A 49,614-nucleotide genomic window follows, 5' to 3' on the forward strand; every position below is an offset into this window, starting at 1 on the left:
GGGGTGACTTGGTAGCCATCCCGAGCATAGCCGATGGCCGGTTCAGCCAGGCTGGCGAAAGGCAGTTTTCCGTAGCGCTCGGACAGCTCGACCCAGGCCGAAACCGCCCCCGGCACAGTCACCGCTGGCCAGCCTCGCTGGGGCATTTTGCTCTGCCCGGCGAAAAACTCAGGGGTCCAGGCTTGCGGTGCGCGACCGGAAGCATTCAGTCCCTGCAACTTGCTGCCGTCCCAGACGATAGCGAAAGCGTCGCTGCCGATCCCGCAACCGGTGGGCTCGACCACGGTCAGGACCATGGCGGCTGCGATGGCCGCGTCGACGGCGTTGCCGCCCTTGCGCAACATGTCCAGCCCGGCCTGGGCGGCCAATGGCTGGGAGCAGGCGACCATGCTACTGCCCATCACTGGCGAGCGTGCCGAAGCGTAGGGTTGGCTGTAATCCAGATCATCAAACATTAGCGTTTCTCTTTGGCAGAAAAAGTTAGCCCTTGGGGTCCAGCGCATCACGCAAACCATCCCCCACCAGGTTGAAACACAGGACCGTAATGTAGATCGCCACGCCAGGCGCAATCGACATCCAGGGTGCCTGCTCCATGAAGTTTTTCGCGGTGTTGAGCATCGATCCCCAGGAAGGCGAGGGCGGTTGCTGGCCCAGACCGAGGAACGACAGACTGGCTTCAGCCAGAATCGCCGAGGCGATGGTCAAGGTGGCTTGCACAACCAATGGCGACATCACGTTGGGCAGCACGTAGCGCAGGATGATCCAGCGATCCGGCAAGCCAATGGCACGAGCACCTTCCAGATAATCTTCGTGTTTGATGGCCAGCACCTGACCACGGGTCAGTCGGGCAAAGATCGGCATGGCTGACAGGCCGATGGCGATCATTGCGTTGGTCAGGCTCGGGCCGAGGAAGGCGCCCAGCGCAATCGCCAATACCAGAAACGGGCAGGACAACAGCGCGTCCATGACACGGGAAATCATCGCTTCGAGTTTGCCGCCGAAATAACCGCCCAACAGGCCCAAAGGCACGCCGATGGCCATGGCGATGACCACCGAAACACCACCGGCCAGCAACGAACTGCGAGCGCCCCAGAGCAGGCGGGAAAACAGATCGCGACCCAGTTCGTCAGTGCCCATCCAGTAGATCAGCGATGGTGCCTTGCGGACCGCGAGAAAGTTGGCTTTCAGCGGGTCATGGGGCGCAATCCAGGGCGCCAGCAAGGCCGCCAGGATAAACAGCAGCAACACCGCCGCGCCGAGTACCGCGCCTTTGTTGGCGAGGAATTTCTTCACGAACGGCGAGCGGCTGCGGGGTGCGATCACGCTATGAGGGAGGCTGGAAATAGCGGTCATGAAGCAGTCCTCAGACGCGGATTAATCATCCGGTACAGCACGTCGGCGAGCAGGCTCAGCAGCAGGAAGCCAATTGCGATGCACAGCACCACGCCTTGCACGACGGCGTAATCACGATTGAACACGGCGTCGACAATCATCTTGCCGAAGCCAGGGATGCTGAAGACTTGCTCGGTCAGCACTGCGCCGCCGAGCAGTTCACCAAACAGCAGGGTTGTCAGGGTCACAATAGGCATCAATGCATTGCGCAGGGCATGCTTGAGGATCACCGTGCGCGGGCGCAGGCCCTTGGCCCGGGCGGTGCGCACGTAGTCGGTGCGCAACACTTCAAGCATGGCGCTGCGGGTATGGCGCATGAGAATCCCCGACAACCCTGCGCCGAGCACGAAGGCCGGCAGGATCAAGGTCTTCAGGTTTTGCCCGAAGTCCTCGCCCACGGGCACGAAACCCGAGGCCGGCAGCCATTGCAGTTTCACGGCGAAGACCATGATCAGCAGGATCCCCAGCCAGAAGTGCGGAATCGAGATCCCCGACAGCGCGATGACATTGGCCCCGTAATCCACGACGGTGCCTTTGCGTACGGCCGAGATAATTCCAGTGGGGATGCCGATCAGCAGTGCGATCAACAAGGCCAGCACTGCCAGCTCCAGGGTCACCGGCAACTTGGACGCCAACAGCGTGGTCACCGGTTGTTCGGTGCGCAGCGAAGTGCCGAAGTCGCCGGTCAGCACATTGCCGACCCAGTTCAGGTACTGCACGGGGATCGGGTCGTTGAGCCGATACTTGTCGCGCAGGTATTCCATCACCGCCGGATCGCGCTCTTCACCGGCCATGGCCAGCACCGGGTCACCCGGCAACAGTTTCTGCAGGGTGAAGACGAAGAGCGAAACCAGGATCAGTGTCGGGATCGCACTGAGCAGGCGTCGCAGGATAAACATCAGCATGCCGGACCCTCGTTTGTGCGGTGATCATTCACAGTCATGGCTTGAACGCGACGTTGTTCAGACGAATCAGGCCATCCGGGCTCGGTACGAAACCAGTCACGTTGTTACGCATGGCCATGATTCGCGGATCGAAATACAGATACGCGGTCGGCACTTCGTCAGCCAGCAAACGCAGGGCTTCGTTGTACAGGGCCTGGCGCTGGGCAACATCGTTGACAGTGCGGGCCTTGTCCAACAGCTCGTCGAGTTTGGCGTTGCAGTATTTGCCGTCGTTCTGGCCGCCCTTGCAGGTCACGAACTGGTGAATGTCGCCATCCGGATCAGGACGGCCCGACCAGGCGCTCATGCCGATCTGGAAGTTGCCGCTTTGCTGTTCGCTAAGCATGGTGGCGTATTCAGTGGCAATCAGATTGACCTTGAAACCCGCTTCTTCAGCCATGGCCTGAATGATCTGCCCGACCTGTTGTGCGATAGGGTTGTTGGCGACTTTCAGGTCCACTGCCAGTGGCAGCTTCACGCCTGCTTCGGCCAGCAAGGTCTTGCTCTTTTCCACATCGCGGGTCGGGATCGGCAGATCCTTGTCGTAGTACGGGCTGTTTTTCGGAAATGGCTGGGCGCTCGGCGCATACAGGCCTTCGAACACCACCTGGTTGATCGCATCACGGTCGATGGACAGCTCGAATGCCTTGCGCACGCGCTTGTCTTTGCCCATCGGCGAGTTGGCCTTTTCGCCGTTGTTAATGTTGAACATCAACTGCATGTAGCCAAGCCCTGGCGTGTTATAGACCGCCAGCTTGCTGTCCGCCTTGGCGGTTTTCACGTCGGTGGGGGCAACCCGTTCGATGATGTCCAGGTCGCCGGAACGCAGGTTGGCCAGACGCACCGAGGTGTCCGGAATCGGCAGGAAAATCACCTTGTCGAAGTGATAAGCCTGCTTGTTCCAATAGTTGTCGAAGCGCTCCAGCACAATGCGATCCTGCTGCACGCGCTGGACGAATTTGTAAGGGCCGGAGCACACCGGTTTGGAGGCGAACTCACCCTGGGTGGCCTTCGGCGCAAGCATCATTCCGGCGCGGTCCGAGAGTTGGGAGACCAGGGTGGCGTCCGCTTGCTTGAGTTTGATGGCAACGGTTTTGGCGTCGATCACTTCAACACTGTCCACCGAGGCCAGCTCGCTCTTGCGCAGGGAGTCGGGCAGGGTGCGAGCGCGGTCCAGGTTGAACTTCACCGAGGCAGCATCGAACGCTTCGCCGTCGTGATAAGTCACGCCTTCGCGCAGAGTCATGGTCAGGGTCTTGCCGTCTTCGCTCCAGTTCCAGGCAGTGGCCAGTTGTGGGGCGTAGGTCAGGTCCGGGTTCACATCCACCAGCTTGTCGCACAGTGCGGTATAGACCAGACGGCCCGCATAGGTACGCGAACGATGCGGGTCGAGCCCATCAGGATCGTCCTGAATGCCGATGCGCAGGGTGGATTCGGCAAAGGCGGCGTTGGCGGCCAGCAATAACAAGGTTCCTGTCATGACGCGTGCAATTTTCATGGCTGGCTCTCCACTGCAAGGGATTGATGGTTCTTGAACAGATTCAGGCGCTGGGTGTAGGCAGCGCTGGGTGTCGGCAAAATCAGGGTGCCTGCACCGGCATTGGCGATTTCACGCCAGAAGTGGCACGCCAGCTGACGCTCGGCCTCGACGGTTTCCATCACCGGCACCACTTCTTTGCACAGCGCCCGGGCGTGCGGGCAGCGGGTATGGAAGCGGCAACCCGATGGCGGGCGGCTCGGGCTCGGCATGTCGCCGCCCAGCAATGGGCGCGGCCGGCGCAGGTCCGGGTGGCTGACCGGCACGGCGGCCATAAGCGCCTGGGTGTAAGGGTGCAGAGGGTTTTCAAACAGGCCGTTGACCGGCGCCAGTTCGACGATTTCCCCCAAATACATTACGGCTACTCGGTCGCTCATGTGGCGGATCACGGCGAGGCCGTGGGCGACAATCATCAGGGTCAGACCGAATTGATGCTTGAGGTCTTCCAGCAGGTTGACCACTTGCGCCTGCACCGAAACGTCCAGCGCGGACACGGGTTCGTCACCCAGAATCAAACGCGGGTCAGACGCCAGGGCTCTCGCAATGCCGATGCGCTGACGCTGGCCACCGGAGAACTCGTGAGGGTGGCGGCCGCCGTGCTCGGGCGCCAGGCCCACGGTGCGCAGCAACTCGGCGACTTTGGCCTGGCGGTCGCTGCGGCTGGCATCGCTGTGCAGCCAGATAGGCTCACCGACGATGGATTCCACAGTCATGCGCGGATTGAGCGAGGCAAACGGATCCTGAAAGATGATCTGCAAATCACGCCGCACCTGGCGCAGCTTTTCCGGGGTCAGGTTGGCCAGGTTGCGGCCTTCATAAATGATGTCGCCCGCCGTAGGTTTGAGCAGGTTGAGCAGTAGACGGCCAAGGGTTGATTTACCCGAGCCGGACTCGCCCACCAGCGCCAGGGTTTCCCCTTTGCGCACCGACAGATTGACCTGATTGACCGCTTGCACCGGCGGCTTCTTGCGCTGGAACAAGCCGCTTTCCACCCCGAAGTGTTTGCTCAGGTCGATGCCGTCGAGAATGATCTCAGGGCTTGCACGCTTAACTATTTGGCGTTCAGAAAGGCTCACGCGCTGACTCCCATATGCTGTTCCAGTGGTGCACGAATGCACGCAGCGAAATGTCCGGGGGAAAGCTCAAGCAGCGGCGGGCGCGCCTCGCGACATGCCTGAATCACAAAAGGGCAGCGCCCGGCGAATCGGCAACCGGTGGGCATTTGCGCAGGCGTCGGGACGCGACCATTGATGGTTGCCAGGCGACCTTCACGCGGGCCAATCGATGGCATCGAACCCATCAGGCCGATGGTGTACGGGTGCTGCGGGTCATCGAACAGGGTTTTTACCGGGCCGCTTTCCACCACTCGCCCGGCGTACATCACCATCACGTCGTCAGCGACTTCGGCGACCACGCCCAGATCATGGGTGATCAGGATCATGGCCGTGCCGGTTTCAGCCTGCAGATTGGCGATCAGCGACAGGATCTGCGCCTGAATGGTCACGTCCAGAGCAGTGGTGGGTTCGTCGGCAATGATCAGCGCCGGATCGTTGGCCAGGGCCATGGCAATCATTGCCCGCTGCCGCATGCCGCCGGACAGTTCATGGGGGTAGGCGTCCAGGCGTTGCGCGGCGTCAGGCACGCGGACCTTTTCGAGCATTTGCAGGGCGCGCTGACGGGCGTCCCTGGCCGACAGACCCTGATGGCGGATCACGCTTTCGGCGATCTGCTCGCCAATGGTGAAGACCGGGTTCAAGGAGGTCATGGGCTCTTGGAAAATCATCGCCATGCGGTTGCCGCGCACATCCAGCAAGCGCTCGTCGGGCATGCCCAGCAAGGCTTCATCGAGCAGGGCGGACGTACGGGCGGCGATCTTGGCGGTGTCGGGTAGCAAGCCCATCAGCGCCATGGACGTAACGCTTTTACCACATCCAGACTCTCCGACGATGGCCAGGGTCTTGCCGCGCTGGACCGAGAACGAGACGCCGTCCACGACATTGGCGGGCGCGCCTGCAAAGCACACGGTCAAGTTGCTGACACTCAATACCGTGTCGGTGGCCTGAGTTGTGGTGCTCATAAACTTGCCTCCAGATCTTGATTGATGACGTTGTCCAGCGCTTGTTGCAGCGCGCGCAAATGGCCACGCATAGCCGTGGCGGCCTTGATCGGATCACGGTTTTCGATAGCGTCGACAATGTCGTTGTGGTCGTGGCTGTAGGTGTCGAGGCGATCGGCGTTGCGAGCCCGCTGACGCAGCTCACGCCAGGCCGGGTCGAGCCGGATCGCATCGAGCATTTCAAAGATATCCAGCATCAGGCGGTTACCTGCGGCCTCGGCGATCCCGCGATGCAGGGCGCTGTCCCACAGCTCAATGCCCTCGGCATCGGCAGGCTCGGCGGCCTGTTGGTGTCTGGTGCGTTCGGCAAGGCGGCGCAAAATTGCTATCTGGTCGCCGTTGGCTCGAACCGCCGCCAGGGACGCCAGTGCCGGTTCCAGATGCAGGCGCGCTTCCATAACCTCGCTGAAGTTGGTCCGTCCGGACAACCGGGCAAAGCTCATGGCCGCACTCGGTGGCGTAGGGCCGACGAAGGTTCCTTTGCCCTGGCGCCGCCAGATCTGCCCTTCGGCTTCCAGCACCGCCAGCGCCCTCCGGATGGCCCGGCGACTGAGGCCAAAATCGGCGGCCAGATCCCGCTCGGTCGGCAATGCCCGGTGCGGGAAGGCAGCATGTTGCGCAACCATCTGCCGCAAGGCATCCAGCGCTAGTTTCGAAGTGTTGTCGATGGGTGTGTCAGGGTCGAACCTTTGCATTGTGGTACTCGCGCCAGAGTATAAAAAACGGCTCCGAGCTGACTGTGTGCAGGAGATCGAGGCAAAAGGGTAAGTGCAAGTGCGATGCCAATTGAAATTGGTTCGCCTCGGGATTAGCGCTATGTGCTTAGCTATTACTCAGGGGCAGCGGCGGCGGGGGCCGATAAGCAAGGGTTCTTCGGGTTGGTTCAGGGGATTAAAGAGGATTGGTTCGTGGATGATTGAACCAATTTCCGCCGCTTATGCAGATTGTGCATCGATTCGTGCGTAGTGCGCCGGGGTGGTGCTTGGTATTGATCACGGTGTGCGGCTTAGGTCGGTTGCAGTTTCAGAATCAAGTTCATTTGAATGGGCGGATGATGCCTATGCCGTCTATGGCGGCAAGCCCTCAAACGTCGCAGCCAGCGTAATCGGCTTCAATGGTCACGCTACGGACGCCTTGCTGACCTCTACATACCTAGACCCAGAAATGCACATCCTTACCCTGAGGATCGCTTCGCGTCACACACCCGAGGCAGGAGCCGTATGCGGTAGTTCCGCACGTACGGATCTGTGCGGGGGGCGGCAGGTAACTGCCGTCCCTACCGCGACCGAAAATCGAACGCCCTTGTTTTTCATCTCGCACAATGATGGCCAAGTTGACGGTGCCCGCCGTATAGCGGGCACCGCTTCCTATATGGGGAAAAGGCTTAAACGCCTGCTTACCAGCTGTAACTCACCTTGGCGGTAATCTCGCGACCCGGGTTGTAGAAGTTCGCTGTGCCGGAACCGACCACGTGCTGCTCATCCAGCAGGTTGCTGACGTTCACCGCAAGGTCGGTGCCCTTGGCGATCTCGTAGTTGAAGGCGGCGTCGAACAGCGTGGTGCCATCGCTTTTGCCGGAGTTGGCTGCATCGAAGTAATAAGAGCCGACGTAGCGCGCACCCAAGCCAACGCTGACATCAGTGCCAGGCACGTCGTAATAACTCCAGAGCGAAGCGGAATGCTTGGGTGCCGTGGTGAACTCATTACCCTTCAGGGAGCTGCCGTCGTACAACGAACCGCGCAGTACCTCGGACTCCATATAGGAGTAGCCACCAATCAGGCTGAGGTTCCGCGTCACCTGCGCCTTGGCCTCCAGGTCGAGGCCACGCGCCCGCGATTCGCCCACCGTTTGTTGTTCAATGATGCCGCTCGGCAGCACCACGGCGATGGTGACGTTTTCCTGGGTCAAGTCATAAACGGCTGCGGAGAACAGTGCGTCCATTCCCATCGGCGCATACTTCACGCCCACTTCGTACTGCCTGCCCGTCTGCGGTGTTACGCCAACCTGAGGCGGCGAGACGGATTCCACCATGCTCACATAGGTGGACACCTCATCGTTGACGATATAGGTCAACGCACCTCGGTAGGAGGTTTCGGAGAAGTTGTCTTTCTCAGTGGATTGCAAGCCTTTGCTGGTAAGGTCCATCGAGTCGTTGCGCATACCCGCGGTGACGATGAAACGCTCGTAGAACGATAGGTTCTGCTGAAGGAACACGGCCTTGGTGGTCGCGTCTCGCTTGTTGACGGCATACGGTGTGATTGAGCGTGGAACGCCAGTAAACACCGGATTTGCAATGTCAATCGGGGTCGTCAGGGCGTAGACCGAGCTTTCCTTGGTGGTCGAATCGAGGTACTCCACGCCCACCAGGCTACTGCTGTCGATGTTCTCGAAGCGGGCATCGTATTGCAGCATCAGATTGCCGTTGAACTGGTCGGCCTCACTGTCCGTTCCAAACAGATACCGGTCAACGCTAGTACCGACACGTGCGGCGCTGTCGCTGATGTAAACGTAGCCAAAATCATCGGTCAATTTGCTGTAACGCAGATTGCTGCGCAGTACGAAGCCGTTGTCGAAGTCATGGGTGACGTTACCGCTGAGGCTGGTGCGCTCGACATCGTGAAAGTTGTAGCTGGGCTCACCATAAAACTTGCTGCGGTCGTATTCCTTGTCCAGCGGATAGCCGCCACTGTTGGGCGAACTTTCAGTTTTCAGATAGTCCAGAATCACGGTGGCTGACGTGTAATCCGTGGGTGCCCAGGTGAGGCCACCCATCACCAACCGATTGTCGTCCTGTGAGTGATCGTACTCGCGGTCGCTGTTTTGGCCTTTGGCAGTAAAGCGGCCAGCCAAGGTTTTCTCGTCGTTCAGCGCATCCCCCACATCGATGCCTGTCTCGACATGGTCAAACGAACCGTAGGTCACATAGCCTTGGCCAAACTGCTCGAAGCGCGGCTGTTTGGTCACGAAATTCACCGAACCGCCCGGGTCCGCTGGGCCAAACAGCGTGGAGTTGGCGCCACGCAGAATCTCTATGCGTTCATAGGCGAATGGATCTTCGCGTACGCCGCGCATCGAACTCAGGGTCAAGCCGTCACGGTAGGTAGTAGCCTGGAAGCCACGGATCTGGAAATAGTCGTTGCGGTCATCCGTACCATAGAAGTCACTGACCACGCCCGGCGTGTATTGCAGCGCCTCTTCCGTGGTACTGACGCTGCGTTGCTCCATTTCCTTGTTGGTAACAACCGACACCGAGGCCGGTGTATTGAGAATGCTGGTTGCCACCTTGCCGCCAACCCAGAGCTCCTTGGCGACCACCGAGTTGGCGTCGTCGTCGGCACTGACCCTGACCTTGGCATTGATGATGAGGGGGGCAAGGCGGTAGTCCTCGACGTCTGTTGCGTCGAGCTCCAGCGGGCCGGCGGGCTTTGGTTGAGGGAACAGTAGATAGGCATTCGGACCTTGCTGTTCGATTTGCAATTCGCTCCCCTGCAGCAACGATGACAGCGCTGCCGACGTATCGAGCGTGCCATTCACGCCAGCAGTGGTGCGGTTCACTACACTCGATGCGTCGAAGGAAAGACTGATGCCAGCTTCGCGCGCAAAGCGGTCAAGCGCCGGCGCCAGTGGGCCGGCAGCGATGTTCCACTGTTTCACTTGATTGCTGTGGTCAGTGCTCGACGTTTGCGCCAGCGATGGCAATGCGTAGCTGCTTACGATCAAACCCAAAATCGCACCGTGCAAGGCACGATTTAATGGATGGCGCTGTGAAACAGGGGACGAACTCATTTTCTCGCTCCAAGAAAGGACATCGGCAGACTGGCCTGTATTCCGGCCTTCCTTAGAGGTCGAACGAGAATGAGAAGCTACCTCATTATTTTTCAGGTAGCACAAAGTTCTGATGGGTTCAGGTGGCAGCGGTCACGGTCACCCAATAACGGGTCCGATAATCAATGTGCAAGTGCAGTGACTGCGCGATCAATGCTAGGACCTGATCGTTGTCGGCGAGCTGGAAGGTGCCGGAAACGCGACGATCAGCGACCCCTTCGGAGCAGCGCAGTACCCCGGGGCGATAACGCGACAACTCCGCGATGAAATCATTGAGGCGCATATTGCGCGCACTGATCACCCCGTCACCCCAGCTCCATAGATCAAGGCCGTTGTCCCTGAACATTCGGGCGCCACTTGATGTGAACAGCAGGTGATTTCCTGCCTGGACGCTGCGGCTCGCAGGAGTTTGACCGGAGCCGGGGAAAACCGTGACTGATCCTTCCTGAGCCGCGACCAGAGTGCCATCGTCCAGCTCGCGTGCCAGAAAGCGGGAACTCTGAGCGCGGATGAGCCCGTCACGTGATTGCACCCAGAACGGTCGTGCTCGAGGCGAGTGTTGATCCGCGCCGACATTCACGATGATTTCCCCACGTCGCAGGATTATCAGGCGTCGCTGGGCGTCGAAATCGCTGTCGACGGCGCTATCGCTGTTGAGCTGGATAAGGCTGCCATCATCGAGTTGGAAGCGTCGTTGCTCGCCGGTACTGCTGCGCTGCTGCGCAAGCATGGCGGGTACGGGTGTATAGTCCCGGCCGAGCCAGGCTGCAGCGCTAACAGTCGCCAATATGCCCAGTAGCTTCAGGCTTTCCCGCCGCCGCATTCCATGATTGGTGCCATTCAGGGTTTGTCGGGCCAATTGAGTTGGCACGCCTGCGAATTCATCCCCAAGCGTTTCCACACGCTGCCACGCCACCACATGCTCCGGGTGCTGCTGCAGCCAGTGCTCAAAAGTGCGCTGTGTCTGTTCATCGGCTTGATTGAAGCGAAGGCGCACCAGCCATTGGATTGCCTGCTCAACAATGGCCGGATTGAGCGCCTGCGGCTCACGCCTCGACATAACGCAAGCGATAGCAGTGTTGCAGGGCCGTGGCCAGGTCGCGTTCCACCGTCGCGCGGGAAACACCCAGCTTTTCGGCTATTTGCGCGCAGGTTAGACCGTCGAGTCGGGCAAATAAAAATGCCTGGCGAACTCTTGGTTTAAGCATACCGAGCATGCGGTCTATGCGCTCAAGCGCATCAAGAATCATCAGCCGGCTTTCTTCCGAGGGAACCTCATGTTGAGGCAGCAACGTGATGCTTTCCAAGTACGCACGTTCGAGTTCGCGACGACGATACTGATCAATCATCAGTCCGCGGGCGATACTGCTCAAATAGGCGCGTGGTTCGCGCAAGGGGCTGGACTGACGGGATTTGAGCAGACGTACGAAGGTGTCCTGCACCAAATCTGCAGCGTTGTCGCGACATCCAATGCGTCGGATTAGCCAGCCGTGTAACCACGAGTGGTGGGTTCGATAGAGCAGCCCTAGATCTGCAGTACCTAGTGTTTCATCGCTACGCATCGGAATCCCGGCAAATACATGATTGATAATTAATCGCATTCTACTCACGCGATAGGCCCTAGGCAAATACGTGGTGCTCACTGTCCGCTTCTGGGCGAACGCCATCACTCTGTAGAGGCTGCGAGTGAAAGAATGCATCCAGCGTTTGGAAGATTTGAATGCTAGCCACCGAGCACTTTTGAATTTCAAAGTGCTTTTATTCCGCCGGCTCCTCCACGACTCCCGCTCGGCTTCAGGAAACAGCAGACCGCCTCGACTGACGACTTAACCCAGGCGTCTTGCCCGTAATGCGCTTGAATGCGCGACTGAACGCGGCCTGAGAGGTATAACCCAAGCGCTGCGCCACCTCTTCAATCGGCAGCCTTTCGAGCGTCAACCACTGGCTCGCAAGCCGCATCCGCAGCTCAGTCACGTAGCGCAGTGGGGCCATGCCAATAGTCGCCTGGAAACGGTCTGCGAAGACCGAGCGAGAGGTATTGCATTGCTCCGCCAACTGCGCAACGGTCCAGTCGCGTCCCGGTTGTTGATGGAGCGCGAGAAGCGCGCTTGCCAAGCGTGGGTCGCGTAATGCAGCGACCAGGCCAGAGGCATTACCGCAGGCGCACTCCACCCAACCGCGAACGACCATGGCGGCCACCACATCGGCCAAACGCGCGAGGATTCCGGCGAAGCCGACACGTGCGGCGCTGACCTCGCGTTCCATGGTGGTCAGGATAGGCACGAGACCGGGGTAACGCTGGCCGCCGGCATCAATCAGCATCAGGCCCGGCATCAGCCTGCCAAGGCCATGGATACTGCCCAGTTCAAACTCCATGCAGCCACTGAACAAAATGGTGGTCGGCGTGGCGCTGGCATCGGTTCCGGTATCCACCGCGCTGACCGTATCACCGAGGGGGGCGCCGTCTAAACGGTCGATGTCCTGAACAGGCACGTCCGTATGGGAAAGCAGTTGATGGGCTGCGCCATGGGAGATGAATACGGCGTTGCCGGCAGACAGCGCGTACGTTGTCCCGTCCTCCATCCGCAGCACCGCATTGCCGATCGCCAGGAAGTGAAACCAGGCATGCCCAGGTTTGTCGGCGAAGCTCAGGCCAAAGGCTGGACCGGCTTGGATACGCCGGTACTCGACGCCACGCAGGCGCATGCCGCGCAACAGTTCGTTGATGAGATCCGAGGAGAGGGCAAACTGATCGGTAGGCATTGTTCGGTGTTTTAGTCAAAAAAACGAGGTTTTCGATCATAGATCATCCAGCTTCTCGCGCCTAGACTGCGGGTCGCAATGAAGATTGGGAGATCCGTGCAATGAATGACTGTGTTTGTAATGTCATATCCGACAGCTGTCCCGGTGCCGCGTCAGATGTAGAGCCTGCGACCCCCGCATGGATGGCCGTATTCTCGTTGGCAATGGGCGTGTTCGGATTGCTCACCGCTGAGTACCTTCCGGCCAGCCTGCTGACGCCGATGGCTACCGATCTGGGTGTGTCCGAAGCGCTGGCTGGCCAGGCGGTAACGGTGACAGCGGTGGTGGCACTGTTCGCTGGCTTGTTGGTGCCAGGCCTGACCCGCGGTATCGACCGTCGCTGGGTGCTGCTGGGTTTTTCCACGCTGATGATCGCATCCAATCTTTTGGTCGCCGTTTCCTCCAGTTTTGCGGTGCTATTGGTAATGCGTATCTTGCTGGGCATTGCCCTTGGCGGGTTCTGGAGCATGGCGGCAGCGGTGGCGATGCGCTTGGTACCGGGGGCTTTGTTGCCCCGAGCGCTCTCGATCATTTTCAGCGGCATTGCCGTCGGGACGGTGGTTGCGGTCCCGCTGGGCAGCTACTTAGGCGGCCTATATGGCTGGCGCAGCGCGTTCTTTGCAGCGGCGGCGGTAGGTCTGGTGACCCTGGCTTTCCAGTCGTGCACGCTGCCGCGCCTTGCGCCGCGCACGCCGGCACGCCTGCGCACCGTACTTGAGGTGTTGCAGCGCCCGGGCATCGCCATGGGGATGTTCGGTTGTGTGCTGGTGCACAGCGGTCACTTCGCGATGTTCACCTATGTTCGGCCATTCCTTGAGGGTACCACCGGCATCGGTCCGCAAGGGCTGTCGCTGATGCTGCTGGGTTTCGGTGTGGCAAACTTCGGCGGCACGCTGTTGGCCGGGTGGCTGCTTGAGCGTCACCCGCTGGCCACTCTGGTGTTGATGCCCGCGCTGGTGGGCGTCGCAGCACTGGCGTTGGTGCTGTTGCCGGCCTCGGTGCCGGGGCAGGCGGTGCTGCTAGCGATCTGGGGCCTGGCTTTTGGCGGTGTGCCGGTGGCGTGGTCGAACTGGGTGGCCAGCGCAATACCTGATCAAGCGGAAAGCGCCGGGGGCATGGTAGTGGCTTCTGTGCAGTCGGCCATCGCAACGGGCGCAGCCGCTGGCGGTGCGATGTTCAGTCTCGGTGGCAGCGCAGGCGTATTCGTAGCGGCGGCCGTGCTGATGCTGCTGGCCGCGTTGCTGATTGCGTTGCGTGTCCGGGTCCCTTCTGCCCATGGCAGTGCCCAGGCCGGGCAAGCGCTGCACCTTTGATCCGGCTCCCCAGCCGCCCCGATTCCATCCGTAACCCGGAGATAGACATGAACAATACGACGTCTCACCAAGGACGCCTGAAATCCTTGCGCGCGGCAGGTATAGGCAATGCGCTCGAGTGGTTCGACTGGACGCTGTACGCAACCGCCACGTGCGAATGGGTACATGGGCTTATGCAGGCAGACATTTACACCGTGATGATCACAAAAAACGTGCTCGATCGTTTCTTGCGCAATACGTAGAAGGTTCGCCGATGTCCATGATAGGCGGTTGATGCTTTGGAATAACGTCAAGCTGCGATGCTCTAGGATTTCTCCGTGCATCACCAAGCATGCTTGGCACTTGGTTAGGCGGCGTAGTACGGCGTGAACGCGTCCAGCAGCGAAGTGAAGTCGGCTCAAATCACTGAGCTGACCACCGTTGCCAAGACCGAGTTGGATTCGTCTAAGCAGCGTCCGCAGAACTGATTAAATGCTATCGGTCAGCCTGGCCCCTGCTGGCTGATCCCCTGCCTACCGTCCGCCTCCCTTTCGAGCGCATCCTGCCCTGACCAACAGCCCTGCAAAGGATGGATGCGCACGCTCTATTGGAACACCACCAATGGCGGTTTATGTCAGTGCTAAGTCAAGGTTATACGTAACGAAGTCTGGTCTTCAGGCAAGTATTACATTGCAAGATACACGCAGGATATTGGCGGCATTGCATCTGGATGAGTGCGAGGGCAGGGGCTTATAAGTTCAATGCGAACGCTGAATAACTGATCTTAAGTAGGGGGGAGCCAATAATTATAAGATAGTGGTGTGCCGAGGCGGCATATTGATATCAATTTAAAAGTGCAGTGAAAGCGTCATGTAAACTTAATGTGAGCGTTTTTTCATGCTGTAACACTCTCCCGTGATACTCCTTTGATGATGCTGGCGTATGCAGAGCTAATCATCCAGTTAATACCAAACTAATGGCACCTCTAAGCAGGCGTATTTTTGCTGGCTGATCTGCTGCAGTTGTTCAGCCTCTGCGCTTGTCCATACCCTAGAAAAAGGAGTCTTTCATGTCCGTTCAAGATGTCAGTTTTGTAGGCATAACTTCTAAGCCGCAAGACCCTAAACTTGCCGAAGCCTGGGACCAGGCGATCAAGCAGGCCAAGGACGCGGGCATTGAATGGGAGCGGCCAAAAGGCGACGACCGCTCGGCCCAGGACATCATTAACGACACGCCGGTGCTCAAGAACCTGGGTAACCAGAGCGATGTGAAGGATAACCTCAAGGACCGTGTCGGCGATTTTGAGACTGACCCCGATGCGGCCTACCGTGCCAAGCAGGTGCTGGAGCACGTGGAAAAATATGATGAAGGTGGTGAACGGATCGCCAGCAAGGACATCGATAACGGCCGGGTCGACGGCTTCACAAAGGGCGGCGACGCCAAGCATGGCACTGAGGCGGGTCGCCTGCAGGACTTTGGCCGGCAAGGGTTCTCGCACCTCAAAGGCGAGCTCAAGGATCTGTCCAAGCCCGGCGATGATCCCAAGGTACGCGAACAAGCCGAGGCCTTGGGCATCAAGTGGGAGCGCCCTGAAGGGGATGATCGCTCCGCGCAGGACATCATCGATGGCAATGCCTTGCTCAAGAACCTCGGCAATCAGAGCAGTGTCAGGGACATGCTCAAGGAGCAGGTCGGCGATTTCGAAAATGATCCGGACGCCGCTTATCGGGCGACCCAGGTGCTTGAGCACATCGAGACCCTCAATGGCGAAGGAGGCAAGATTGCTGGCAAGGACGTAGGCAACGGTCGTGTCGATGGTTTCACCAAGAGCGGTGAAGCGAAGCATGACACCGAAGCCGGTCGCCTGCAGGACTTCGGCAAGATAGGGTTTTCTGCCCTCAAGGGTGAAATCAAGGATTCGTCGTCGGCGGGCGACAACAAGGAAGCCCGCGAGCAGGCGGAAAAGGTTGGCATCGTCTGGAAGCGTCCGGAAGAGGATAAGCGCTCGGCCCAAGACATCATTGAAGACAACCCGCTGCTCAAGAACCTGGGCAACCAGAGTGGCGTTAAGGACATGCTCAAGGACCAGGTCGGCGATTACGAGAACGACGCCGACGCCGCCTACCGGGCTGCGCAGGTCTTGGATCGCATCACGATGTTCGATGACAAGGGCAATGCCCAGTCCGGTGGTGATGTGTTCAACAGCAGCGTGGACGGCTTCACCAAAAGTGGCGAAGCCAAGCACGGCACCGAGGCGGGGCGGCTGCAGGACTTCGGCAAGGGAGGCTTTTCGACTCTGCCGGAACTCAAGAAAACCGATGATATCGCCAGCTACAAGGATTACCTCAAGACCAACAAAGATGCCGATCCGGCGTCGCAGCAGATCGCCAAGTACGCAGCGATCCTCGATGAAAACTTTGAGGCGATCAAGGGCAAGACCGGTGCGGGCAAGTACCTGACTGCTGACGACATCAAGGAGTACAGGAACCAGAATTCACAGCTGAGCGAGGAGACCAAGCAGGCACTGGATTTCTGGTCTCAGCCAGGTGCGTTCAAGGTCATCGATAACGCCAAGAACCCACTGGACAAGAATCCTGATGGTGAACTGAGCAGGGGTGATGTCCAGGGTTGGCTCAAGAGTGCCAACGTGCCCAAGGATGCGACCTCCGTGACCGCACTGCTTTCTGGTATCGCTGGCAACAATGCCTTGGCCAGGGTCGATACCGCAGGCTTGAACAAGGACGTGTTCGATCACCCGGAGAAATACTCGGCAGAGGAAAAAGCCGCTGTTCTTCAGGATCTCAAGGCCGCCCAGCAGTTGATCATCCAGGGCAGCGCCGCCGGGATGTGGAGGGATGACAAGTCGCAGGTCACGATTGCCAATAAGGTGCGCAGCCATCCCGATGCCCAGAAGCTGCTGGACGATGTCAACAAGCACATTGGTATCTTGGAAAGTGACCCTGCGGTCAGTCAATACATGAGCGAGCACGGCTCCAGTGAGCTGACCAAGCTGGTGGACGATAACAAGGGGCTCAAGGAGTCCCTGCAAAAAACCTACGATGACGAAATCAAGTCCGGCAAGTCACTCGATACCCTGTGGGAGACCAAGTCCAAGGATGGCAAGACGACTCACACGGAAATTCTTGCCGAGTTCTTCGGTACGGCGCAGACCCTCCAGGGCGCGCTGGGCATCAATAATGCCGGTGAGATCCAGGCCGCCGTCAAAGGCTCCAAGGCGAATGCCGAGTTGGAAAGCTTTTACGAGAAGTCGCTGGCTTCAGGCGATCGCCTGAATGAGTTGCTCAAGGAGCATACCCCTGACGAAGCCATGAGTGCCTTCAGCCTTGAAGTCGCGCTTTACAACTCGGCGCTGGACCCCGAGTTCACCGGCAAGTTCGACACACAACTCAACGATAACTTCACCAGGATCGCCAAGAACAATGCCTTCAAGGATGCGTCCTTCGACGACATGAAGGCGGCCTTCGGCGTCAATGGCGGAAGTGAGCTGGACGAGGAGAAGGTCAAGAAAATCATTGAGCAGATCAGCAAGGAAAACCCGCAGATGCTGGTCAATGCCGACGGCACCGTCGCCACGCCAGACCAGATCCTTGCTAACTTCAGGGGCGACTGGGACCTGCTTCGCCAAGGCACCAAGACCCTGGATGCGTTGGATGTATTCAGCAAAGACTCCTCGATCAAGGACGCTGCCAACAAAGGCGTCCTACACGGTGTGAGTGGGCTGTTCATGGCCGGCGTTACCATCGCCAAAGGCGCCAACAACGCCGGTAAGCTGACCGAGCGGCAGATCGTCGACATCGCCACCGGCTCAGTGCAGGCCGCCACGCTTCTGGCTGAAGGGGGCCTGAAAAACTATCAGGATTACCTCAAGGATGTGAAAGGCAAGCTGACAGGTGATCGGCTCGGCGATCTGGGCAAAAAGCTGGACGATCCGCTCAAAAGCGTGACTGCCAACCTCAAGGGTATGGAAAACGCGGCTAAGGGGATCGGTGGCATTGCCGCTATCACTGCCGGTGCCTACGGCATCTTCGATGGCGTCAAGGCGCTCAGGAAAGGCGATACGGTATCGGGTGGCATGAATATCACGGCCGGTTCGCTGGGGATCATGGCGGGCTTGGCTTCGGTGGCTGAGGTGGGCGCCAGCGCGATGAGCGTTTCGGCGATTGCCGCTTCGCGTATCTCGATGATAGCCGGTGGCCTGGGCTTCGCGGCGGCGGGTGTGGCCGCGCTGGCACTGCTCGTCCCGGGCTTGATCGAGGAAGGCAAGCAGGAGACCCGGGTGGGCAAATTCTCGGATGCCTTGAGCGATTACCTGACCCAGTACGAAATCGACGGTGTGCCGCAAGGCGATATCTGGGATATCCCTTACGAGGAGTGGCCGGGCGAAGATAGCACCATCGCTTCATGACGCCGGGCCAGTCGACCGCTGATGCGGCATGACGTGTGGAATAACCCCCGGGCGATTGCCTCAAGGCATCGCTCGGGGCAATCAGGGCACTGGCGAGTGTGCGCGTGTAAAAGACCGGTGCTATCCGGGCAGTAAAACGTAACTGAATTTGTGTGAAGTTGATTGCAACTGGCCATCAATGCTGAGTTGCGTGGTGTTTACTCGGAAAAAGTTCCGTAGATATTTATTTTATTTTATCTCGAGCTTTGAATGTCGGTGTAAGCGCTGTTTATGCCGTCTGCGTAAAGCCTGTAAGTAGTTGTTCGCCAGAGGTGTCAGGTGGCGTACTGATTTGAGCGGTGGTGCGGTTTAGCCTAATTAATGCAGGGCTTGCGACAGTCTCTGCACGCCCTGATCTAACTTTCCTCTGCCAAGCAAAATATTCCCCAAGTGTGATGCAGTTCTTGTTTTTCATTCGGCCAATATAGTGAGGGGGGCTGAGATTAAAACACGTGTTAGACGTTGAACTGTAATGTTTGGCCCTTACTCTTCGCTTGGCAACATTAGTTGGCCGCTTGGCGGCTCAAATATTTCTTACGTTAGGAGAAACAACATGAGCACAACTCCCCCAGTAAGTTCCGGCAATGCTGACTCGGCTATCGCTAAGATGGAAGCCACCTTCAACATGGCGATCGAGAAATCGGCCAAGATCACCGAGCTGTCCACGGCCAAGAAAGCTGAGCTCGACGCTACCAAACAACGGCCTCAGAACTGATGCCGTCATGCAGGCAGCCCGACGGCTGCCTGCATGCTTGTTGGTTGCGGTGCTAAATCTGGAAAACGACAGCTTCACCTGTGCCTCACGGGTGCCTCTCCGCATGCCTTATTCCGGTAATACACCATGACAGCCCTGACTTTTTTCGCCACGACTCCAGTCGTCGCGGCCACGGACAAGGCTCTGCCAGTGCTGAGTATCACCCACGGTTTACATCAGGGGGTTTGCCTGTCCCTGGAGAAGCCCGCCTACCTGCTTGGCAGCGCCGCCAGTGCTGATCTGCTGCTCAGCGACGCAGGCATTGTCGAGCGTCATGTGGCGCTACGTTTCACCGACGGCCAGGTGGCCGTTGAGGCAATGGGCGGCGATGTGTTCGTGCGTGGTCCCCATGCCCGGGAAATTCTGATTCCCATAGGCAAGGGGCATCGAGCGCACTTGCCCGTGGATATCCGCATCGGCAAGGCCCGCCTGACCCTCAGCCACGGCACCGCGAGCCTGGAGCCGATAGCGGCTGCGATCACATCGCCCCCCCAGCACAAGACACGGTGGTTCATCGCGTTGCTGCTGATGTTCCTGTGCGTGGGCGCTTTTGCTTTTCGGGACGAGTCGGTTTCGCCGTTGGCGTTGAGCACCGCCGACAAGGTCGCTCTACCGACCGTGCACCCTGAATCGACGAACACCGTCGCGCAGGCCAGGGCTTGGCTCGAGCAGCAGCTTGGCACGTTGGGCCTGCGCCACATCAAGGTCGGCGAAATCGATGGTCAGCTCAGTGCCCATGGTTTTTATGGCCCGACCCAGAAGAGCCAGTGGCTGGGTCTGCAGCAAGCCTTCGATAGCCGCTTTGGCCAGAAGGTAATGTTGCTCCCCGAGGTGGTGGCACGTAAAGAAATCGCCAAGCCTCGCGTGCGTTTTCAAGCGGTGTGGTTCGGCGATAACCCTTACGTGATCAACGACAACGGTGAACGCCTGTATCCGGGGGCCGCCCTGACCGATAACTGGATGCTCGAACGCATCGAGAACCATGAGGTGGTTCTCGCCCGCGGTGAAGAAAGGTTCACGTTAACCTTATGAGAATTGATCCTGGTGCTCCCTTACCGGCAACCGCCGAAAGAACCCCTGCGGTAGAAAGCCTTCAGCCGGCCAAGGCGCGCCAAGATGGACGCTTCGATGCGGTGCTGGGCAAGCGCGCGGTGTCGGCACGTCGTTCGCTGCGTGCCGACATTGAACAGTCGGGCATCGTTGAGGGCATGACCGCAGAGTTGTTCGGCAGTCGCCGCTCGATGGAGATTCTCGAATACGTCTTGGACAACGTGATCCCCACCCTCGATGCGGAGCCCGAGATCAAAGCGTTGGCCCATGAGCTCATCAGCGAAGAAATCGACCTGCGTCGTTTACTCGAAGAACAACGTGCCCAGGTGATCGAGTCATGAATCGCCAAGAGCAGGACTGCGTCGATCTGCTCAAGGGCATGGGTGAGCTCTATCGCCGTAGTGGCCAGTCGCAGCGTGCCTTGGTGCTGCTGTTGATCGCCGTCCAGATGACGCCCGCCGACACTGCGCTGCTGCGCAATCTGGTCATGGCCTTTACCGACAGCGGCCAGGCCGAGCGTGCCCTGTCGGCGCTGGATCGCCTGCTCGAACTGGAAGGCGAGTCCAGCGGCCTGTTGCTGTTGCGCAGTCGTGCGCTGTGGAGCGGTGGCCGCAAAGATGAGGCGCGTCAGTGCTTCAAACGTTATCTGACCGCCCGCAGAGCCGCGCAATAATGTTCCTCGACCGCCTCAACGCATTGGCCCGCATGGCCGCCCAGCGCAGTGACGTGATCGTTGTCGCCTTCATGCTGATGGCCATCGTGATGATGATCATTCCACTGCCCACCTGGTTGGTGGATACGCTAATCGGCCTGAACATCTCGCTGAGCATCCTGATCCTCATCGTCGCCTTTTACATCAAGCACTCGGTGGAGTTCTCGGCGTTGCCGCCGTTGATTTTGCTAAGCACCTTGTTTCGCCTGTCCCTGTCGATCACCACCACGCGCCTGATTCTGCTCGATGGCAACGCCGGTCACATAGTCAAGGCGTTCGGCGATTTCGTCATCGCCGGCCAGGTCGTGGTCGGTCTGGTGGTATTTCTGATCATCACCGTGGCCCAGTTTGTGGTTATCACCAAAGGTGCCGAGCGCGTGGCCGAGGTCGCGGCGCGCTTCACTCTGGATGCGATGCCAGGCAAGCAGATGAGCATCGACAACGACTTGCGCAACGGTGATATCGATCAGCATGAAGCCCGCCGTCGACGCTCGCGTCTGGAGCGGGAAAGCCAGATGTTCGGCGCAATGGATGGCGCTATGAAATTCGTCAAGGGCGATGCGATTGCCAGCCTCGTTATTCTGGCGGTCAACCTGCTGGGTGGCATGATGATCGGCATGGTCGAGCGCAATATGTCGTTTGCCGATGCGGCGCACACCTATTCGCTTCTGACCGTCGGTGACGGCCTGATCGCGCAGATCCCGGCGCTGTTGATCTCGGTCGCGGCCGGTATGGTGGTGACTCGGGTCAACAGTGGCACGACCGAAGGCAACCTGGGCAACGAGATCTTCCATCAGTTGGGATACAGCCCCCAGGCGTTGGGTTTGACCGCGTTTATCCTGCTGGGCGTGGCGTTGTTGCCGGGCTTTCCGGCCATCGTGTTCATCGGGCTGTCGGCCTTGCTGGGCGTTGCCGCGTTCATGATCTACCGCCGCGACAAAGCGCCCCGGGAAGAGGTGGTCGAAGGCGCCAGCGAAGTCGCGGCACTCGAAGACGAACCGCTCGAACAATACGAAACCCTGGCTAAGCCACTGGACAGCCGCGTGCTGCTGAGCATTGGCCTGGCGCTGGCCCAGGCTGCGCCAGAACTGCCGTTGCGCCAGCGCATCGAAGCCTTGTGCCATGAGATTCGCGGCGACCTGGGGATCGACGTGCCGGTGCCGGACATCTACATCGACCGCAGCCTGCCCGCCAACGGCTTTTCGGTCGAACTCGAAGGCGTGCCCATCAGCGAGGGCGAGATACCGGTTGATTGCCTGATGCTCAAGGACGATCTGGTGCACGTTCAACTGTTGGAGATTCATGCGTTGGAGGCGCCGTCGCCGTTGCACAGTCGCCCGGCGCAATGGATTGAACGCACTCACCAGCCGCTGCTGGAGGAGGCCGGTATCGGTTTTCTCAGCGCCGCTGAAGTCCTGCGGGCCATCCTCGAGCGCAGTCTGCGCCGCAATGCCGCGACCTTTCTGGGCATTCAGGAAACCCGCAGGATGCTGGAGCGCATGGAAGCCAGCTATGACGAGTTGGTCAAGGAAGTCGCGCGCAGCGTGCCCTTGCAGCGTCTGGCTGAAACCCTGCGTTTGTTGGTCGCCGAGGGTGTATCGATTCGCAACCAGCGTGCCTTGCTCGAAGCCATGGTCGAGTGGGGCGCCCGCGAGCCGGATGCGGCGCGCCTGGCCGACCACTTGCGCGCCAGTCTGGCGCGGCAGATCAGCCATCAGTACGCCGACCGCAACCGGGTCATCACCGCCTTCGTGCTGACCCCCGCGGTGGAAGAACAATTGCGTGCTTACCTGCGCCGTGCCGATAACCCTCGCGAGTTGCTCAATGAGCATGCCAGCCGTTCATTGCTGATCCAGTTGCGTGCCGTTTGCAAGGACTTGGCCGAGGGGGATCGCACCGTCCTGTTGGTGCATCCCGAGTTACGTCGCAGCCTGCGTCGACTGGTGGTGCGGGGCGAGCTGGAGCTGGCGGTGCTGTCATTCCGTGAGCTGGCCGGCGAATACAACCTGCAGGCCATCGGTTCCATCAGCCTGACTGAAACGACCGGCCGCCGGACAGCCGACGGCGCTTCCCTTACTTCAATGGCGACTGCTTGATGATGTGTTTTGCGCTGTTTCGCGTCCCTGTCTATGTCGGCTTCTGGATCGCTGCCGCGTCATTTGTACTGCTGGCGCAACAGGCCAGCGCACAGTCCATCGCTCCGGGCAGCCGGGCCACGCTGGACCTGGCCCAGGGCGAAGGGCGGATCCTGCATTTCCAGGATCCGGTCGAGTCGGTGCTGGTCGCAGACCCTGGCATCGCCGATCTTCGGGTGGTTTCGCCTGGCGTGATCTACGTGTTCGGCAAGGCGCCCGGACAAACCAACCTGATTGCCTTGAGCGCCGAGGGTGAGGAACTGGCCAGCCTGAGCCTGGCGATCAACAGCGGCACCCAGGCCGTGACGCGGTCCATGAAAGACCTGCACCCCGCAAGCAATGTCCAGGTGAGCGGTGCCGGCAATCGCATGGTGGCCAAGGGAATGGTCCAGAGTGTCGGTGAAGCCACCGACCTCAACAGTCTGCTCAACACCGAAGGCCAGGGCTTGGGCTCGGCCCTCAACACGGCCTCCTACGTGGGCTCGGCCCAGGTGAACCTGCGGGTGCGCTTCGCCGAAGTCTCGCGCTCGGAGTTGCTGCGCTACGGCGTGAATTGGAATGCCCTTTTCAACAACGGTACCTTTTCCTTTGGCCTGTTGACGGGCGGTGCCCTGGCCTCCAGTGCGGCGTCTGGTGCCTCCAATGTGGTTAGCGCCGGGCTGACCTCGGGCAATGTCAACATCGATGCGATGCTTGAAGCATTGCAAAGTAACGGCATTCTGGAAATCCTCGCCGAACCCAACATCACCGCCATGACCGGCCAGACAGCCAGCTTCCTGGCCGGAGGCGAGGTCGCGGTGCCTGTTCCGGTCAACCGCGACACTGTCGGGATCGAATACAAACCCTATGGTGTTTCGCTGCTGTTCAACCCGACCCTGCTACCCAACGGGCGCATCGCCCTGCAAGTGCGCCCGGAAGTCAGCAGTCTGATGGGCTCCAGCACTGTGGACGTGAGCGGCTACCAGGTGCCCTCGTTCCGCGTGCGGCGTGCCGATACCCGCGTCGAGGTTGGCAGCGGCCAGACCTTCGCCATTGCCGGGTTGTTTCAGCGCGAGAGCACCCAGGACATCGAGAAAGTGCCGATGCTGGGCGAGATGCCCATCCTGGGCAATCTGTTTCGCTCCAAGCGCTTCCAGCGCAACGAAACCGAACTGGTGATTCTGATCACGCCGTACCTGGTGGAACCGGTTCGCACCCGCAGCGTGGCCACGCCGCTCGATGCTCAGCCCGAGGGCGCGACCCATGCGTCTGGTGGGCCGCGCAGCAGTGACATGTTCGGTTTCTACATCAATTGAGCCAGGAGCGAGCATGAACCCTAAATCGTCCCATCTGTCCCTGGTCGCTGTGGCGTTCGGCGCGCTCGTGCTGTTGACCGCATGCAACACCCAGCTTGAACCGGTGAGTTATTCACCGAACTACCAGGCGTTCACCCACGCCGATGGGCGGATTGAGTGGGTACCGGTGGCTTGCTTAGAGCCGCCGGTCGAAGACAACTTCTATACCGATGATGCGCGTTACGTGCGCCGGCTGCCGCCCGGTTGTGCGAATAACCGGACGCTGCTGCAGATGGTGGAGCAGCGCTCGGATGTGATCGAGGGCCGGGCAACCGGCCCAACGATGGCCGCGCCGGTGGGCCGGGCGGCCCAGGTTTACATCGAAGGTTATGACCGTGAGGAGCTGCGTCGCCGGCTGGCCGAACAGCAGGCCAAGGCCGACAAGCAGGAGGGCCAATGAAACCTTTTGGCTCAGCGACTGCCGACCAACCCCAGCTCCCGGGCCTGCATCGCAGGGTCCCGAATGGCCTTGATGCGTCGGGCTTCTGTCAGCAACCGGGCGTATTGCTTGGGCGTGATGTCTTCCAGGTTTTGAGTCTTGAGGTCCTCTTCGCGGCCGGCCAGCACCATGACCAGCAGGGCGTTGCGTTGGTGACTGGCTTGGGCGCGGGGCGAGTCGCGAACCTCCTTGATGGTTTGCAGCGCCTGTTGCGACTGGCCGCCCAAAGCGTAGGCCAGTGCCAGGTTGCATTGAGTGTCCAGGTTGGTGGGCGCCAGGACCAGACTTTGGCTGAATGCCACCTGGGCCGCTGCTGGCTCACCCCGCAGCATCTGCGCCACACCCTGGCGATTGAACGCTTCGGGGTGGTTGCCCGCGCTGGCCTGGGTCAGGGAAGTCACCGCTCGATCCAGTTTGCCCTGGTGCAGTTGGGCTGTGCCCACACCGAGCAATGCCGCGGCATTGTCGGACTGGCGTTCCAGCGCTTGCTGGTAGGCGCGCTCGGCGGCCCGCGCATCGCCGCTGGCCAGGCGCGCTTCGCCCAGTTTCAACCAAGCGTCGATCCGGGCGTCCGGTTCCTGGGTGGCTTTTTCGTACAACGCTGCGGCAGATCCCGCATCACCACGCTTTTGCAGGTCGCCGGCCAGTTGCATGTAGCGCTGGTAGCTGCCATCGGAGGCCGGTTGGTGGGCGCAGGAAGCAAGGGTGATGCTGGCAAACAACAACGATGTGCAGGCAAAACGATTTGGCATGAACAGAGCTCTTTCGGCGAATTTTGCAGTGGGCAAAACCAAGGAGTGTTGACCACTCAGACCGGACAGGTTGACCGACGTTTAAGTCATCTTCTTGACATCATCCATAAGAGTGCCCGTTTTTTGTTCGGGGCGTGTCTTCAGGCCGGCGGCGGAGGGCGATTTCATGCATAAGGTGTCGCGGGCGGCGATCGGCGTGGCGCTGATGGTGATCGCGCTTAACCTGCTGGCCGCCAATCAAACGCAAGTCGACGATGCCAACCCGCAGCCGGACTGGTTCGTTCGGCCCTATGCCTATGTGCTGGTCGAGCAGGACGTACGCGCCGCGCTGCAAGAGTTTGGCCAAAACATGGGCCTGAGCGTCGTCATGTCGGACAAGGTACGCGGCAAATCGCGCAGCCGGATACGTGCCGAGTCCGCCGGCGACTTCCTGACGGCGCTGTGCGACTTCAACGGTTTGACGTGGTACTTCGACGGCAATGTGCTTTACCTCTCCGCCGACTCCGAAACCGATACGCGACTCTTCAAAGCCCAGGGCCGGCAGTTGGAGCAGTTGCAGGATTACGTCACCAGCCGGGATGTCTACGGCACGCATATGTCGGTGCGCACCGGACCCGATGGCGATGAGTTGTTCGTTTCCGGGCCGCCGGCCTGGCTGGCCATGATTGAGCAACACTTCGACCACCAGCTTACGCCGACGCCGATGGCGACGACGACTCGCGAGCGCGGCGTGCGTGTGTTCAGGGGCGGTGCAGTGACACAAGAGTGAAAGCACTCGCCTGTAGGCTCCATTAACCGATCGATCTGTCATCAACCCCGTCAAGGAGAACCACCATGTCAGTTACCCCCATCAGCGAAAATACCGCTGTCACTGCTCACTCCGAAGCGCAGTTCAATGCAGCGGTGGACAACGCCAAGAGCGAGCTGAGCGATGAAGAACTCACTGAGGCCCTGATCACTCAGGCCGTCACGATTGGTGGCCAGTTCATCATCATGCCTCGTGCCCAGGAAATCCTGAATGAAGCCCAGTCGGATGATGACGAATAGGCCCACGCCATGACTGTAAGTCTCGGAACAACAGCCACGGCGGCGCTGCCGCCGTCAGGAGGGCAGGTCGATTTGCAGGCCTCCCAGAACTTGTTCGAACACATGACAAACAGCGCCAAGGGCATGCCTGCCGGCGCCAGTCCGCACCAGATTGGCGAAGGCTTGATGGAGCGCCTGAACGGTTTCATCGACCGTTCGCAAAACTTCGCCAAGCGTGCCGATGCGCTGACCAATGGGCCGACGGCTGGCAACGCTGTGGCTCCTCCCGGCACGCAATCGCTCGCCTCACTTCCTGAGGGGGCGGCGGGCGAGTCGGGGAAAAAGGTCGGCGATCAGCAGGTCGAGCAGATCGTCCAATCGTTGGGCCGCATGTTCGATTACTCCATTGAAACTCAGATGGTCGTTCGTGGCGCGACGCAGATTTCCGGCGCAGCCAACACGCTCTTGAAAGGTCAATAAAGCCATGTTCCGCCGTTGCCATGCCGTGCGCCTGATGATTGTCCTCGCCTTTGCCTGCATGCTGCAGGGCTGCGATATCGACCTGTACACCAACCTCAGCGAGCGTGAGGCCAATGCCATGGTTGCAGTGCTGCTGCGTGAGGGTGTGCCGGCCTCGCGCAAGGTCCAGGAAAACGGCCAACTCACCGTGGTGGTGGACGAAAAACGCTTTGCCGAGGCCATGAGCCTGCTCGACGAAGCTGGCTTGCCGGGCCAAACCTTTTCCAACATGGGCGCCGTGTTCAAGAGTGGTGGCCTGGTGTCTTCTCCCGTGCAGGAAAGGGCTCAGATGGTCTACGCGCTCAGTGAAGAACTCTCGCACAGCGTCTCGCTGATCGACGGTGTGGTTTCTGCCCGGGTACATGTGGTGCTGCCCGACAATGACCTGCTCAAACGGGTGATTTCCCCGTCGTCGGCTTCAGTGCTGGTGCGCTACGACCCCAATACCGACATCAACCCCCTGATCCCGCAGATCAAAACCCTGGTGGCCAACGGCATCTCCGGCTTGAGCTACGAAGGGGTGTCGGTCACGGTAATCAAGGCCGCCACCGGCAGCGGCCGGGCCAACGCACAGCCGCGCCTGGCCAGCTTCCTGGGCATATGGATGCTCGAAGACAACCTGCCCCGTGCCCGGATGCTGTTCGGCGTCCTGCTGCTGGCCGCGCTGTCGATGGTCGGTGTGTTGGGCTGGCAGTACTGGCAACGACGCGCCTCCCGCGCCTTGTATGAGCTGGAGGACGTGAAATGAGTGCCGCCGCTTTGCCGCAGTGGCAAAACCTGCTTGAGCAGCCGCTGGATTTCGTCGGCACGCAGCCTCTTGCGGCGTGCTTCCCCGAGACCTCCGGCAGTGCGCTAAGCGCATTGCGCAAACAGCCGCGCTTCCAGGCGCGATTGATACGCTTGTTGCTCAGCCGTCATGAGCTGCAGGCTCCCGGTAGCCTGCCACTGCCCGATGTCGACGATCTACCGGTTCTGATGCTGCCTCCCGAGGCCTTCAAGCGCCTGCCGCGTCTGTGTGGCGCGATTTTGCATAGCACCACCCTGAGTCGCGAGATCCGTGGCGATGTGGTCAACCAGTTGCGCGATTTGCTGGGCAGTGATGTGTTTGCCCTGGCCCTGGCAAACCGTGCCCTGGGCAGCGGTGCCGACTTGCTGCGTCAGCCGGCCGAACTGCTTGAAGTCATCGACCATGATGGCGCCCGCTGCATCTCCGCTTGGCTGAGCGCCCAGCCAGCGCCACTTCGGCCCTGGCTGCGCCTGCGTTTTGCCGAGCTGCCAGTTGAGAGCGGACCGGTAAGTGCCACACCTGTGGCCAATGCTTTGGCCATCGTGCGCAGCGCCGCCTCGAACCTTCCACAGCTTGAGGAGCAGGGGACCCGATGAGCGAGTTTCCGACCCGTCCTGCCGCCCGTATTCTGCGTGCCGAACAGGCAGACCTGTGGATAGACGGCTACGCCTTCCTGCAGGCTGCCCGTGACGAGGCTGAGGCCATCAGGCAAGACAGTGAGCAGTGGCTGCAACAAGCCCATGCCGAAGGCTTTGAAAGCGGGCGCCGAGAGGGTGCCGAACAGGTCAGCGCACTGCTGGGCGAAACGTCGTTGAGAATCGATGCCTGGCTGGCCGGGCTGGAAACGTCCCTGGCCGATCTGGCGCTGGGCATTGTGCGCGAAATACTCGATGACATGGACGATGCCGAGCGCGTGATGCGTTGCGCCCGCAAGGCATTGGGGGCGTTCCGCCAGGATCAGGCCCTGACCCTGTTCGTCTCCCGTCAGGACGCCGAAGCGGTGCGTCAGCAACTCAAACTGCAAGAGGACGGCTTGCCGACGATTGCCGTGGAACCGGACGATCGGTTGCAAGGTGGTCAGGCACGGCTGAGCAGTCCGGTGGGTTCAGTGGAGCTGGGGCTTGAAGCCCAGTTGCTCAACCTGCGCCGCAACCTGCTGCCGTTTGCCGACGAGGCACAGCCATGATCACGATCCCCCACGACCTGCTGCCGCGCCTGACCGAACGTCTGGCCAATGCCCGACCGCGCCCCATGAAGGGCACCATCCGCAGTATCCGCGGAGTGCTGCTGCGCGCTAGCGTCGCCGGTGTGCACATCGGTGAACTGTGCCAGTTGCGCGAACCCGGCAGCGGCCGCAGCCTGGCTGCCGAAGTCATTGGTTTTGAAGATGACGAAGCGATCCTTTCGCCCATCGGTTCGATGGACGGCCTGTCGACCCGCACCGAAATCATCGCCACCGGCGAGACCCTGGGGGTAAGCGTCGGCGATGCGCAGCTGGGCCGGGTGATCAGCCCCATGGGCGAATTTCTCGATGGCAGCCCGCCGCTGGGCGTGTTGCAGCGTTACCCCTTGCATGCCGAGCCTCCAGCGCCGTTCAGCCGCCAACTGATTGCCCACCCGATGTCCTTGGGGGTGCGCAGCATCGACGGCCTGCTGACCTTGGCCCAGGGCCAGCGCATGGGCATCTTCGGTGAACCGGGGGTGGGTAAGTCTTCGCTGCTGGCGAGCATCGTGCGCAATACCAGTGCCGATGTCATCGTGATCGCCCTGATCGGTGAGCGCGGCCGTGAAGTGCGCGAGCTGCTCGATGTGCAGTTGGGCGCCGAGGCCCGGGCGCGTACCGTGGCCGTGGTCGCCACCTCCGACCGTCCGGCTGCCGAGCGGGTACGCGCCGCCTTTGTTGCCACTGCGCTGGCCGAATATCACCGCGACCAGGGCCGCAACGTGCTGCTGTTGATGGATAGCCTGACCCGCTTTGCCCGGGCCCAGCGTGAAATCGGCCTGGCGGTGGGCGAGCCGCCAACCCGTCGCGGTTACCCACCCTCCTTTTTCTCCGCCTTGCCGCGCCTGCTTGAACGCGCCGGCCCCGGCGAGACCGGCAGCATCACCGGGTTGTATACCGTGCTCACAGAAGGCGATGCCTCGATGGACCCGGTGGCTGAAGAAACCCGCTCAATCCTCGACGGGCACATCGTGCTCAGCGCCGAACTTGCGCAACGCAACTTTTTCCCGGCGGTGGATGTGCTGCAAAGCCGTAGCCGGTTGATGGACCAGGTGTGTGGCGACGAGCAACGCCACCTGGCCATGCGCATGCGCGAGCTGATGGCGCGGCGCAACGAGATCGAAATGCTCATCCGGGTCGGCGAATACGCCGCCGGGAGCGACCCACTGGCCGACGAGGCGATTGAGCGGCATGACGCCATTGAAGCGTTCTTGCGCCAAGGGGCCAACGAGCCAAGCAACCCCAACGAAACCCTGCAACACATGCGCAGGGTGATGGCATGACAACCATGGAGGTCTTATGAAAACCAGTGACATGCGTAGCCTTCAAGCGTTGCGCAAGTTGCGTGAGCAACGTGCGTCCAGCCAACTGGTCGCTCAGCAGCGACGCTGCCGGCAGACCAACGTGGCGCTGGATGACGCCAAGGAAAACCTGCGCCTGCATCGTGAGGCCCTGGCCCGTGAAGCCGAGCGCATCTACGGCTCGATCAGCGAAGGCATGTCGATCAGCGACTGGCGTATGGCCCAGGAGCATCTGGAGGAGCTGTACGAGGGCGGGCAGCGAAAGCTGGAAGTGAGCGTCAGTGAAGTGGCGCGCACCCTGGAAATCCACGAGCACGAGCGCGAAGTGTTTCGGGTTGCCCATGTGGCTCGACAGCGCCAGGCGCAAGCCTGCGACACCTTGCTCGAAGGCCGCGAGCGCGTCGAGCGCCTTGTCGACGAACACCGTTTGGAGGCCGACGAAATTCCTCGCGCTGCTATCGGAGGCCGTGCGTGAGCTGTCACCAGGACCCACTCTGGACACCCTTTGCCGAACAATTGACGCCTGTCGACCCCCAATGGGTGGACCTGCACAATCGCCTGCATCGTAGCCGCGAAACCTGGAAGGGAGAATGCGCAGGCCAGGTGATTGGCGTGCGCTGGGGCTCCGTTGCCGAACCTGACGTCACGGCAGTTGAGCTGTTGCTGGGGCTGGGCGAGGAGGGCGACGCGTCGGCCATCAGGCTGCACCTGCCAGCGCAGGCGCTGCACGCCCTGGGTGTGCCCGTTGCCCTGGACTTTCAAACCTTGCCTGGCGCGATGCTGCTGGAGCTGGCCCTGCTGAGTCTGATCGAACCGTTGGAGCGCCTGACCGGGCAATCGATGCGTTTCATTGACCACGCCGACCCGGTTCACGCCGCCCTGGCCGCGCAACCTTGCCCGTTGCGCCTGGTCACCCAAGTCCAGCTCGACGGCTCGTCCATGCTCGTTGTGCTGCACTTGAGTGCCAACGCTGGCGAGCAGGTCGCGCAGTGGCTCGATCGGTATGCACCGCCGGCTCCCCATGCGCTAACAGACCTGCTCCTGTGGCTGGCGGTCGAGGCCGGCGAAGCCGAGCTGAGTGTCGGCGAGCTGCGCAGCCTCAATCCGGGCGATGTGGTGATGCTCGATCCTTGGCCCATGGGCCAGGTGCGGCTGGTGGTGAACCATCGTCTGCACGCCCGGGCCGGCCAGGACGGCACCAGGCTGACACTGCTTGAAACACCGATGAGCATCAATCTTTCCAAGGAATTTTCTGTGAACGAAGCACCCACCATGAGTGAAACCGCTGACGGGCGAAACCTGGATTCGCGCTTGGACGAACTGCCACTGAAAATGGTTTGCCAGGCCGGCAGTGTCGAGTTGACCCTGGCGCAGCTGCGCGAACTGGGGGAGGGCAGCCTGCTGTCGTTCACCGAGCAACGCCAGGACAGCGTCGACCTGATGATAAACGGGCGTCGCGTCGGCCAGGGGCAATTGGTCAGGATCGGTCCAGGCCTGGGCGTGCGCGTGTTGAGCATCGCCGCGTCATGAATGGCTACCAGCCCAACCTGATTGAAATCATTGTGGTCGTCGCCACCATCGGTCTTATTCCGCTGGCAGTGGTGACCCTGACCGGTTTCATGAAAATCTCCGTGGTGCTGTTCCTGATTCGCAACGCCCTGGGCGTGCAACAGACACCGCCCAACATGGTGCTGTACGGCATCGCCCTGATCCTGTCGGTCTACGTCACCACGCCGTTGCTGGGCGACATGTACCGGCAGGTGCAGGGCCGTGATCTCAACATCGAGAGCATCGAGCAACTTACTGCCTTCGGGGACGCACTGAGGCCGCCATTGCAGGCGCACCTTTCGCGTTTCGCCAACGAAAGCGAGCGTGGTTTTTTCATCCAGGCCACGGAGACCATCTGGTCTCCTGAAGCCCGGGCCGATCTGCGCGACGATGACTTGGTGGTGCTGGTGCCGGCGTTCGTCAGCTCCGAACTGACCCGGGCGTTCGAAATCGGTTTTCTGCTGTACGTTCCCTTTCTGGTGGTGGATTTGCTGGTGGCGAACGTATTGATGGCCATGGGCATGTCCATGGTTTCACCTACGCTGATTTCCATACCGCTGAAGCTCTTTCTGTTCGTCGCCTTGAGCGGCTGGTCGCGCTTGATGCATGGCCTGATTCTTAGCTATGGGGGCACCTGATGGGCCAGGATGTATTTCTTTCGTTGATGAATCAGGCGCTGATGACGGTGCTGCTGTTGTCCGCCCCGGCACTGGCTGTTGCGATCATCGTCGGCCTGGGAGTGGGGTTGCTGCAGGCACTCACCCAGATCCAGGACCAGACCCTGCCGCAGGCGGTCAAACTGGTGGCGGTGCTGCTGACGATCGTGTTCGTGGGGCCGCTGCTGGCGAGCCAGGTGGTGGAACTGGGTAACCAGGTGCTGGACAACTTCCCGTTGTGGACGCGCTGAATGGCATGAATATCGAGCTTGCCAACCAGTTCATCGAAGTCGCCTATCCGGTCATCAGCTCGGCGGCACTGTCCGCCAGCCGCGCCATGGGCGTGGTGGTGATTACCCCAGCCTTCAACCGCCTGGGCCTGACCGGCATGATCCGCAGTTGCGTCGCGGTGTCCATTGCCATCCCCATGTTTGTTCCGGTGTATGGCGCTTTCACTGCACTGCCAGAACATGGTGGGTTCTTCCTGGCCGGCCTACTGATCAAGGAATTCCTGATCGGTATCCTCATCGGACTGCTGTTCGGCATCCCGTTCTGGGCGGCGGAAGTGGCCGGCGAGTTGGTCGATCTGCAACGCGGTTCGACCATGGCCCAGTTGGTGGATCCCTTGTCATCGGGCGAGTCCAGTGTTATGGCCACCTTGCTGACGGTGATGTTGATCGCCCTGTTCTTCATGTCCAGCGGCTTCATCATGATGGTCGACGGCTATTACCACAGCTACCTGTTATGGCCGGTGACCGAGTTCACACCGTTGTTTGCCAGTTCGGCGTTGATGGCGGTGTTGCGGATTCTCGACCAGGTGACCCGCATCGGCGTGATCATGGTCGGGCCGCTGATCATCTGCATGCTGGTCACTGACCTGATGCTCGCTTACCTGTCGCGCATGGCGCCCAACCTGCACATTTTCGATCTGTCGCTGCCGGTGAAAAATATGTTCTTCACTGTATTGATGGTGGTCTACATCAGCTTCCTGATTCCGGTGATGATCGAGCAACTCGGCGAATTCCGCGGTACGGTGGAGCTCCTGAAGACGCTGGCCGATTCGGTATGACTTCCCTGTTTCGGGCGAAGCGTCCATGAGCGATAGCAGCGAAGAGAAATCACAGCCGGCCACCAGCAAGAAGCTCAGCGAGGCGCGCAAGAAAGGCCAGGTGTCCAAGAGTCAGGACCTGGTCTCCGGCATGGTCATCCTGTTTTGCACGCTCTGTATCTCGATCATGGTGCCCAAGGCCCAGGCACAGATCACCGCGTTGCTGGACCTGATCGCGCTGATCTACATCGAACCTTTTCACACCGTCTGGCCACGGGTGCTGGACATCGCCGGGCAGTTGCTCATCAACCTCACCCTGCCGGTGGTGGCCGTGACGGTGGGGGCGGTGATCCTGACCAACATCATCAGCATGCGCGGCGTGGTGTTCTCGGTCGAACCCCTCAAACCGGACATCAAACGTATCAATCCGATCGATGGCTTCAAGCGCATTTTTTCGATGCGCAGTTTCGTTGAATTCCTCAAGGGCGTGATCAAGGTCGTACTGCTGGGGCTGGCGTTCTACGTGATCGGGCGTGGGGCGTTGCAGGCGCTGATGGAGTCGTCGCGCTGCGGCGCCGGCTGCATCGAATCAACTTTCTACCTGGTACTCAAGCCTCTGGTGTTCACCGTGCTGGCTGCCTTTCTGCTGGTCGGGGCGGCAGACGTGATGATGCAGCGCTGGCTGTTCGGCCGTGACATGAAAATGACCCGCAGCGAACAGAAGCGTGAGCGCAAGGACAGTGACGGCGATCCGGTGATCAAACAGGAACGCCAGCGTCAACGTCGGGAAATGCAAGCCCTGGCCACCAAGCTGGGCGTGGGGCGTGCATCGTTGATGGTCGGCTCCGACCCTGGTTGGGTGGTGGGTATACGTTATGTACGCGGCGAAACTCCGGTACCGGTGGTGGTGTGCAAGGCCGAGCGCGAGGACGCGGCGCAGTTGCTTGCGCAGGCCCGGGGCCTGGGGATTGCCCATAGCCTCGATACCGTCCTGGCCAAGGACATCGCCCGACGGGCAGTGCCGGGGGACCCTGTGCCGGATAACACCTTCCAGGCAGTGGCGGATATCCTGGTGGCCGCTCGGTTGATTTGAGCGTACCTGCTGGTGAGTGCCTCACAAATGGACGGAGCGAGTTTGAAAGTCCCTGTAAACCGGCATGACGTTTGGTCGTCCAACTGCTCTCCCGATCCATCGGGTCTTTTGCGCGTTTAAGGTTGCGATTCGAGCCGAGTCATTCCCCTGCAATGTTCAATGGTCAAAGTTGATTCCTCTAGCGCTATCGGCGCCATTGTCAGGAGGACGTCCCCTTGCGAATCGACAGCAATGCCCGCCCCACAGATAGCCAATCCCCTGATTTTGAAGCGGGTCAGCGCTTTGAGAAAATGCTTGGCGCGGCCCGCATGCAAATCAGCGATAAAAAGCCTGACCCACGCGGTGCGGCAGACAAAGAAGTTTTGCCGTCCCTGCCTGAGAGCGTGCTCTTGGCGTTGCGAGAAGCGGGCGGCGCCATCGCAGAAACGCTGAAGCAGTCAGATGGACGTACGTTACGCAACGACGAAACCGTACCGCTCCAGGATCTCGAGATTTTCATGGGGTGGTGGGTGGATGGCGAGGTGACGGCGTACTCCGCGCGGGACAAAGAGGGCAATGAATTCACCATCAGCAAAGAGGCGACGCCTGATTACTTCGCCAAGGTTGATGCGTTGCAAAAAGGTAACGACGAAGGCTTTTTGTTGCGCGCAGATGGCGCGCTTCTATCAGCAGAAGCACTGGCGAGCGCAGAAATTTTGCCCCCGGATGAACACACTGGTTTTATCCGCCTGACGATCAATGGCGAAAAGATCCATGTCTCGAAGGACGTGACGCCCGACCTCTACAACCAGGTGGTCTGGAAACAGGAAGGCTACCAGAGCAAGTTTTACGAGCAGAACAGCGAGATCATCGACACGATCCGTGATCGATGGGATGACTGGAACGCCTCCGACAGCATTGTCAGTGACAAGGATTTGAGGAAGTACGCTGCCGATGAAAATCGAAGCGCAGAAGATCGCGAGGCGGCGCAGTTCCTGCTCGATAACAAAGGATTTTTTGACCTGCTTGATACCAAGGCACACAACAACAAGGCTGACGGCAAAATCAGCAGCAACGACCTGAATGCATGGCTACGACCTGTTGCTGTCAAAGCCGAAGACATCGGTGCCTATAACGACTTTCTGAAAGCCTCCCCGAATGCTGACGCAACCTCTCTAGAGCTTGCGAAGCATTCGGCGCTGCTGCTGGAGAACTTTGACGAGATCAGCGATCGGACCGATAGCGGTAAACACCTGTCGCGCGAGGCCTTGCAGAAGTACCTGGATGAAAACCCGAACATCAGCGATGACTTGAAGCAAGCCCTGACTTTTTGGTCGCAGACGGGGGCGTTCGAAACGCTTGAAACCAGTGGGAAACCATTGGAGAGCAAACCCGATGGTAAGCTCGACAAGCGCGACATCCAGAATTGGTTGAAGGCCTCCAGCCCCAAAACCGCTGGAGACGCTCTGCTGTTCATCAACCAGGTAGCGAATGCCAGTGGGGTCTCCGGCATTGATACCGGTGACCTGGGCAAGGACGTCTTTGAAAACCCTGGCAACTATTCCGCCGAACAGCGGGCTGCGGTGTTACAGGATCTGCTCAAGGCGCGACAGTTGATCATCGACGGTGCGGCTGCCGGTCTGTGGAGTGATGACTACGGTAAGGTGTCCATCGCCAACGCTGTGCGCAGCCATCCAGATCCCAACAAGCTGCTTGCCGATGTCAACAGCCACATTGAGCAGCTACAAAGTGATCCCGAGGTGGTCAAGTTTCTTAATGAAACCACCTCGACGCAGATGGCCAATCTATTTGAGGCAGTTCCTGGGTTAAAGGACTCGGTGCAAAAAAACTACGATGACATCAAGTCCGGTGCAGCTCTTGATGCGCTATGGGAAAAGCATACGAAAGACGGCAGCACCGACCAACAGGCGGTGCTGGCCGAATACTTCTCGACGGCAACGCTTTATCAGGAAGCGCTCGGCATCAATGATCGGGCAGAAATTCAGAAGGGGCTCGCTGCCTCTCAGCATGCCCAGGCGTTCCAGGATCATTACGAGCAGTCGCTTGCTTCCGGGACGCGACTGGAAGAACTGATGAAAACGGGCACCTTCGAAGAAGCGGTCGGCACCTTCTCCGCGGAGGTCGCGCTCTACAACGCGGCGCTGGATCCCAGCGTCACCGCAGGTTTAGACCCGCAGTTGAACGACAATTTCAGCCGGATCGGGCGCGACAACGCCATGAAAGACGGCACTTTCGAGGATGTCAAGCAAGCCCTGGGTATCAATGGCGGTGACGAGCTTGACGAGGCAAAAGTCAGGACGATGGCCGAGACGCTTATCCAGTCCAATCCAGAACTCGTGACCAATCCGGATGGCACCGTCGCAACGGCCGATCAGATCGTCGCGGGTGTCCGTTCGAATTGGGACATCCTGCGCCAAGGCACAAAGTCGCTTGCGGAATTGAAGTCGTCCTGGCTCAACCCCGACCTCAAGAACTTGTCTGACAAAGGGGGACTGCATGGCGTTAGCGGCATCTTCATGGCTGGCGTGACGATCGCCAAAGGCGCTCAGAATGGCGCAAACCTGACCGAACGAAACATCATAGACATCACCACCGGATCGGTCATGACGACGACCCTGCTCACCGAGGGTGGTGCCAAGAACCTGAAAAGCTACCTGAAAAACAAAGGAAACATTGATCTTGATCCGAAAATCAGAGCCTTTTTCGACGACCCCATAAAATCTCTCACTGGCACTGCCGACAAGTTTGAAAGCGGTGCCAAGGGTATTGGTGGTTTGGCCGGCATGGTTGCGGGTGCGTACGGAATCTTTGATGGCGTTCAGTCGATTCGCAAGGGCGACCCCGTCAGTGGTGGTATCAGCATCACTTCAGGCGCACTGGCGTCATTGTCAGGCCTGGCATCAGCAATTGAGGGCGGCGCAGGCCTTTTTGGCCATCTGGCAGTCAGGGCGGCGATGGCCCCGCTGGCTGGAATCCTAGGCACCGTGGCGGCAGGCGTCGGCGCGGTTGCCCTGTTGCTTCCGGGCCTTATTGCGGAGGGCAAACGGCAGACTCAGCAAGACCACTTCGGCGACCTGCTTGGCGACTATCTGACACAGTACGAAATCGATGGCGTGGAGGGCGGTGATTTCAGTGACGTTCCCGACGAGGACTGGCCGCAAACCGATTGAGGGCTGTGCTGGCTTGCGGTAATTCGCAGCATGATCGAGGCATCAGCGATGCGCAGTTTATCGATGCCATATAGGCGCAGTTGATGGTCGACCACCGATATCGTGTCTCGGCCCATTTTCGCGGAGCAGGACTGGTGCCAGGGGGGCGTGGGCGCGCCTTTACCTTGTTCGCCGCTGGTTTGCCCGGCCTCTGGCGCGAAGGCGGCGACATACACCAGCGCGCTGACCTTCGGATCGCTACCGGCCTCGGTAATCACGGTGCCCCCCCAAGAGTGCCCGACTAGAACCACCTTGCCCTGCTGGTTGTTCAAGGCGCGGCGCGTCGCGGCAACATCGTCGGCAAGCGAGGTGAGCGGGTTTTGCACAACCGTAACGGCCACCCCCTGGGCTTGGAGCAGTGGCACCACTTTGGCCCAATCGGAGCCGTCGGCGAACGTGCCGTGTACGATCACCACGGAGGGCGTTGTATCCTGCGCGTGACTGGCGCTTGCGGTGAAGGTACCGGCCAGGGCAAAAGCGACGGTAGCGATTTTCGATTTGATTGTTTTCATTGGATGAGCTCCTGTTCGGGAGTTCAAATTCCGCTGACCGGCCTGCGATGTGGGCATCGGTCAATTAGCCGACCCCGGGACATTTTTCATGGATAGTGAGTTGCAACTGGATATCTCCCTGGGTGGGGCACTGGCGACGATCGCCCAGGTCGGTGACCTCAGCATGGGACAACCTCTCGGTCATTCCCGGCGCGTTGCCGCACTGGCGCGGATGCTTGCGCAGGCCCAGCACGGCGACGGTGAGCACCTGAGGGTAGCGGAACAGGTTGCCTTGCTGCGCTGGTCCGGTTGCACCGCCAATGCCGAAGGCTTTGCGGATCTGCTGGGCGACGACGTCGATGGCCGCCGCGCGATGCTCGATTTGACGCTGGGCAATGAGCAAATGAACGCGGTGCATCAGGCAACCCCGCTTGCCGTTGTGCACTGTGAGGTGTCTGGAGCCATTGCCAAAACCCTCCAGCTCGGTGCCACCGTCGAGGCGGGGTTGTGTCGCGTGTTCGAAACCTACGACGGCACGGGCCGGCCGCTGGGTCTGACCCATGAGCACATTCCGGAGGTCGCCTATCAGGTAGTACTTGCAGGCGATCTGGATATTCTCAGTCGTGCACACGGCCTGGATGCGGCGCTACGCTGGATCAGAGAACAGTCGGATCGGCGCTATCCCGCGTCGCTGGTATCGTTGCTTCTGGACAACGCAAAGGACTGGCTGGCGGATCTGGAAACGCTGTGGAAAACCGTTGACCACGGGCATGAGCAGCGTTGCGTCTCACTGACGTTGGTGGGAGACATAATCGACTTGAAGCTGCCGTGGTTGGCAGGGCATTCGCGGCAGGTCGCGCATGTCGCCGTGGAAGCTGCACGCCTGTGGGGGCTGCGTGAACCGACTTTGACAGACATTGGCAAGTCCGCGCTCATCTACGGTCTCGGCCGGGCAGCCGTTTCGAACCACCTGTGGAATACCGCAGGAACGCTGCCATACAGCGCTGCGGAGCGGGTGCGCCTTGTCCCTTACTGGACGCAACAGGCGCTTAGACCTATCACTGAACTGGCTGTGCCCGCAGAGATTGCAGCCCATGCCTATGAACGGCTCAACGGCAGTGGCTATTTTCGAGGCGTGGCGGGTGATGCGCTGAGTGCCGAGCATCGCCTGTTCGCCACATCGGTAGCCTGGGTCGCGCTAAGGGAAGCCAGGCCATGGCGATCGGCTTACGGCGAAGCGGATGCAGCCAGGCTGCTCAAACAGGATGCTGGCAATGGCTTGTTCGACAACGATGTTTGCGAAGCAGTCATTGCCGCCGCAGGTGGCGAGCGGCGGATGCGGCAACCGAAGGCTTCGTTACTCACGTCTCGCGAGTGCCGCATCCTGCTGGAGATCAGCCGTGGCGCCAGCAACAAGGAGGTGGCGCGGCTGCTGGACATCAGTCCGAGCACGGTTCGCACGCATATGGAAAGCATCTTTCGCAAACTGGAATGCTCGACCCGGGCAGCCGCTACCTTGAAGGGGCTGACACTGGGGTTGATTGCCTGAGCCAGGTCGGGTTGGCTTGAATCAGGCGAGCCCGTCCTGACCGGCTTGACTGGCGCGTGCCAGGTCGATGAATGCCTTGGCTGCCGCGCTGGGGTTGCGGCGGTTCGGGTAGTACAGGCACAGCTTGTCTCTGGGCGGTGTCCAGTCTTCGAGAGTCCGCACGAACTGTCCGGTGCGGATTTCGTTGTGAACGTCCTGCTCCATGAAAAAACCGAGCCCCATGCCTTCCTGCACCACCACCTTGACCACGCTGGATTCATCCAGCGTAAGCGGCCCGTTCACATCGAGGCGAGTCACTTCCCCGTCCCGCTCGAAATGCCACGGGAAAATCGCTCCATTCGGTAGTCGAACGCGGATGCAGCGATGCTGGAGCAGCTCGGATGGCGTTCGCGGTTTACCGTGTTTTTCGAAGTACGCCGGCGAACCGACCACCGCGTACCGTTGCGGAGGGCCGAGCGGGACGACAATCACGTCGTTCGGAACGAGGCTTGCTGAGCGCACGCCGAAATCGAAGCCGTCAGCCACGATATCCACCAGACGGCCTTCGGTGACGAGGTCGATGTGTACTTTTGGATGCTGCTGCAGGAACTCCATCACCAGTGGCAGGAGCGCCGATCGGGCAGCGCTGGCGAACGCATTGATACGCAGCGTACCCGAGGGCCCGGCGTTATGCGATCGCACTGCATCGAGTGCAGCACGCAGATCCTGCAAGGCTGGCCCCACCTGCTCCAGAAATATCCTGCCGGCTTCGGTGATGGCCACGCTACGGGTCGTGCGATTGAACAGCCGCGATTCGAGGCGGGTTTCCAGTTGCGCGATGGTGTTGCTCAGCGCGGTGGTGGAGACGTCGAGATCGATAGCGGCTTGCCGAAACGAGCCCCTGCGTGCGACCGCTATAACAGCGTCCAGCTCACTGAGGCCTAAACGATCTTGTGGCATGGATTGTCCTGAATTTCGGGATCGGTCATAAAGGTTTGTCCCAGTTGAACAAACTATCCGTCAGGCAGCAAGATCGCTCCAGGACATTCATCCAGGAGATCGGCAAATGACCCTTCAGCTTCCCGACGTCGTGCAGACGTACTTTGCAATCAGCAATGGTGGCGATACAGCGCAACTTGCGAGCTGCTTCCGCTCTGACGCCACGGTTTGCGATGAAAGAAAAACGTACGAAGGAACGGCTGCCATCGAAGCCTGGCAACAGGAGGCACGCACAGCCTTCATCTATCAGGTCCAACCACTGCAAGCCCTGCAAGGGCAGGGCGAGCTGACGGTCATTGCGCGCCTTGTTGGGAATTTTCCCGGTAGCCCGGTTCAACTGAGTTACCTCTTCACACTGGAAGACGGTCTAATCCGTTCCCTGGAGATCACGCCATGCTGAATCTAGGTTTGACTGGCAAGCGGGTCCTCGTCACCGGTGGCACCAAAGGCATCGGCAAGGCTGTCGTCGAGTTGTTACTGGCCGAGGGTGCGAAGGTCATTACCTCGGCCAGGCAGGTGGACGTGGAAATGCCGGGCGCTCTTCTGATTGCGGCTGATCTTTCGACCCGGGAAGGTTGTGATGTACTGATCGCCGCGATCCAACAGCGGCTGGGTGGCGTGGACATCATGATCCACGTCCTGGGTGGTTCGTCGGCACCCGGCGGCGGTTTTGCTGCGCTGGACGAGGAACAGTGGCAACGAGAGCTCAACCTGAACCTGTTGCCGGCGGTGCGCCTCGATCGCGCCTTGCTCCCGGGTATGCTGGAGCGCAGGGAAGGGGTCGTCATCCACGTCACCTCCATCCAGAGTCGGCTGCCACTGCCGGAGGCTACAACAGCTTACGCGGCGGCCAAGGCCGCGCTTTCGACGTACAGCAAAAGTTTATCGAAAGAGGTTTCGCCCAGAGGCGTCCGCGTGGTTCGGGTTTCGCCGGGCTGGGTTGAAACCGAAGCGTCGGTCGCATTGGGCGAGCGACTCGCGCAGGAGGCAGGTACTGACTACCAAGGTGGCAAAGAGATCATCATGAAAGCACTTGGGGGTATCCCGCTCGGCCGCCCATCGACGCCTTGCGAAGTTGCTGACCTGATCGGTTTCCTGGCTTCGCCGCGAGCGGCATCTATCACGGGAAGTGAGTTTGTGATCGACGGCGGAACAGTACCAACGGTTTAGCCCGGAGGTAGATCCGACAGGCATAAGCAGGAAGGCCGTGCCATCAAAGACCGAGCAGGTTGTACCGCCAGCCCATCAGCTTTAGGTATTTTCCGATGTCACAATCTGCAGCGGAATATGCACCCGGTGACGCACAGGATCGAACTGCTGCGCAGTCTGCAATTCCACCATCAGATTCACCAGCGCCGTTGCGGTCTGGCGCGGCTGAGAGTCGATCACCACGTCGACCAAACCCTGGGTCAGGGCTTGGCGTGACAGCTCGGTGGACTCCTGCAAAATGCAGCACAGCGTCGGGCGCTTGGGCAGTTGCGCCAATGCGTTGATGATCCCGTCGCCACCGCCGCCTACCACGCACAACCCGCGCAAATCGTTATGCCGAACCAGCAGATCAAGGGTTGCTTCTTCGGTGATGTCGCAGTTATCCAGATTGATCAGCGGCTCCAGCGGACGCAACCCAGGTGCGTGTTCGGCCAAGTAACTGTGCAAGCCTTCGACCCGCTCCTGGTGGCCAAGAAAGCGATGGCCACCGAGCAGAATGCCGATGCTGCCTTTGCGCGCGCCACAGGTGCGGGCCAGCAGCCACCCCATCGTGCGGCCGACTACTTGATTGTCCTGGCCGACATAGGGCTCGGCCGCCGCCTCATGAATGCCCGACAGCAGTGCCACCACGGGCACTCCGGCCCCGCGAATCTGGGCAAGGGCGGCGTTGATCAGCGGGTGGGCGAAGCTGACCACCGCCAGGCCGTCGCATTGCACTGCCAACTGTTCGATCTGGGCAATGATGGCGCTGGGGGTGCGATCAAAAACGTATTCGAATTGGCAGGTCAGGTTGGCTCCGGCCTGGCGCTGCGCGGCCTCAGTGATGGCTTGGGCCAGGTTGGCGTAGAACGCCTGGGCGGTGCCCAGCAGCAGGATGCCGAAACGGTACGTGGGGCGACGTTCGAGAATGCGTTGGCCGATCAGCCGCGCGGCAAAATAACCCACGGCTTCGGCGGCCTGAAGCACCTGTTCGGCAGTGGCTGGATTAACCGGGGCGCGAGCGTTGAGCACGCGGTCGACGGTGGCGACACTTAAGCCTGCGTGTTCGGCGACCGTGGCGATGGTGGGGCGTTTATTGTTATTCATGATGAACCTTCAAAGCGTCTTGATAGAAAACTATCAAGCCCCGCACGAGCTGGATGATAGCTTGATAGGGAATGTATTCAAGCCCTTGAGGGGGTCTTCCACGCTCTCTATATTTTCTTACGCAAAGCACCTGACATCTCACGCTTGCGGAGAACAATAACAATGTCTCAAGACAACACCGCCTCTACTCGGGACTATCGCCTGACCGGCCCTGAAGCCGCACGCGCGGCTGAAAAAGGCCTTGTATCGGCCAGTTGGTACCAGTCGCCCATCTCCCGTCAACGCATGAAGCAACTGATGCAGCGTCGCGACGGTCCGGCCTTGCTCGACACCACCATCTGGCTGCTGGCCCTGCTGACCACCGGCTTCGGCGGCTACTGGTTCTGGGGCACTTGGGCTTGTGTGCCGTTTTTTCTAGCGTATGGCGTTCTGTACGCCACCGCCTCCAACCCGCGCTGGCATGAAACCGGCCACGGCACAGCTTTCAAGACTCGCTGGATGAATGATGCGCTCTACCAGGTGGCGAGCTTCATGTGCATGTTCGAGCCCCATGTGTGGCGCTGGAGCCATGCCCGGCACCATACCGACACCATCGTCGTCGGCCGCGATCCGGAAATCGTCGAACCGCGTCCACCGAGCTTGTTCATGATGCTGCTGAGCCTGTTCCAGATCCCGTTGCTGCTGAAGACGATGGGGGGCGTGTGTCGGCACGCGGTTGGCAAAATGGATGCCCAGGAACAGACGTTCATTCCTGAGTCCGAATGGCCCAAGGTGTTCCTGGCGGCCCGTATCTGGCTCGTGATTTACGCGGTTATCTTTGGCGCGGCGCTTTACCTGCACAGCTGGTTGCCGCTGATGTATATCGGCCTGCCCATCCTGTATGGCGGCTGGTTGTCCTACCTGTTTGGCCTCACCCAACATGTAGGCCTGGCGGAAGACGTGCTGGACCACCGCAGCAACTGCCGCACCATCTATATGAACCGGGTACTGCGCTTTCTGTACATGAACATGAATTATCACCTTGAGCACCACATGTACCCGATGGTGCCGTACCACGCCCTGGCGCAACTCCATGAAGAGATCCGCCACGACTGCCCGCCGCCTTACGCCAACATAGGTGAGGCCTTCAAGGAAATCATTCCGACCCTCTTGAAGCAGCGCAAGGACCCGACGTATTTCGTGCGACGCCCCGTCGGTAGCTCAAGGCCTGCCACCGAAGCTCATCCACAGGCTGAAGCCACCCTGGGCTGACACCTTCCGGCTGTACCCCGAACAAGAGAAAACGCCATGAACGATCAATGGATCGATGTATGCGCCGTGGGCGAAATCAATGAAGAAGATGTCATTCGCTTCGACCACGGTCCGCATACCTATGCCATCTACCGCTCTGCTGATAACGAGTTTTTTGCCACTGCTGGCCTGTGTACTCACGAGTCGATCCACCTGGCTGACGGCCTGGTGATGGACCACGTCATCGAGTGCCCCAAGCACAACGGGCGCTTTGACTATCGCACCGGCAAAGCCTTGGGGGCGCCAGTGTGCGTCAACCTCAAGACCTTTCCGGTACGGGTCGACGCGGGGCGGGTTCTGCTCGCCATTTCAGCTTGACCGCCAGGAGTGCACGCCATGAATGCTCCACTGATTATCGTCGGCGCCGGCCATGCCGGTGGCCGCGCGGCGCTGACCTTGCGCGAGCAGGGTTATACCGGTCGGTTGATCCTGATCGGCGATGAACTCCATTTGCCGTACGAGCGTCCTCCGCTGTCCAAGGGCTTGCTGCAGGGCACGATGGACCTGGACGATTGCAGCCTGTGGAGGGATAGCCGGCTCACTGAACTGAACATCGAACACCTGGCGGGCAACCCGGTAAAAAGCCTGGATCCGCAGCACCACCGCCTGCAATTGACCGACAGACGTTGGTTGCCCTACAGCCGATTACTGTTGGCGACCGGGGGCAGAGCGCGTCGCTTGTCCCTGGTGCCTGAACCTCTGGCCAACGTGCTTTACCTGCGCACCCATGACGAAGCCCTGGCCCTGCGCAGCGCATTGATACCCGGCACGCGCCTGGTGATCATCGGCGGTGGCTTTATCGGCCTCGAAGTCGCGGCAACGGCCCGAACCTTAGGCTGTCAGGTGACGTTGCTGGAAGCCGGGCCACGACTGGCCGGGCGAGTATTGCCTGAAGCTGTGTCCCAGGCCTTGTTGGAATTGCATCGGCAACAGGGCGTAGACGTGCGGCTGAACGTAGCGCTTGAAAGGGTACAAGGCATCGAACGCGCTGAGGCGGTGCAACTGGTGGACGGCCAGGTGCTGCCCTGTGACTGGGTGGTAGTCGGTATCGGCATGCAACCCAACATCGAATTGGCCGCGGCCGCGGGGCTTGAGGTGGGCCAGGGGATTCGAGTCGATGCCCAGTTGCGCACCAGCGCGCCAGACATCTTTGCTGCCGGCGATGTGTGTGAGTTTCGCCTGCACGCCGACGCGTTATTCCAGCGCCAGGAAACCTGGCGCAATGCCGAGACCCAGGGCCGTCACGCGGCATTGAATCTGTTGGGTGGCGAGCTGCCGTTCGAGGGGGTTCCCGGCTTCTGGTCTGATCAGTACGACTGGGGCTTACAGACGGTGGGCGTGATCCCACCGACGCCACCTTCGGCTGTTCGCACCTTGGCAGGCGGTGGTCTGCTGCTGTTCTACCTGGACACCGAGCAACGTTTGCAAGGCGCCTGCGGCTGGGGGCAGGGCAACAGCGTTGCCAAGGACATCAAGTTGTGTGAACGGCTGATTGCCAACCTGACTCCACTCTCTGTGGACGCATTGGCCGACGCCGATGTCTCGCTCAAACATCTGCTAAGGCCCTGACATGCGTGAATTCCTGGTATTTCAGTCCCTGTGGGCCATGCAAGATCACCGTGGTCAATGCGATCTTTGCCTGGAGGCGCAGGTGGAGAAGATTGCCGCTGCTGGCTTCGATGGGGTCACCGACCATTTCTGGATCGCGCCACAGGCCGAACGTCTGCATGCCGCTGCCAAGGCGCAAGGCCTGCAAATCGAAGGTCAACTGTTTCCCCGCACCGTGAATGACTTGGCGCAAGCACTTGAGGTTGCCTCCCGTTACGGCTGCCACCACCTCACGCTGCAAGCCGACGTCCGGCCGCGCACGCTGGCACAAGCGATCACTCTGATCGAAGGCTGGCAGCGTCTGGCCGAGCAGGTGGACTTTCCGATCCTGCTGGAAACCCACCGCTATCGTCTCACCAGTGACCTGTTGTTCACCCTCGACTTGCTCGCGCAGATGCCCGACCTCAAGTTGTTGGCTGACTTGTCCCATTACGTCGTGGGCCGCGAATTGCCTGAGCCGGCCGCGGCCGAAGACGACGAACAGATTCACACCATCCTACGACACAGTTGGGGTTTTCACGGGCGAGTCGCTAATAGTGAGCAGGTCCAGGTGCCCTTGACCTTTGCCCAGCATCGCCCCTGGTTGGATCGGTTTCTGGGCTGGTGGCGCTACGGAATCAAGGATTGGCTCGCGCGACCGAACACACCCACGAGCCTGTCCTTCACCTGTGAACTTGGCCCGCCACCCTATGCGATCACAGGGAGTGATGGGCGCGACATAACGGATCGCTGGAGCGAGGCGCTGCTGCTGAAGGAACTGATGCGGGGTGTTTGGGATGAGTGTCAGCAGGGACCAGGTGCGCCCATTCCTTCAGGGCATGATCGGTAGTTCAATGAGATTCGGGCAGCCTGAGCGAATACCTTCTTCGACAGCTCCTGCAATATCGCCGGCGCGCTCGATCCTGCGGGAAGGGATCCCCATGGAAGAGGCGAGGGCCAGGAAATCGATCGCCGGGTCGCAGAGGTCCATGCCGATGAACCTGTGAGTGCTTGCACTCAGATAGTGCGCCTGGCTACGAGCGTAACTCTTCAAAATATTGTATTCGCCGTTGTTCATGACAACGAACGTGATCGGCAGCCGTTCATGCGCCGCCGTCCAGAGTGCTTGCGGTGAGTACATTGCCGAGCCATCACCGACCAGACAGACTACCGGGCTGCGGTCCAGGCCAAGCGACGTACCGACAGCCGCCGGCATGCCCCAGCCCAGGATGGCGCTGCGGGTAAAAAGATACTGGCGGGCCGAATGGGAGTCCAGGCAGGCACGGACATGAGGAATCGTGGCAGGTGCTTCGTCGACGATCCAGACGTCCGGCCCGATTGCCCGGATAGCCTCGTGGGCAGCTACGAAAGGCGTTGTCACCGGCGTGTTGAATTCGCGACTGACGCGAGCGACGACGTCGGCACGACGTGTATCGCGTTCTTGGCCTGCGACGTTTCGCAGCGTTGCGATTGCCTCGCTGTGTGGGACCAATTTCTTGTCCAGTATCGGCAACAGCGTTTGCAAGGAGAGTCTTAAATCTCCGATCAGCCCTAGCGCTGTCTCGTGGACTCTGCCTAATTGGTGTCCATCGCCGGTCAATTGGATAAGGCGACAGTGAGAGGGAATAGCGGGGCCCTGGGAATATTGATAGCTGATCAACGAATGGCCGCCGAGCAGGAAGACTGCGTCGAAGTCAGAGAGCGTCTCTCTGATATCGGAAGCCTTCGCAGGCAGCGTTCCCCGCCACTGCGGATGAGCCGTCGGAAACGGAATATGCCCGGGCCAGGATGGCCCGTAGACCGGCGCGCCGAGTGCTTCGGCGAGCTTCACGGCTTCAACTTCCGCGCTCGACTGGAACACTTCCTCTCCAACGATAATCGCCAGACAACCGGGGGTAATTGCCGCTAAGGCAGCGGCCAATTCCTCAATCGCCCCGGTCACGGCACCGCGCTCGATTCGCGATGGCGGGCCGGCCGTTACATCCGTGTGTTGCTCCATCACGTTTATCGGCAGGGAAAGGAAAACCGGGCCGGCCGGCCCCGTGCGACAGTCCTGAAACGCACGACGCAGCAGCATCGGGATGTGTTCGGGATGATGAATTTCTTCCGCCCATTTGACGCTCGGTCGGGCGAGAGCGACGAGGTCTCCGTGGAGCAGCGGGTCGGTCACGCCATGTCGCGTGTCTTGTTGGCCCGCCGTGACGACAAGCGGCGTATTCGCCATCTTCGCGTTGAGAATTGCGCCCATTGCATTGCCGAGTCCACCGGCCGTATGGAGGTTGACGAAGCCGGGGCGACCGGATGCCTGCGCATAACCGTCGGCCATCGCTACGACTGAGGCCTCTTGGAGGCCGAGGATGTATTGGATGTCTGAGGCGCCTGAGAGGGCGTCGAGCAAAGGCAGTTCGGTTGTTCCCGGATTGCCGAAGACGTAACGTACCCCCTCGCTGCGAAGCACTTCTACGAACAGGTCCGCGCCGCGTTGCCCGCGGCTGTTGAAAAAAACATTGGATCCTGAAGGCATGGCGCAGAACCTCATCTGATCTGGAAGCTTTAATTTAGCTGGCTTGCTGTGGCGACGGTTAGCTGGCTCCGGACCGAACCGTTACCCGTGGCCTTCAAAATCGCATTGCACAAGGCCCGGGCGACAGGTGCGTAACTGGTCTGGCTGGGCTGGCCGGCTTCGGGAGCCCCGGTGGGATTGATCAGGTGCACCGCGATCTGTCCTGGCAGCCATGAGACGAGTGGCCAACGGGTGCGATAGGCAGGTTTAGGCCGGGTATCTCCGAGGGTCGGCTCAAAATCGCAGGATGTCACGAACGCTATCCCTATCAGGCAAGCGCCTTCGAGCTGCGAGCGCACGCGACCAGGATTTTTCAAGAAACCCAAGTCCGCGACAACGACCGCGTCATGAATGATCAAGCGGCCTTCGTCGCTCACTTCGATATCGAGAACAACCGCCATGCAGGTCTGCGCGTCATAGTGGGCAGCGATGCCTTGCGCCCGACCATGTCTTGGGGGCTTGCCCCAATGAGCTTTCTTTGCCGCTTCGGTTATAACGCTCCGCATTCGATGGCCGTCGACGCTTGATGAGTGCCGAGTGCCATCGTTCACCGTCGATGCCGGATCAATCAGCGAAAGCAGATAGTCCCTGTGATCCAGCTTGCAGGTTCGCACCTGCGCGGCCATGAATCGCTGTTCGGCGAACAGGCGGAGCAACAGGCCTTTTCTGTCCAGATTGCTGTCGAGCGTCGATTGCCAAGTAAATGGATCAAGAGCACTAGCGTGCGCATCAGGATGGCTCATTGCGTTTCTCCTTCCGGCGGATGGCAAGAGGTCCAGCTAAAGCGATGTGTCCTTGGTGCCTGTAACGCTGGCACCGTAGGGCAGTCATTGGGGGTACTTTAGGGGCAAGGATCTGACGTCAGAGTGACCGGAGGCTGACAGGAACATGTCAGGCGTTGG

At 60.0% G+C, this 49,614-nt stretch carries 48 protein-coding genes; 31 read left to right on the forward strand and 17 right to left on the reverse strand.

Annotated features, from left to right (window positions below):
- The 11 genes from GSM73_RS27995 to GSM73_RS25630 all read right to left on the reverse strand — a co-directional run.
- Positions 1 to 455, reverse strand: a 455-nt coding sequence (locus GSM73_RS27995) for a gamma-glutamyltransferase (RefSeq protein ID WP_256677113.1), incomplete at its 3' end; no start/stop codon positions are given.
- A 25-nt stretch (positions 456 to 480) separates the two neighbouring features.
- Positions 481 to 1,353, reverse strand: coding sequence for an ABC transporter permease (locus GSM73_RS25580; protein WP_160894208.1), 873 nt, complete (start codon positions 1,351 to 1,353; stop codon positions 481 to 483).
- On the reverse strand, positions 1,350 to 2,297 hold the full coding sequence (locus tag GSM73_RS25585) for an ABC transporter permease (protein WP_160894210.1): 948 nt from the start codon (positions 2,295 to 2,297) through the stop codon (positions 1,350 to 1,352). The genes GSM73_RS25580 and GSM73_RS25585 overlap by 4 nt, the downstream gene beginning before the upstream one ends.
- A 34-nt stretch (positions 2,298 to 2,331) precedes the next feature.
- Positions 2,332 to 3,834, reverse strand: a complete 1,503-nt coding sequence (locus GSM73_RS25590) for an ABC transporter substrate-binding protein (RefSeq protein ID WP_160894212.1) — start codon at positions 3,832 to 3,834, stop codon at positions 2,332 to 2,334.
- Entirely contained in the window at positions 3,831 to 4,949 is a 1,119-nt protein-coding gene (locus GSM73_RS25595; RefSeq protein ID WP_160894214.1) for an oligopeptide/dipeptide ABC transporter ATP-binding protein, read from the reverse strand. Before GSM73_RS25595 ends, GSM73_RS25590 begins: the two co-directional genes overlap by 4 nt.
- The gene (locus GSM73_RS25600) at positions 4,946 to 5,950 is read right to left on the reverse strand and encodes an ABC transporter ATP-binding protein (protein ID WP_160894216.1); all 1,005 of its coding nucleotides are present in this window, start codon (positions 5,948 to 5,950) and stop codon (positions 4,946 to 4,948) included. Before GSM73_RS25600 ends, GSM73_RS25595 begins: the two co-directional genes overlap by 4 nt.
- On the reverse strand, positions 5,947 to 6,684 hold the full coding sequence (locus tag GSM73_RS25605; protein ID WP_076384075.1) for a FadR/GntR family transcriptional regulator: 738 nt from the start codon (positions 6,682 to 6,684) through the stop codon (positions 5,947 to 5,949). The genes GSM73_RS25600 and GSM73_RS25605 overlap by 4 nt, the downstream gene beginning before the upstream one ends.
- A gap of 701 nt (positions 6,685 to 7,385) precedes the next feature.
- Positions 7,386 to 9,776 (reverse strand): TonB-dependent siderophore receptor, encoded by a 2,391-nt coding sequence (locus GSM73_RS25615; protein WP_160894218.1) that lies wholly within the window; start codon positions 9,774 to 9,776, stop codon positions 7,386 to 7,388.
- Between the two features lie 118 nt (positions 9,777 to 9,894).
- The gene (locus GSM73_RS25620) at positions 9,895 to 10,875 is read right to left on the reverse strand and encodes a FecR domain-containing protein (RefSeq protein WP_160894221.1); all 981 of its coding nucleotides are present in this window, start codon (positions 10,873 to 10,875) and stop codon (positions 9,895 to 9,897) included.
- Positions 10,862 to 11,377, reverse strand: a complete 516-nt coding sequence (locus GSM73_RS25625) for a sigma-70 family RNA polymerase sigma factor (RefSeq protein WP_107323288.1) — start codon at positions 11,375 to 11,377, stop codon at positions 10,862 to 10,864. The genes GSM73_RS25620 and GSM73_RS25625 overlap by 14 nt, the downstream gene beginning before the upstream one ends.
- A 232-nt stretch (positions 11,378 to 11,609) precedes the next feature.
- On the reverse strand, positions 11,610 to 12,578 hold the full coding sequence (locus GSM73_RS25630; RefSeq protein WP_076384078.1) for an AraC family transcriptional regulator: 969 nt from the start codon (positions 12,576 to 12,578) through the stop codon (positions 11,610 to 11,612).
- Between the two features lie 101 nt (positions 12,579 to 12,679).
- Between GSM73_RS25630 and GSM73_RS25635 the strand changes: the two genes are divergently transcribed.
- The 10 genes from GSM73_RS25635 to GSM73_RS25675 all read left to right on the forward strand — a co-directional run bounded on the left by GSM73_RS25635 (position 12,680) and on the right by GSM73_RS25675 (position 24,759).
- Complete coding sequence (locus GSM73_RS25635; protein ID WP_160894223.1) at positions 12,680 to 13,930, forward strand: MFS transporter; 1,251 nt, start codon at positions 12,680 to 12,682, stop codon at positions 13,928 to 13,930.
- A gap of 47 nt (positions 13,931 to 13,977) precedes the next feature.
- Positions 13,978 to 14,172: a hypothetical protein gene (locus tag GSM73_RS26485; protein ID WP_047229710.1), complete on the forward strand. Its 195-nt coding sequence runs from the start codon at positions 13,978 to 13,980 to the stop codon at positions 14,170 to 14,172.
- 806 nt (positions 14,173 to 14,978) lie between these two features.
- Positions 14,979 to 18,335 carry a type III effector HrpK domain-containing protein gene (locus GSM73_RS25645; RefSeq protein WP_160894225.1) on the forward strand — a complete coding sequence of 1,119 codons (3,357 nt, stop codon included), beginning with the start codon at positions 14,979 to 14,981 and terminating at the stop codon, positions 18,333 to 18,335.
- A gap of 592 nt (positions 18,336 to 18,927) precedes the next feature.
- Complete coding sequence (locus GSM73_RS26490) at positions 18,928 to 19,089, forward strand: hypothetical protein (protein WP_163006721.1); 162 nt, start codon at positions 18,928 to 18,930, stop codon at positions 19,087 to 19,089.
- 126 nt (positions 19,090 to 19,215) lie between these two features.
- Positions 19,216 to 20,160, forward strand: coding sequence for an FHA domain-containing protein (locus GSM73_RS25650; protein WP_160894227.1), 945 nt, complete (start codon positions 19,216 to 19,218; stop codon positions 20,158 to 20,160).
- Positions 20,157 to 20,519, forward strand: a complete 363-nt coding sequence (locus tag GSM73_RS25655; protein WP_047229707.1) for a hypothetical protein — start codon at positions 20,157 to 20,159, stop codon at positions 20,517 to 20,519. The genes GSM73_RS25650 and GSM73_RS25655 overlap by 4 nt, the downstream gene beginning before the upstream one ends.
- Positions 20,516 to 20,851 carry a tetratricopeptide repeat protein gene (locus GSM73_RS25660; RefSeq protein ID WP_047229706.1) on the forward strand — a complete coding sequence of 112 codons (336 nt, stop codon included), beginning with the start codon at positions 20,516 to 20,518 and terminating at the stop codon, positions 20,849 to 20,851. Before GSM73_RS25655 ends, GSM73_RS25660 begins: the two co-directional genes overlap by 4 nt.
- Positions 20,848 to 22,986: a type III secretion system export apparatus subunit SctV gene (sctV, locus tag GSM73_RS25665; RefSeq protein ID WP_107323290.1), complete on the forward strand. Its 2,139-nt coding sequence runs from the start codon at positions 20,848 to 20,850 to the stop codon at positions 22,984 to 22,986. The genes GSM73_RS25660 and sctV overlap by 4 nt, the downstream gene beginning before the upstream one ends.
- Positions 22,986 to 24,320 (forward strand): type II and III secretion system protein family protein, encoded by a 1,335-nt coding sequence (locus GSM73_RS25670; RefSeq protein WP_047229704.1) that lies wholly within the window; start codon positions 22,986 to 22,988, stop codon positions 24,318 to 24,320. The genes sctV and GSM73_RS25670 overlap by 1 nt, the downstream gene beginning before the upstream one ends.
- Positions 24,321 to 24,333: 13 nt before the next feature.
- On the forward strand, positions 24,334 to 24,759 hold the full coding sequence (locus GSM73_RS25675) for a hypothetical protein (protein WP_047229703.1): 426 nt from the start codon (positions 24,334 to 24,336) through the stop codon (positions 24,757 to 24,759).
- 11 nt (positions 24,760 to 24,770) lie between these two features.
- On the opposite strand, the gene GSM73_RS25680 is transcribed toward GSM73_RS25675, so the two are convergent.
- Positions 24,771 to 25,550 carry a tetratricopeptide repeat protein gene (locus tag GSM73_RS25680; RefSeq protein WP_047229702.1) on the reverse strand — a complete coding sequence of 260 codons (780 nt, stop codon included), beginning with the start codon at positions 25,548 to 25,550 and terminating at the stop codon, positions 24,771 to 24,773.
- 166 nt (positions 25,551 to 25,716) lie between these two features.
- On the opposite strand from GSM73_RS25680, the gene GSM73_RS25685 reads away from it, so the two are divergent.
- The 14 genes from GSM73_RS25685 to GSM73_RS25750 all read left to right on the forward strand — a co-directional run bounded on the left by GSM73_RS25685 (position 25,717) and on the right by GSM73_RS25750 (position 37,920).
- Positions 25,717 to 26,319, forward strand: coding sequence for a type III secretion protein (locus tag GSM73_RS25685; RefSeq protein ID WP_372241411.1), 603 nt, complete (start codon positions 25,717 to 25,719; stop codon positions 26,317 to 26,319).
- A gap of 65 nt (positions 26,320 to 26,384) precedes the next feature.
- On the forward strand, positions 26,385 to 26,597 hold the full coding sequence (locus GSM73_RS25690; protein ID WP_047229701.1) for a hypothetical protein: 213 nt from the start codon (positions 26,385 to 26,387) through the stop codon (positions 26,595 to 26,597).
- A gap of 9 nt (positions 26,598 to 26,606) precedes the next feature.
- Positions 26,607 to 27,056, forward strand: a complete 450-nt coding sequence (locus GSM73_RS25695) for a hypothetical protein (protein ID WP_160894229.1) — start codon at positions 26,607 to 26,609, stop codon at positions 27,054 to 27,056.
- Positions 27,057 to 27,060: 4 nt separating this feature from the next.
- Positions 27,061 to 27,843 carry a type III secretion system inner membrane ring lipoprotein SctJ gene (gene sctJ / locus GSM73_RS25700; RefSeq protein ID WP_047229699.1) on the forward strand — a complete coding sequence of 261 codons (783 nt, stop codon included), beginning with the start codon at positions 27,061 to 27,063 and terminating at the stop codon, positions 27,841 to 27,843.
- A complete protein-coding gene (locus GSM73_RS25705) occupies positions 27,840 to 28,478 on the forward strand; it encodes a type III secretion protein (protein ID WP_160894231.1) in 639 nt (212 codons plus the stop codon). The genes sctJ and GSM73_RS25705 overlap by 4 nt, the downstream gene beginning before the upstream one ends.
- Positions 28,475 to 29,068, forward strand: a complete 594-nt coding sequence (gene sctL, locus GSM73_RS25710) for a type III secretion system stator protein SctL (RefSeq protein WP_160894233.1) — start codon at positions 28,475 to 28,477, stop codon at positions 29,066 to 29,068. Before GSM73_RS25705 ends, sctL begins: the two co-directional genes overlap by 4 nt.
- Complete coding sequence (locus GSM73_RS25715; RefSeq protein WP_047229696.1) at positions 29,065 to 30,387, forward strand: FliI/YscN family ATPase; 1,323 nt, start codon at positions 29,065 to 29,067, stop codon at positions 30,385 to 30,387. Before sctL ends, GSM73_RS25715 begins: the two co-directional genes overlap by 4 nt.
- A gap of 16 nt (positions 30,388 to 30,403) precedes the next feature.
- Positions 30,404 to 30,880, forward strand: coding sequence for a hypothetical protein (locus tag GSM73_RS25720; RefSeq protein ID WP_107322709.1), 477 nt, complete (start codon positions 30,404 to 30,406; stop codon positions 30,878 to 30,880).
- Positions 30,877 to 31,935, forward strand: coding sequence for a type III secretion system cytoplasmic ring protein SctQ (gene sctQ / locus GSM73_RS25725; RefSeq protein ID WP_052915348.1), 1,059 nt, complete (start codon positions 30,877 to 30,879; stop codon positions 31,933 to 31,935). Before GSM73_RS25720 ends, sctQ begins: the two co-directional genes overlap by 4 nt.
- Positions 31,932 to 32,591 (forward strand): type III secretion system export apparatus subunit SctR, encoded by a 660-nt coding sequence (gene sctR, locus GSM73_RS25730; RefSeq protein ID WP_047229694.1) that lies wholly within the window; start codon positions 31,932 to 31,934, stop codon positions 32,589 to 32,591. Before sctQ ends, sctR begins: the two co-directional genes overlap by 4 nt.
- Positions 32,591 to 32,860, forward strand: a complete 270-nt coding sequence (gene sctS, locus GSM73_RS25735; protein ID WP_047229693.1) for a type III secretion system export apparatus subunit SctS — start codon at positions 32,591 to 32,593, stop codon at positions 32,858 to 32,860. Before sctR ends, sctS begins: the two co-directional genes overlap by 1 nt.
- 5 nt (positions 32,861 to 32,865) lie before the next feature.
- Positions 32,866 to 33,678, forward strand: coding sequence for a type III secretion system export apparatus subunit SctT (sctT, locus tag GSM73_RS25740; protein WP_047229722.1), 813 nt, complete (start codon positions 32,866 to 32,868; stop codon positions 33,676 to 33,678).
- A gap of 25 nt (positions 33,679 to 33,703) precedes the next feature.
- Positions 33,704 to 34,750 (forward strand): EscU/YscU/HrcU family type III secretion system export apparatus switch protein, encoded by a 1,047-nt coding sequence (locus GSM73_RS25745; RefSeq protein ID WP_076384085.1) that lies wholly within the window; start codon positions 33,704 to 33,706, stop codon positions 34,748 to 34,750.
- Positions 34,751 to 34,965: 215 nt separating this feature from the next.
- A complete protein-coding gene (locus tag GSM73_RS25750) occupies positions 34,966 to 37,920 on the forward strand; it encodes a type III effector HrpK domain-containing protein (protein WP_160894235.1) in 2,955 nt (984 codons plus the stop codon).
- On the opposite strand, the gene GSM73_RS28325 is transcribed toward GSM73_RS25750, so the two are convergent.
- Positions 37,836 to 38,471: an alpha/beta fold hydrolase gene (locus GSM73_RS28325; protein WP_160894237.1), complete on the reverse strand. Its 636-nt coding sequence runs from the start codon at positions 38,469 to 38,471 to the stop codon at positions 37,836 to 37,838. The genes GSM73_RS25750 and GSM73_RS28325 overlap by 85 nt on opposite strands.
- 88 nt (positions 38,472 to 38,559) lie before the next feature.
- Between GSM73_RS28325 and GSM73_RS25760 the strand changes: the two genes are divergently transcribed.
- Positions 38,560 to 39,999, forward strand: a complete 1,440-nt coding sequence (locus GSM73_RS25760) for an HD domain-containing phosphohydrolase (RefSeq protein WP_160894239.1) — start codon at positions 38,560 to 38,562, stop codon at positions 39,997 to 39,999.
- 21 nt (positions 40,000 to 40,020) lie between these two features.
- Here the strand turns inward: GSM73_RS25760 and GSM73_RS25765 are convergent, their stop codons facing one another.
- Positions 40,021 to 40,938, reverse strand: coding sequence for a LysR family transcriptional regulator (locus GSM73_RS25765; RefSeq protein ID WP_160894241.1), 918 nt, complete (start codon positions 40,936 to 40,938; stop codon positions 40,021 to 40,023).
- 106 nt (positions 40,939 to 41,044) lie between these two features.
- Between GSM73_RS25765 and GSM73_RS25770 the strand changes: the two genes are divergently transcribed.
- Together GSM73_RS25770 and GSM73_RS25775 are read left to right on the forward strand one after the other, a co-directional pair.
- Positions 41,045 to 41,377 carry a nuclear transport factor 2 family protein gene (locus GSM73_RS25770; protein ID WP_047229689.1) on the forward strand — a complete coding sequence of 111 codons (333 nt, stop codon included), beginning with the start codon at positions 41,045 to 41,047 and terminating at the stop codon, positions 41,375 to 41,377.
- Positions 41,371 to 42,147: an SDR family oxidoreductase gene (locus GSM73_RS25775; protein ID WP_160894243.1), complete on the forward strand. Its 777-nt coding sequence runs from the start codon at positions 41,371 to 41,373 to the stop codon at positions 42,145 to 42,147. The genes GSM73_RS25770 and GSM73_RS25775 overlap by 7 nt, the downstream gene beginning before the upstream one ends.
- Positions 42,148 to 42,228: 81 nt before the next feature.
- On the opposite strand, the gene GSM73_RS25780 is transcribed toward GSM73_RS25775, so the two are convergent.
- Entirely contained in the window at positions 42,229 to 43,272 is a 1,044-nt protein-coding gene (locus GSM73_RS25780; protein ID WP_160894245.1) for a LacI family DNA-binding transcriptional regulator, read from the reverse strand.
- Positions 43,273 to 43,434: 162 nt separating this feature from the next.
- Here GSM73_RS25780 and GSM73_RS25785 point away from each other — a divergent pair, with 162 nt between their 5' ends.
- From GSM73_RS25785 to GSM73_RS25800, 4 genes are read left to right on the forward strand one after another with little or no spacing between them, the layout of a single operon-like run.
- Positions 43,435 to 44,523, forward strand: a complete 1,089-nt coding sequence (locus tag GSM73_RS25785) for a fatty acid desaturase family protein (RefSeq protein ID WP_160894247.1) — start codon at positions 43,435 to 43,437, stop codon at positions 44,521 to 44,523.
- 36 nt (positions 44,524 to 44,559) lie between these two features.
- Positions 44,560 to 44,880 (forward strand): MocE family 2Fe-2S type ferredoxin, encoded by a 321-nt coding sequence (locus tag GSM73_RS25790; protein ID WP_047229685.1) that lies wholly within the window; start codon positions 44,560 to 44,562, stop codon positions 44,878 to 44,880.
- An 18-nt stretch (positions 44,881 to 44,898) separates the two neighbouring features.
- Positions 44,899 to 46,131, forward strand: coding sequence for an NAD(P)/FAD-dependent oxidoreductase (locus tag GSM73_RS25795; protein ID WP_160894249.1), 1,233 nt, complete (start codon positions 44,899 to 44,901; stop codon positions 46,129 to 46,131).
- Position 46,132: 1 nt separating this feature from the next.
- Positions 46,133 to 46,999 carry a sugar phosphate isomerase/epimerase gene (locus GSM73_RS25800; protein ID WP_160894251.1) on the forward strand — a complete coding sequence of 289 codons (867 nt, stop codon included), beginning with the start codon at positions 46,133 to 46,135 and terminating at the stop codon, positions 46,997 to 46,999.
- Here the strand turns inward: GSM73_RS25800 and GSM73_RS25805 are convergent.
- Both GSM73_RS25805 and GSM73_RS25810 read right to left on the reverse strand, forming a co-directional pair.
- Positions 46,982 to 48,673 (reverse strand): thiamine pyrophosphate-binding protein, encoded by a 1,692-nt coding sequence (locus GSM73_RS25805; protein ID WP_160894253.1) that lies wholly within the window; start codon positions 48,671 to 48,673, stop codon positions 46,982 to 46,984. The genes GSM73_RS25800 and GSM73_RS25805 overlap by 18 nt on opposite strands.
- 29 nt (positions 48,674 to 48,702) lie before the next feature.
- Positions 48,703 to 49,455, reverse strand: a complete 753-nt coding sequence (locus GSM73_RS25810; protein ID WP_178129684.1) for a hypothetical protein — start codon at positions 49,453 to 49,455, stop codon at positions 48,703 to 48,705.
- Between the last annotated feature and the right edge of the window lie 159 nt (positions 49,456 to 49,614).

The organism is Pseudomonas sp. PICF6 (assembly GCF_009831705.1).
GTDB classification, from domain to species: domain Bacteria; phylum Pseudomonadota; class Gammaproteobacteria; order Pseudomonadales; family Pseudomonadaceae; genus Aquipseudomonas; species Aquipseudomonas rhizophila.

Excerpts from the sequence above, each read along its gene's own strand:
- GSM73_RS25810 (WP_178129684.1), bottom strand. The coding sequence starts at position 49,455 with ATGAGCCATCCTGATGCGCACGCTAGTGCTCTTGATCCATTTACTTGG.
- GSM73_RS25580 (WP_160894208.1), bottom strand. The coding sequence starts at position 1,353 with ATGACCGCTATTTCCAGCCTCCCTCATAGCGTGATCGCACCCCGCAGC.
- GSM73_RS25780 (WP_160894245.1), bottom strand. The coding sequence starts at position 43,272 with ATGAATAACAATAAACGCCCCACCATCGCCACGGTCGCCGAACACGCA.
- GSM73_RS25785 (WP_160894247.1), top strand. The coding sequence starts at position 43,435 with ATGTCTCAAGACAACACCGCCTCTACTCGGGACTATCGCCTGACCGGC.
- GSM73_RS25795 (WP_160894249.1), top strand. The coding sequence starts at position 44,899 with ATGAATGCTCCACTGATTATCGTCGGCGCCGGCCATGCCGGTGGCCGC.
- GSM73_RS25660 (WP_047229706.1), top strand. The coding sequence starts at position 20,516 with ATGAATCGCCAAGAGCAGGACTGCGTCGATCTGCTCAAGGGCATGGGT.
- GSM73_RS25600 (WP_160894216.1), bottom strand. The coding sequence starts at position 5,950 with ATGAGCACCACAACTCAGGCCACCGACACGGTATTGAGTGTCAGCAAC.
- GSM73_RS25770 (WP_047229689.1), top strand. The coding sequence starts at position 41,045 with ATGACCCTTCAGCTTCCCGACGTCGTGCAGACGTACTTTGCAATCAGC.
- GSM73_RS25690 (WP_047229701.1), top strand. The coding sequence starts at position 26,385 with ATGTCAGTTACCCCCATCAGCGAAAATACCGCTGTCACTGCTCACTCC.
- GSM73_RS25695 (WP_160894229.1), top strand. The coding sequence starts at position 26,607 with ATGACTGTAAGTCTCGGAACAACAGCCACGGCGGCGCTGCCGCCGTCA.
- GSM73_RS25805 (WP_160894253.1), bottom strand. The coding sequence starts at position 48,673 with ATGCCTTCAGGATCCAATGTTTTTTTCAACAGCCGCGGGCAACGCGGC.
- GSM73_RS25645 (WP_160894225.1), top strand. The coding sequence starts at position 14,979 with ATGTCCGTTCAAGATGTCAGTTTTGTAGGCATAACTTCTAAGCCGCAA.
- GSM73_RS25745 (WP_076384085.1), top strand. The coding sequence starts at position 33,704 with ATGAGCGATAGCAGCGAAGAGAAATCACAGCCGGCCACCAGCAAGAAG.
- GSM73_RS25720 (WP_107322709.1), top strand. The coding sequence starts at position 30,404 with ATGAAAACCAGTGACATGCGTAGCCTTCAAGCGTTGCGCAAGTTGCGT.
- GSM73_RS25620 (WP_160894221.1), bottom strand. The coding sequence starts at position 10,875 with ATGTCGAGGCGTGAGCCGCAGGCGCTCAATCCGGCCATTGTTGAGCAG.
- GSM73_RS25680 (WP_047229702.1), bottom strand. The coding sequence starts at position 25,550 with ATGCCAAATCGTTTTGCCTGCACATCGTTGTTGTTTGCCAGCATCACC.
- GSM73_RS25625 (WP_107323288.1), bottom strand. The coding sequence starts at position 11,377 with ATGCGTAGCGATGAAACACTAGGTACTGCAGATCTAGGGCTGCTCTAT.
- sctL (WP_160894233.1), top strand. The coding sequence starts at position 28,475 with ATGAGCGAGTTTCCGACCCGTCCTGCCGCCCGTATTCTGCGTGCCGAA.
- GSM73_RS25655 (WP_047229707.1), top strand. The coding sequence starts at position 20,157 with ATGAGAATTGATCCTGGTGCTCCCTTACCGGCAACCGCCGAAAGAACC.
- GSM73_RS25630 (WP_076384078.1), bottom strand. The coding sequence starts at position 12,578 with ATGCCTACCGATCAGTTTGCCCTCTCCTCGGATCTCATCAACGAACTG.
- GSM73_RS25650 (WP_160894227.1), top strand. The coding sequence starts at position 19,216 with ATGACAGCCCTGACTTTTTTCGCCACGACTCCAGTCGTCGCGGCCACG.
- GSM73_RS25790 (WP_047229685.1), top strand. The coding sequence starts at position 44,560 with ATGAACGATCAATGGATCGATGTATGCGCCGTGGGCGAAATCAATGAA.
- GSM73_RS26485 (WP_047229710.1), top strand. The coding sequence starts at position 13,978 with ATGAACAATACGACGTCTCACCAAGGACGCCTGAAATCCTTGCGCGCG.
- sctR (WP_047229694.1), top strand. The coding sequence starts at position 31,932 with ATGAATGGCTACCAGCCCAACCTGATTGAAATCATTGTGGTCGTCGCC.
- GSM73_RS25705 (WP_160894231.1), top strand. The coding sequence starts at position 27,840 with ATGAGTGCCGCCGCTTTGCCGCAGTGGCAAAACCTGCTTGAGCAGCCG.
- GSM73_RS25605 (WP_076384075.1), bottom strand. The coding sequence starts at position 6,684 with ATGCAAAGGTTCGACCCTGACACACCCATCGACAACACTTCGAAACTA.
- GSM73_RS25775 (WP_160894243.1), top strand. The coding sequence starts at position 41,371 with ATGCTGAATCTAGGTTTGACTGGCAAGCGGGTCCTCGTCACCGGTGGC.
- GSM73_RS25675 (WP_047229703.1), top strand. The coding sequence starts at position 24,334 with ATGAACCCTAAATCGTCCCATCTGTCCCTGGTCGCTGTGGCGTTCGGC.
- GSM73_RS25585 (WP_160894210.1), bottom strand. The coding sequence starts at position 2,297 with ATGCTGATGTTTATCCTGCGACGCCTGCTCAGTGCGATCCCGACACTG.
- GSM73_RS25615 (WP_160894218.1), bottom strand. The coding sequence starts at position 9,776 with ATGAGTTCGTCCCCTGTTTCACAGCGCCATCCATTAAATCGTGCCTTG.
- GSM73_RS28325 (WP_160894237.1), bottom strand. The coding sequence starts at position 38,471 with ATGAAAACAATCAAATCGAAAATCGCTACCGTCGCTTTTGCCCTGGCC.
- GSM73_RS25800 (WP_160894251.1), top strand. The coding sequence starts at position 46,133 with ATGCGTGAATTCCTGGTATTTCAGTCCCTGTGGGCCATGCAAGATCAC.
- sctT (WP_047229722.1), top strand. The coding sequence starts at position 32,866 with ATGAATATCGAGCTTGCCAACCAGTTCATCGAAGTCGCCTATCCGGTC.
- sctJ (WP_047229699.1), top strand. The coding sequence starts at position 27,061 with ATGTTCCGCCGTTGCCATGCCGTGCGCCTGATGATTGTCCTCGCCTTT.
- GSM73_RS25765 (WP_160894241.1), bottom strand. The coding sequence starts at position 40,938 with ATGCCACAAGATCGTTTAGGCCTCAGTGAGCTGGACGCTGTTATAGCG.
- GSM73_RS25760 (WP_160894239.1), top strand. The coding sequence starts at position 38,560 with ATGGATAGTGAGTTGCAACTGGATATCTCCCTGGGTGGGGCACTGGCG.
- GSM73_RS26490 (WP_163006721.1), top strand. The coding sequence starts at position 18,928 with ATGAGCACAACTCCCCCAGTAAGTTCCGGCAATGCTGACTCGGCTATC.
- GSM73_RS25715 (WP_047229696.1), top strand. The coding sequence starts at position 29,065 with ATGATCACGATCCCCCACGACCTGCTGCCGCGCCTGACCGAACGTCTG.
- sctS (WP_047229693.1), top strand. The coding sequence starts at position 32,591 with ATGGGCCAGGATGTATTTCTTTCGTTGATGAATCAGGCGCTGATGACG.
- GSM73_RS25685 (WP_372241411.1), top strand. The coding sequence starts at position 25,717 with ATGCATAAGGTGTCGCGGGCGGCGATCGGCGTGGCGCTGATGGTGATC.
- GSM73_RS25670 (WP_047229704.1), top strand. The coding sequence starts at position 22,986 with ATGATGTGTTTTGCGCTGTTTCGCGTCCCTGTCTATGTCGGCTTCTGG.
- GSM73_RS25635 (WP_160894223.1), top strand. The coding sequence starts at position 12,680 with ATGAATGACTGTGTTTGTAATGTCATATCCGACAGCTGTCCCGGTGCC.
- GSM73_RS25590 (WP_160894212.1), bottom strand. The coding sequence starts at position 3,834 with ATGAAAATTGCACGCGTCATGACAGGAACCTTGTTATTGCTGGCCGCC.